This is a genomic window from Clostridium sp. NSJ-145 (assembly GCF_021044725.1).
Classification (GTDB): Bacteria; Bacillota; Clostridia; order Clostridiales; family Clostridiaceae; genus Clostridium; species Clostridium disporicum_B.
The window spans coordinates 1-51,241 of the sequence record NZ_JAJNOS010000019.1; the positions used below are offsets into that span (position 1 = coordinate 1).

At 28.8% G+C, this 51,241-nt stretch carries 43 protein-coding genes, 3 tRNA genes and 1 pseudogene; 33 read left to right on the forward strand and 14 right to left on the reverse strand.

The genetic code is table 11. The features are described 5' to 3' along the window. Positions 1–155: 155 nt before the first annotated feature. The gene (locus tag LQE93_RS14640) at positions 156–1,052 is read right to left on the reverse strand and encodes a cation diffusion facilitator family transporter (RefSeq protein ID WP_055268516.1); all 897 of its coding nucleotides are present in this window, start codon (positions 1,050–1,052) and stop codon (positions 156–158) included. A 265-nt stretch (positions 1,053–1,317) separates the two neighbouring features. Between LQE93_RS14640 and LQE93_RS14645 the strand changes: the two genes are divergently transcribed. The 5 genes from LQE93_RS14645 to addA all read left to right on the forward strand — a co-directional run bounded on the left by LQE93_RS14645 (position 1,318) and on the right by addA (position 9,905). Continuing rightward, positions 1,318–1,408 (forward strand) — tRNA-Ser (locus LQE93_RS14645). A 5-nt stretch (positions 1,409–1,413) separates the two neighbouring features. Continuing rightward, positions 1,414–1,506, forward strand: a tRNA-Ser gene (locus LQE93_RS14650). A 147-nt stretch (positions 1,507–1,653) separates the two neighbouring features. Further along, positions 1,654–2,595, forward strand: a complete 942-nt coding sequence (locus LQE93_RS14655; RefSeq protein ID WP_055268517.1) for an ROK family protein — start codon at positions 1,654–1,656, stop codon at positions 2,593–2,595. Positions 2,596–2,719: 124 nt separating this feature from the next. Next, entirely contained in the window at positions 2,720–6,145 is a 3,426-nt protein-coding gene (gene addB / locus LQE93_RS14660) for a helicase-exonuclease AddAB subunit AddB (protein WP_231074198.1), read from the forward strand. A gap of 7 nt (positions 6,146–6,152) precedes the next feature. Further along, complete coding sequence (gene addA, locus LQE93_RS14665) at positions 6,153–9,905, forward strand: helicase-exonuclease AddAB subunit AddA (protein WP_231074199.1); 3,753 nt, start codon at positions 6,153–6,155, stop codon at positions 9,903–9,905. Positions 9,906–10,205: 300 nt separating this feature from the next. Here the strand turns inward: addA and LQE93_RS14670 are convergent, their stop codons facing one another. Together LQE93_RS14670 and LQE93_RS14675 are read right to left on the reverse strand one after the other, a co-directional pair. Continuing rightward, positions 10,206–11,564, reverse strand: a complete 1,359-nt coding sequence (locus LQE93_RS14670; protein WP_231074200.1) for a CCA tRNA nucleotidyltransferase — start codon at positions 11,562–11,564, stop codon at positions 10,206–10,208. 149 nt (positions 11,565–11,713) lie between these two features. Continuing rightward, positions 11,714–12,907, reverse strand: a complete 1,194-nt coding sequence (locus LQE93_RS14675; RefSeq protein WP_231074201.1) for a L,D-transpeptidase — start codon at positions 12,905–12,907, stop codon at positions 11,714–11,716. A gap of 154 nt (positions 12,908–13,061) precedes the next feature. Between LQE93_RS14675 and LQE93_RS14680 the strand changes: the two genes are divergently transcribed. The 5 genes from LQE93_RS14680 (at position 13,062) to LQE93_RS14700 (ending at position 17,690) form a co-directional block, all read left to right on the forward strand. Beyond that, a complete protein-coding gene (locus LQE93_RS14680; RefSeq protein WP_055265226.1) occupies positions 13,062–13,844 on the forward strand; it encodes a DUF1189 family protein in 783 nt (260 codons plus the stop codon). 171 nt (positions 13,845–14,015) lie between these two features. After that, entirely contained in the window at positions 14,016–14,873 is an 858-nt protein-coding gene (locus tag LQE93_RS14685) for a sensor histidine kinase (RefSeq protein ID WP_070205669.1), read from the forward strand. 58 nt (positions 14,874–14,931) lie between these two features. After that, positions 14,932–15,006, forward strand: a tRNA-Arg gene (locus LQE93_RS14690). A gap of 87 nt (positions 15,007–15,093) precedes the next feature. Next, complete coding sequence (locus LQE93_RS14695; protein WP_231074203.1) at positions 15,094–16,224, forward strand: Card1-like endonuclease domain-containing protein; 1,131 nt, start codon at positions 15,094–15,096, stop codon at positions 16,222–16,224. Positions 16,225–16,328: 104 nt separating this feature from the next. After that, positions 16,329–17,690, forward strand: a complete 1,362-nt coding sequence (locus LQE93_RS14700; protein ID WP_055265222.1) for a 6-phospho-beta-glucosidase — start codon at positions 16,329–16,331, stop codon at positions 17,688–17,690. 112 nt (positions 17,691–17,802) lie between these two features. Here LQE93_RS14700 and LQE93_RS14705 read toward each other — a convergent pair whose 3' ends face one another. Together LQE93_RS14705 and LQE93_RS14710 are read right to left on the reverse strand one after the other, a co-directional pair. Then, positions 17,803–18,609 (reverse strand): MurR/RpiR family transcriptional regulator, encoded by an 807-nt coding sequence (locus LQE93_RS14705; protein WP_186837715.1) that lies wholly within the window; start codon positions 18,607–18,609, stop codon positions 17,803–17,805. A 30-nt stretch (positions 18,610–18,639) separates the two neighbouring features. Beyond that, entirely contained in the window at positions 18,640–19,530 is an 891-nt protein-coding gene (locus tag LQE93_RS14710; protein ID WP_055265218.1) for a phosphatidylserine decarboxylase, read from the reverse strand. 145 nt (positions 19,531–19,675) lie between these two features. Between LQE93_RS14710 and LQE93_RS14715 the strand changes: the two genes are divergently transcribed. Further along, positions 19,676–20,026, forward strand: coding sequence for a DUF1622 domain-containing protein (locus LQE93_RS14715; RefSeq protein WP_055265216.1), 351 nt, complete (start codon positions 19,676–19,678; stop codon positions 20,024–20,026). Between the two features lie 202 nt (positions 20,027–20,228). Next, on the forward strand, positions 20,229–20,762 hold the full coding sequence (locus LQE93_RS14720; RefSeq protein ID WP_231074205.1) for a 2'-5' RNA ligase family protein: 534 nt from the start codon (positions 20,229–20,231) through the stop codon (positions 20,760–20,762). A 27-nt stretch (positions 20,763–20,789) separates the two neighbouring features. On the opposite strand, the gene LQE93_RS14725 is transcribed toward LQE93_RS14720, so the two are convergent. The 3 genes from LQE93_RS14725 to trhA all read right to left on the reverse strand — a co-directional run bounded on the left by LQE93_RS14725 (position 20,790) and on the right by trhA (position 23,588). Beyond that, on the reverse strand, positions 20,790–22,379 hold the full coding sequence (locus LQE93_RS14725; RefSeq protein WP_055265212.1) for an ABC-F family ATP-binding cassette domain-containing protein: 1,590 nt from the start codon (positions 22,377–22,379) through the stop codon (positions 20,790–20,792). A gap of 295 nt (positions 22,380–22,674) precedes the next feature. Further along, positions 22,675–22,911 carry a DUF4351 domain-containing protein gene (locus LQE93_RS14730; RefSeq protein ID WP_055265210.1) on the reverse strand — a complete coding sequence of 79 codons (237 nt, stop codon included), beginning with the start codon at positions 22,909–22,911 and terminating at the stop codon, positions 22,675–22,677. A gap of 29 nt (positions 22,912–22,940) precedes the next feature. Beyond that, the gene (trhA, locus tag LQE93_RS14735; protein ID WP_231074207.1) at positions 22,941–23,588 is read right to left on the reverse strand and encodes a PAQR family membrane homeostasis protein TrhA; all 648 of its coding nucleotides are present in this window, start codon (positions 23,586–23,588) and stop codon (positions 22,941–22,943) included. Positions 23,589–23,802: 214 nt separating this feature from the next. Here trhA and LQE93_RS14740 point away from each other — a divergent pair, with 214 nt between their 5' ends. Both LQE93_RS14740 and LQE93_RS14745 read left to right on the forward strand, forming a co-directional pair. Then, positions 23,803–24,384 carry a DUF1836 domain-containing protein gene (locus LQE93_RS14740; RefSeq protein ID WP_055265206.1) on the forward strand — a complete coding sequence of 194 codons (582 nt, stop codon included), beginning with the start codon at positions 23,803–23,805 and terminating at the stop codon, positions 24,382–24,384. A 1-nt stretch (position 24,385) separates the two neighbouring features. Beyond that, positions 24,386–26,080 (forward strand): ABC-ATPase domain-containing protein, encoded by a 1,695-nt coding sequence (locus LQE93_RS14745; RefSeq protein WP_055265204.1) that lies wholly within the window; start codon positions 24,386–24,388, stop codon positions 26,078–26,080. Between the two features lie 106 nt (positions 26,081–26,186). Here the strand turns inward: LQE93_RS14745 and LQE93_RS14750 are convergent, their stop codons facing one another. Continuing rightward, the gene (locus tag LQE93_RS14750; RefSeq protein WP_055265202.1) at positions 26,187–27,566 is read right to left on the reverse strand and encodes a YjiH family protein; all 1,380 of its coding nucleotides are present in this window, start codon (positions 27,564–27,566) and stop codon (positions 26,187–26,189) included. Between the two features lie 186 nt (positions 27,567–27,752). Here LQE93_RS14750 and proB point away from each other — a divergent pair, with 186 nt between their 5' ends. The 4 genes from proB (at position 27,753) to LQE93_RS14770 (ending at position 31,162) form a co-directional block, all read left to right on the forward strand. Beyond that, positions 27,753–28,562: a glutamate 5-kinase gene (gene proB, locus LQE93_RS14755; RefSeq protein ID WP_055265200.1), complete on the forward strand. Its 810-nt coding sequence runs from the start codon at positions 27,753–27,755 to the stop codon at positions 28,560–28,562. Between the two features lie 11 nt (positions 28,563–28,573). After that, positions 28,574–29,818: a glutamate-5-semialdehyde dehydrogenase gene (locus LQE93_RS14760; protein WP_055265198.1), complete on the forward strand. Its 1,245-nt coding sequence runs from the start codon at positions 28,574–28,576 to the stop codon at positions 29,816–29,818. A 37-nt stretch (positions 29,819–29,855) separates the two neighbouring features. Beyond that, positions 29,856–30,302 carry a GNAT family N-acetyltransferase gene (locus LQE93_RS14765; protein ID WP_055265196.1) on the forward strand — a complete coding sequence of 149 codons (447 nt, stop codon included), beginning with the start codon at positions 29,856–29,858 and terminating at the stop codon, positions 30,300–30,302. 236 nt (positions 30,303–30,538) lie between these two features. Further along, positions 30,539–31,162: a SanA/YdcF family protein gene (locus tag LQE93_RS14770; RefSeq protein ID WP_231074209.1), complete on the forward strand. Its 624-nt coding sequence runs from the start codon at positions 30,539–30,541 to the stop codon at positions 31,160–31,162. A 53-nt stretch (positions 31,163–31,215) separates the two neighbouring features. On the opposite strand, the gene LQE93_RS14775 is transcribed toward LQE93_RS14770, so the two are convergent. The 3 genes from LQE93_RS14775 to LQE93_RS14785 all read right to left on the reverse strand — a co-directional run bounded on the left by LQE93_RS14775 (position 31,216) and on the right by LQE93_RS14785 (position 32,731). Next, positions 31,216–31,494 (reverse strand): hypothetical protein, encoded by a 279-nt coding sequence (locus LQE93_RS14775; RefSeq protein WP_186837723.1) that lies wholly within the window; start codon positions 31,492–31,494, stop codon positions 31,216–31,218. Continuing rightward, complete coding sequence (locus LQE93_RS14780) at positions 31,487–32,380, reverse strand: ParM/StbA family protein (RefSeq protein ID WP_055265190.1); 894 nt, start codon at positions 32,378–32,380, stop codon at positions 31,487–31,489. The genes LQE93_RS14775 and LQE93_RS14780 overlap by 8 nt, the downstream gene beginning before the upstream one ends. A gap of 162 nt (positions 32,381–32,542) precedes the next feature. Then, positions 32,543–32,731: a type II toxin -antitoxin system TacA 1-like antitoxin gene (locus tag LQE93_RS14785; protein ID WP_186837724.1), complete on the reverse strand. Its 189-nt coding sequence runs from the start codon at positions 32,729–32,731 to the stop codon at positions 32,543–32,545. A 178-nt stretch (positions 32,732–32,909) separates the two neighbouring features. Here LQE93_RS14785 and LQE93_RS14790 point away from each other — a divergent pair, with 178 nt between their 5' ends. The 9 genes from LQE93_RS14790 (at position 32,910) to LQE93_RS14830 (ending at position 42,402) form a co-directional block, all read left to right on the forward strand. Further along, a complete protein-coding gene (locus LQE93_RS14790) occupies positions 32,910–33,683 on the forward strand; it encodes an SDR family NAD(P)-dependent oxidoreductase (RefSeq protein WP_231074210.1) in 774 nt (257 codons plus the stop codon). A gap of 105 nt (positions 33,684–33,788) precedes the next feature. Beyond that, a complete protein-coding gene (locus LQE93_RS14795) occupies positions 33,789–34,067 on the forward strand; it encodes a hypothetical protein (protein ID WP_070205668.1) in 279 nt (92 codons plus the stop codon). A 231-nt stretch (positions 34,068–34,298) separates the two neighbouring features. Next, positions 34,299–35,072 carry a glutamate racemase gene (murI, locus tag LQE93_RS14800; RefSeq protein WP_186837726.1) on the forward strand — a complete coding sequence of 258 codons (774 nt, stop codon included), beginning with the start codon at positions 34,299–34,301 and terminating at the stop codon, positions 35,070–35,072. A 170-nt stretch (positions 35,073–35,242) separates the two neighbouring features. Then, positions 35,243–35,515: an STAS-like domain-containing protein gene (locus tag LQE93_RS14805; RefSeq protein WP_055265182.1), complete on the forward strand. Its 273-nt coding sequence runs from the start codon at positions 35,243–35,245 to the stop codon at positions 35,513–35,515. Between the two features lie 153 nt (positions 35,516–35,668). Continuing rightward, positions 35,669–36,190: a peptidylprolyl isomerase gene (locus tag LQE93_RS14810; RefSeq protein ID WP_231074212.1), complete on the forward strand. Its 522-nt coding sequence runs from the start codon at positions 35,669–35,671 to the stop codon at positions 36,188–36,190. 20 nt (positions 36,191–36,210) lie between these two features. Beyond that, on the forward strand, positions 36,211–36,573 hold the full coding sequence (locus LQE93_RS14815; protein WP_055265178.1) for a DUF3783 domain-containing protein: 363 nt from the start codon (positions 36,211–36,213) through the stop codon (positions 36,571–36,573). A 6-nt stretch (positions 36,574–36,579) separates the two neighbouring features. Next, positions 36,580–37,251 (forward strand): helix-turn-helix domain-containing protein, encoded by a 672-nt coding sequence (locus tag LQE93_RS14820; RefSeq protein WP_055265176.1) that lies wholly within the window; start codon positions 36,580–36,582, stop codon positions 37,249–37,251. An 85-nt stretch (positions 37,252–37,336) separates the two neighbouring features. Next, the gene (locus LQE93_RS14825; RefSeq protein ID WP_231074214.1) at positions 37,337–40,999 is read left to right on the forward strand and encodes a S8 family serine peptidase; all 3,663 of its coding nucleotides are present in this window, start codon (positions 37,337–37,339) and stop codon (positions 40,997–40,999) included. Between the two features lie 65 nt (positions 41,000–41,064). Continuing rightward, the gene (locus LQE93_RS14830) at positions 41,065–42,402 is read left to right on the forward strand and encodes a peptidoglycan-binding protein (protein ID WP_231074216.1); all 1,338 of its coding nucleotides are present in this window, start codon (positions 41,065–41,067) and stop codon (positions 42,400–42,402) included. 144 nt (positions 42,403–42,546) lie between these two features. Here LQE93_RS14830 and LQE93_RS14835 read toward each other — a convergent pair whose 3' ends face one another. After that, entirely contained in the window at positions 42,547–43,608 is a 1,062-nt protein-coding gene (locus LQE93_RS14835) for a YkvI family membrane protein (protein ID WP_231074217.1), read from the reverse strand. A 147-nt stretch (positions 43,609–43,755) separates the two neighbouring features. On the opposite strand from LQE93_RS14835, the gene LQE93_RS14840 reads away from it, so the two are divergent. The 4 genes from LQE93_RS14840 (at position 43,756) to LQE93_RS14855 (ending at position 47,200) form a co-directional block, all read left to right on the forward strand. Beyond that, the gene (locus tag LQE93_RS14840; protein WP_231074219.1) at positions 43,756–44,844 is read left to right on the forward strand and encodes a hypothetical protein; all 1,089 of its coding nucleotides are present in this window, start codon (positions 43,756–43,758) and stop codon (positions 44,842–44,844) included. 101 nt (positions 44,845–44,945) lie between these two features. Beyond that, entirely contained in the window at positions 44,946–45,878 is a 933-nt protein-coding gene (locus LQE93_RS14845) for a TIGR01212 family radical SAM protein (protein ID WP_055265167.1), read from the forward strand. A gap of 115 nt (positions 45,879–45,993) precedes the next feature. Continuing rightward, entirely contained in the window at positions 45,994–46,539 is a 546-nt protein-coding gene (locus LQE93_RS14850) for an RNA polymerase sigma factor (protein WP_231074220.1), read from the forward strand. Further along, complete coding sequence (locus LQE93_RS14855) at positions 46,532–47,200, forward strand: hypothetical protein (protein WP_186837732.1); 669 nt, start codon at positions 46,532–46,534, stop codon at positions 47,198–47,200. Before LQE93_RS14850 ends, LQE93_RS14855 begins: the two co-directional genes overlap by 8 nt. A gap of 120 nt (positions 47,201–47,320) precedes the next feature. Here LQE93_RS14855 and LQE93_RS14860 read toward each other — a convergent pair whose 3' ends face one another. After that, positions 47,321–48,496 (reverse strand): class I SAM-dependent rRNA methyltransferase, encoded by a 1,176-nt coding sequence (locus tag LQE93_RS14860; protein ID WP_186837733.1) that lies wholly within the window; start codon positions 48,494–48,496, stop codon positions 47,321–47,323. 379 nt (positions 48,497–48,875) lie between these two features. On the opposite strand from LQE93_RS14860, the gene LQE93_RS14865 reads away from it, so the two are divergent. Next, positions 48,876–50,888, forward strand: coding sequence for an ABC transporter substrate-binding protein (locus tag LQE93_RS14865; RefSeq protein WP_231074222.1), 2,013 nt, complete (start codon positions 48,876–48,878; stop codon positions 50,886–50,888). 162 nt (positions 50,889–51,050) lie between these two features. Beyond that, positions 51,051–51,241 (forward strand): annotated as a pseudogene (locus LQE93_RS14870) (IS1595 family transposase); the annotation flags it as partial.

Below are 51,241 nucleotides of genomic sequence, written 5' to 3' on the forward strand. Positions count from 1 at the left end.
AATGCAAATCCTATTTGTTGCATAGGAATCACATTTTTTGTGAAGTTTTTCATATTATTACTATGCGCAAAAAAGGAAGTTCAAATTCGAACTTCCTTTTCTTTATCGGCAAATATCAATTTTTTTTTGATACAGCCCCTTCTATTATTTTAATATTATTTTAAGCAAATAGTATCATTGCAATTTATACAAGGTTCAACGTGAACAGTTATACCTTTTATAAAATTCATCTTTTCAAGTAAACATTTTTCTAAATTATTAGCTATTTCATGGCCTTCAAAAACAGTTAGATTTTTATCAACGCAAATAGTTAAATCTAAATATGCCATAGCTCCATGCTTTCTAGATTTAAGCTCACCTAAGTGAATAACTCCATCAGTTTCTTTAGCTATTTCAATTATTTTAGATTCTTCTTCCTCACTTATAGAACAATCCATAAGCTCATTAGCTGAATCTTTAAATATATCAAAACCAACTTTAGCAACAAAAAGTGCAACTACTATAGCAGCAATAGGATCTAATGCTTTAAAACCTAACATTGAACCACCAATTCCTATAAAAGCTGCAATAGAAGATAATGCATCTGATCTATGATGCCAAGCATCGGCTTTCAATGATGGTGAGTTAATTTTTTTAGCTACTTTAATAGTTATTCTATATTGATATTCTTTTATAGCTATAGAAATAACTGATACTATTAGAGGTAAAATAGTTGGAATTTTAACTTGATCTAAGTGAAACAATGATTTAACTCCATTAAAACCTATTTTAAGTGAAACATATATTAGTAAAATTGAAAGCAAAAATGAAACTAGAGTTTCGGCTTTTTCATGACCATAATTATGACCTTTATCATTTGGAGTTTTTGATATCTTATTTCCTATCAAAACTCCTATGGAGCTTATTATATCTGATGCTGAATGCATTGCATCAGCAATCATTGAACTAGATCTACCTAAAATACCAGCAAATATTTTTATTATAGTTAATATTACATTCCATAGAATGGAGAGCATAGTGACTTTATTAGCCTCGTCAAATCGAGTATTCATATAAACCTCCGATAAATTAATTTCAATTGATATTTAAATAATAATATAAAATCCTTATTAAAACAAGAGTTTATTCTCAATTATAATTATCAATTGAGAACAAGACTTGTTATATAAAAGTTAGTTTTGTTTAAAATCTTGAAGATTAACATTACAATTGTTAATGTTATCAATATGATAAAAATTATGTGAAAAAAAATATAAAAAAATATAAAAAATATGTTGACAGTATAAAATACCGCTGATATAATAATTCTTGTAACACGGAGAGATGGTCGAGTTGGTTTAAGGCACCGGTCTTGAAAACCGGCGTGCGTGTGAGCGTACCGTGGGTTCGAATCCCACTCTCTCCGCCAAAAGTGGAGAATTACTCAAGTGGCTAAAGAGGCTCCCCTGCTAAGGGAGTAGGCTGGGTTAAACCGGTGCGAGAGTTCGAATCTCTTGTTCTCCGCCAAGCAGCATCTAATAAGATGCTGTTTTTTTTGTGTCCAAAAAAGTTATTATAAATTTTACTAAAGGATTATACTAACAATTGTAAACGTAATGTTAAAATGGTATACTTAAAATTATTAAAGTGTAAATTAAGTGGAGGGGATATTATATGGAAAAAAAATATGTTGTAGGTGTAGATTTAGGTGGGACTAAAATATACACAGCTCTAGTAGATTTAGAAGGAAATATAATAAACGAAAAAATAGTTGAAACTCTTGCTGAAGAAGGCGAAGAAGCAGTTGCTGGAAGAATTATAAACACTATAGATTCTGTTATAGCTGGGGTAGATAAAGATTTAATAAAAGCTATCGGAATAGGCTCACCAGGACCTTTAGATGCTAAAAAAGGGATAATAATTGAAACATCTAATTTACCATTTAAAAATTTTGAAATAGTTAATGTTTTAAAGGAAAGATATGATTTACCAACTTATTTAGATAATGATGCAAATGTTGCTACATTAGCAGAGTTTATGTTTGGTGCTGGAAAAGGTACTGAAAATATGGTTTATATAACTGTAAGTACTGGAATCGGTGGTGGAGCAATCATCAATGGAAAATTATATAGAGGAAATACAGCTAATGCTTTAGAAGTAGGTCATATGACTGTAAGCAAAGAAGGTCCAAGATGTGGTTGTGGAAATGTTGGATGTGCAGAAAGCTTTGCTTCAGGTACTGCAATAGGAAAGAGAGCAAAGGAAGCTGTTGCTAGTAAAGTAGTTACTTCTTTAAAGAAATATAATAATGTTACAGCTAAGGAAGTATTTATAGAGGCTGCTGAAGGAGATGCAGAAGCTAAGAGAATATTAGACAGTGCTTTATATTACTTAGGAATTACAGTAGGAAATGTAATGAGCCACTTAGACCCAGAAAAAGTTGTTATGGGTGGTGGAGTAATTAACGGTGGAGATATAGTTCTTGAAACTGTTAAGAAAGTAGTTGCAGAAAGATGCCTAAGTGTATTTGCAGAAAACTGTTCAATAGAAAAAGCTAAGCTTGGAGGACAAGCGGGAGTACTAGGAGCTGCGGCGTTAGCAATAACAGAAAAATAATATTATATATAATAAGGAGCAAGGTTTATACCTTGCTCTTTTTTATAGTAAAATAAATATATAAATTGGTTAGTTTAGTGAAGGTTAGGAAAGTATTAAAATATAAGATTAAAAGGAGTTATTTATGAGTATTAGATTTATATTTGGTAGAGCAGGTACTGGAAAAAGTAAGTTCTGCTTAGATCAGATAAGAAAAAAGATAGACAATGATGATGATAATAAGTTAATTCTCCTTGTTCCAGAGCAGTATACATTTCAAAGTGAAAAAAAGTTATTAAGTGAAATAGGAGAAAGAGCATTACTTAGAGCTGAGGTTTTAAGCTTTAAAAGAATGGCTAATAGAGTTTTTGATGAATGTGGTGGAAGGACAAATAAGATAGTTAGTGATTCGGGTAAAAACATGCTTATTTATAAGCTTTTAAAAGAAAAAGGTGATGACCTTAAATACTTTAATAGAATAAGTAAGCAACAAGGATTTATAAGCACAGTATCTAAAACAATCACTGAATTTAAAAAGTATAATATTTCCGAGGAAATTTTACATGAAAAACAAGAAAGTATAGAAGATAAAGATTTAAAAGAGAAGATAAGTGATTTAGTGGATATTTATACTAACTTTAATGAGACTTTACATAGAAAATATATTGATGGAGAAGATGTATTAACAATCCTTGCTGATAAATTAAAAGAGTGTAGTTTATATGATGGAGCTGAAATATGGGTTGATGAATTTACAACATTTACTCCACAACAATTAGAAGTAATATTATTGTTAGCTAAAAAGTGTAAAACAGTGAATATAACTTTATGTACTGATAATTTAGAATTATCTAGTGAAGATGATACAGATATTTTTGATGTTATAAAGAATACTGAAAATAGGATTCTTAAAGGTATGAAAGAAAATAATATATCGTATATGGAACCTATAAATTTAAATAAAAAATCTCCTTATAGATTTAAAGATAGTGAAGAATTAAAGCATCTTGAAAGACATTTCTTTTCTTATCCTTTTAGAACTTTTACAGGCAAGTGTAAAGATATAAGAATATATAAAGCAAATAATAATTACAGTGAAATTGAATATGTAGCTCAAGACATACTTAAACTTGTTAGAGATAAGGGATATAGGTATAGAGACATAGCCGTTGTTTGTAGGGATATAGATAGTTATGAGAAAATAGCAACTGTTATTTTAAATGAATATGATATTCCATTTTTCTTAGATAAAAAGAGAGAGATATTAGATAATCCTTTAGTTGTTTTAATAATATCAGCTTTAGAAGTTATAATATCAAATTGGTCTTATGAAAGTGTATTTAAGTATGTTAAAAGTGGCCTTATAAAATTAGACCAATATCTTATTGATAGACTAGAAAATTATATATTAGCGAATGGGATAAAGGGCTTTAAGTGGACTAGAGATTTGTATGAAGCTAATGCAGAGGAAATGTCTGATGAAGAAAAGCAAATGGCTGATATTATGGAGGAAATAAGAGAGCCAATAATGGTTTTATCTAAAAAAATAAAAAATGATGTTACAGTAAGAAAATACTGTGAAGCTATATATGAATTCTTATTAGATATAAAAGCTTTAGAAACTATGGAAGAATGGCTTGAAAATTTCAATAGTATTGGATTACAAGATAAGATAAAGGAATATGAACAAGTACCATCTATAGTTATGGATATCTTAGATCAAGCTGTTGAAGTATTAGGGGATGAAGTATTAGATATAAATACTTTTACAAGAATCCTTAGAACTGGCTTTGAAGAGCAAGAAGTTGGTGTAATTCCAATGGCCTTAGACCAGGTTAATATAGGTGATATAGCAAGAATAAAAGGTAGAGATGTAAAGGCTTTATATATTGTAGGAGTAAATGATGGTGTATTACCTTCTACAAATAAAGATGAAGGTATATTGTCTGATAGGGATAGAATTGAGTTAAGAGAACTAGGAATAGAGTTAGCTTCAGATACAAGAAGTAGAGTTTTTGAAGAACAGTTTATGGTTTATACAGCATTAACTATTGCATCAGAATATTTAATGATAACTTACCCTATGGCTGATTTTGAAGGAAAGTCCTTAAGACCATCTATAGTTATTCCTAGAATAAAGAAGATTTTTAAAGGTCTAAAAGAAGAAAGTGAACTTTATAATGAAGGTTTAAATGGTGATGAGTATTATAAGATAACAGCACCAATACCAACATTTAATGAACTTGTTGGAGCTTTAAGAAGAGAATGTGAAAAGGAAAAAATAGAAGAGTATTGGCTACAAGCATATAAGTGGTTTGAGAAGAATGATGATTTTGCTAAGAGAGCTGATATCATCTTTAAAGGATTAAAATACTCAAATTTAGCTGAAAAGATTCCAAGAGAAAAAATCAAAAAATTATATAGTAATGATAACGGAAGGCTTATATTTAGTGTATCTAGGTTAGAGAAATATGCTCAATGTCCATTTAGCTATTATGTTCAGTATGGATTAAAGGCTAAAGATAGAAAGGTTTATGAGTTTTCAGCACCTGACTTAGGTTCATTTATGCATGAAATCTTAGATCAGTTTACAAACAAGATAAAGAAAGAACATATGCTATGGTCTGAACTATCTAAGGATAAATGTAGAGATATAGTAAATGAATTAGTAGATACGAAGCTTAAGAATGAATCTAATTCAATTTTAAATAGTAATAAAAAATACATGTATTTCTCAGAAAGATTTAAAAAGACAATAACTAAATCCGTTACAGTTATTTCAGAGCAAATGAGAAGAGGAGAATTTGAAATATTTAAAAATGAATTTGATTTTGGAGATTTTAAAGATTCAGACCCAATAGAATTAAAGCTACCATCTAATGAAAGTGTTTATTTAAAAGGTAGAGTAGATAGAATTGACAAAGTTGAGCTAGATGGAGAAACATATATAAGAATAGTAGATTATAAGACTGGCTCAAAGAGTTTTGATTTAAGTGAATTATATTATGGACTTCAAATACAGCTTTTAGTTTATTTAGATGCAATATTAAGAAACTCTAAGAAGATTCTTAGTAAGCAGTGTATGCCAGGAGCAATTCTTTATTTCAGAATAGATGACCCTATAATAAAGTCTAAAAAATCACTATCAGAGGATGAGATAAAGGATGAAGTTCTTAAAAAGCTAAAGATGAATGGCTTAATCTTAAAAGATGCTGATTTAGTTAGAGCTATGGATAATACTATGGAGACTTATTCATTAATAATTCCTGCTAAGTTTAATAAAGATGGAAGCTTTTCAAATAGTAGTTCTGTAATATCTGAAGAGCAGTTTGATATATTAAGAAAATATGTCAATGACAAGATGGTAGAACTATGTGAAGATATGCTAAGTGGAGATGTTAAGATAGAACCTTGTAAATCATCAAAGGTTACATATTGTGACTATTGTGATTACTCATCTATATGTCAGTTTGATACTTCAATAAAGGATAATAAGTATAGAATAATAGTTAAGAAGAATAAAGAAGAAGTATGGGAAGCAATAGAAGAAAAGGTTCAGAAGGAGGAATAGTAGAGTTATGGGAGAGACTAAATGGACTAAAGAACAGTCGGAAGCAATATATACAAGAAGATGTAACTTGTTAGTAGCAGCGGCGGCTGGTTCAGGAAAAACAGCTGTATTAGTAGAAAGAATAATTCAAATAATCACAAATGAAGAAAATCCAGTAGATATAGATAAGTTATTAGTGGTTACATTTACAAGTGCAGCAGCTGCAGAGATGAGAGAGAGAATAGCAAATGCTATATCTAAAAAATTAGAAGATAGACCGGACTCTAAAAGTCTTCAAAAACAATTAACTCTTTTAAGTAGAGCAAATATTACTACTATGCATTCCTTTTGTTTAGATGTAATTAAAAACTATTTCTATACTATAGATTTAGACCCAAGCTTTAGAATTGCAGATGATACAGAATGTACTCTTATGAAAAATGAAATAATTGAAGAGCTTTTTGAAGAATTATATGAAAATGATGACGATAATTTTAAAACTTTAGTTGAATCTTATAGTGGTTCAAGAGATGATGAAAAATTAAAAGATATGATTTTAAGATTATATAGCTTTTCAATGAGTGGGCCTTGGCCAGAAAAATGGCTTAGTGAAAAGGCAGAAGAATTTAATATAGAGACAGTTGCTGATTTAGATAAAACCGAGTGGATTAATGTATTAAGAAGTAATTTAGGTGTAGAGTTAAATGGCTTTATAAATATGATGAATAAAGCTATCGAAATAATAAAAGAAACAGATGGCTTAGAACCGTATATAGAGACATTTACTACAGAGCTATCTTATTTAGATAATGCGTATGCTTCTCTAAATGGTGGATTAGAAGAAATGTATAAAGCTTTTAAACTAATAAGCTTTGGTAGAATTCCAGTAGTAAGAAAAAATAAAGTATCAGATGAAAATGCTCAAGCCACAGTTAAAGGCATAAGAGATTCGATAAAGAAGAAGCTTGCAAAGCTTATAGAGGATAGTTTTACTTTTACGCCTGAAGAAGCATTAGAAGGTATAAAGAGAGTTTATCCATGTATGAAAACTTTAGCTAATATAACATTAGAGTTTGGCGAGAGATTTACTCAAAGGAAGAGAGATAAGAATCTTTTAGACTTTAACGATTTAGAGCACCTATGCTTAAAAATATTAATAGATAAAGATGAAGATGGCAATGTAATTCCTTCACAAGTTGCAGAACATTTTAGAGAGTATTTTGATGAGGTTTTAGTAGATGAATATCAAGATTCTAATAATGTTCAAGAGACCATAATAGATTTAGTTTCTAGAAAAAATTTAGATGAACCTAATGTATTTATGGTTGGAGATGTAAAACAAAGTATATATAGATTTAGGCAAGCTAAACCAGAACTATTCTTAGATAAATATAATAGGTATCCTCTTGAAGAAGGCGGTAGAGATAGAAAGATTCAATTATATAAAAATTTCCGTAGTAGAGAGGAAGTAATTAGCGGCTCAAATTATATATTTAAGATGGTTATGTCTACTATAGTTGGTGAGCTTGAATATACAGATGAAGAAGCATTAAATTTAGGTGCTAGCTATAAGGAAAATACTGATTTAGATACTGTTGTAGGTGGAGAAATCGAACTACATATATTAGATAAGTCAGGAATTGCTAAGGTTGAAGAAGTTGAGGTAATAGAAGAAAGAGAAGATGGGGAAAAGGTTGAAGAGGAAGAAGATGTTGATTCTATAGCCCTAGAAGCTAAGATTATAAGTAAAAGAATAAAAGAGTTGTTTACTGAAAAAGATGGAAAAACTTTTAAAGTATTTGATAAAGATACTAATGAATATAGAAATATAAAGTATAAAGATATTGTTATCTTACTTAGAGCTACGAAAAATTGGTCAGAAATATTTTTAGAAGAGCTAGGGAATGAAGGAATACCAGTGTATGCAGATACAGGTAGTGGTTATTTTGAGTCTATAGAAATAAGAACAATAATGTCTTTATTAAAGATAATAGATAATCCACTTCAAGATGTCCCTATGATAGCAGTATTAAGATCGCCAATAGTAGGGTTTTCAGCTGAAGAGTTAAGTGATTTAAGATTATTAAATAAAGATTTATATTTTTATGAAATTATAAAAGAAGTTTCAGAAGGAAATATAGAAGCTAATAAAGAGTTAAAAGAAAAGTGTATATCTATTATAGATAACTTAAATGTATGGAGAGAAAAATCAGTATACACTCCAATAGATGAATTTATATGGTATCTATATATGGATACAGCTTATTACGGATATGTTGGAGCAATGCCTAATGGTAAGTTAAGACAGGCAAACTTAAAGGTTTTATTCCAAAGAGCTAAACAGTTTGAAAGCACAAGCTTTAAAGGATTATTTAACTTTATAAACTTTATAAATAAGTTAAGAAAATCCTCAGGAGATATGGGAAGTGCAAAGGTACTTGGAGAAAATGAAGATGTAGTTAGAATTATGAGTATTCATAAAAGTAAAGGTCTTGAGTTCCCAGTAGTATTCTGTGCAGGTACAGGAAAGCAATTTAACTTAATGGATTTAAATTCATCTATTCTTTATCATGAAGAGCTAGGCTTTGGACCTGATTATGTAAATTTAGAAAAAAGAAATGCTTATACTACATTAGCAAAGGAAGCTATAAAGAAAAGAATTAGACTTGAAACATTATCCGAAGAAATGAGAATTCTTTATGTAGCATTTACAAGAGCAAAAGAGAAGTTAATAATAACAGGAGCTACAAGAGATTTAGAAAAAGCTATTAATAATTGGGTTTCTTCAGCATCATTAGATGAAAAAATAATATTACCTTCAGAAGTATTGAAAGGAAAGTCATACTTAGATTGGATTGCCTTAGCTATGTGTAAGCATGCTGATGGAGAAATATTAAGAGAAGTAGCAGGAGTAACAAGGGATCTTGTTAGAGTTGATTATTCTAAATGGAAGATTAAGTTCTGGAATAAAGATTTATTAATTACTAACAAGGAAATTGAAGTAGTAGATGAACAAAATGAAATAAATTTAATTGAAGAGGCTGAAAATATTAAATCTATAGATAAAGAAATAGAAAGAAGACTTGGATATAAATATAAGTATAAAGAAGGAGCAATGCTTCCAAGTAATGTATCTGTATCAGATTTAAAGATGAGTGATTATGAATATGATGGAATAGCAACTTTAGAAATATTCAAAGAAAAGCCTCTAATTAAGCCAAAATTCTTACAAGAAGAAAAAGGATTAAGTGCAGCTGAAAGAGGAACTATAATGCATTATGTTATGCAAAAACTGAATTTAAGTAGAGTTAACTCTATAAGTGAGATAAAAGCACAAATTGAAGAAATGGTATTAGATAAATCTCTTACAGAACAAGAGGCATCAACGATTTGGTTTAAAAAGATATATAACTTCTATACTAGCGATTTGGGAAAAAGAGTATTAAAAGCTTTCAATAATAATAATTTAGTTCGTAGGGAGTTTCCTTTCTTTACAGAGGTAAGTAGTTTACAGTTAGGAGAAAATTTAGAAAAAAAAATTTACGAAGATGAAAAGGTAAGACTTCAAGGTATTATAGATCTTTTCTTCCAAGAAGAGAATGAAATAGTTCTTGTAGATTATAAAACTGATTATGTAGAAGAAGGAAAAGAAGAAGATATTATAGATAGATATAGAACTCAACTTGCTTATTATAAAGAAGCTTTAGAAAAAGTAACAGGAAAGCAGGTAAAGGAAAGTTACCTTTATTTATTTTATATTGATAAAGTTGTTAGGTTATAGTGAGGGTTCATTTCATAGAGATGATAGATATATAATACTGTGACTTACATAACTTATATTAATTATTTTGTGAAAGTCAAGAAAAGCATTGAAATTACTAACTTTATAACATGATATACATGACTTACGTAAATTTAATGAGTATAATATGCAAAATAAAAAAATTAAAAAAGAAAAACTCATTTAGATATATATTATATAAAAAATAGGTAAGTCATGTATGTCAGTATTAAAAATATTATATAAACTCAGCAATATCAGTTGGTAGAGATGACTCACATAACAAATAGGTTAAATAAGTTAATGTGAGTCATTTAAGTTATTTAAATAACTTTTTGATAAGTTTATAAGTTTATCTTTAGAGTTTAAGTTTTTATCATCAAGTACTTTTTCTAATAAGTAATTAAGAATATCACCTAAAACTTTTCCGGGTTTTAAATCTAACTCTTTTATTAAAATTGAACCATCTATATCTAAATCTTTAATAGTTAAAGGTTCCTTATTTTCAAGTATTTCTTTAGTTTTGTTTGATATATAATCTACTTTGGTTAAAAACGGAACAGGATCCCATAATGAATTTATATCTGCTCTCTGTAATTCAAATAAAATAAATATATTTTTTGGACCAACTCGATTTAATAATCTTTTAATTTCACCATCAGTAGGCATATAGCTAGGCATTAGAACTAAATGGTCATAAATTATAGCACATACTCTATCAATAGTTTCATTATCAAACTTCAACCTTTTTAATATGTCTTTAGTCATATTAGCGCTTTCTATGTTGTGCTCAGGAAAGTAGTGATGACCATTTGGTAAGGCTACTAAGGTATTAAGCTTACCAACATCATGAAATAAAGCTGATAGTCTAAGAAGAAGGTCAGATTCAGTATTATTTATTACTTTCAAAGTATGTTCAAAAACATCTCTATTATGGTTATTACACAATGGAGTATATTGAACTAAAGAATTTATCTCAGGTAAAACTAATTCTAAAATTCCTGTATCTCTTAAAAGAATAAGACCTTTTGATGGATTATCACTTATAAGTAATTTACATAGCTCATCTCTAATTCTTTCAATACTTATATTTTTAATTAAGTTACAATTACCTTTAATTGCATTTAGCGTATTAGTCTCTATAGTGAAATTTAATTGAGCACTGAATCTGATAGCTCTAAGCATTCTAAGAGCATCTTCTTGAAATCTTATATTAGGGTCACCAACAGCTTTAATAATCTTATTATTAAGATCATTTAAACCACCAAAATAATCTACTAAGCCAGCTTTATCATTATAAGCAAAGGCATTTATGGTAAAATCTCTTCTAGACAAATCTTCTTTTAAATTTGAAACGAAATGAACAGATTCTGGGCGTCTATTATCAACATACTTTCCTTCAGTTCTATAGGTGGTTACTTCGAAGTTTTCCTTTTCTATAACTACAGTAATAGTACCGTGTTCTATACCAGTAGGAATTGTTTTTAAAAATAGATTTTCTGTGATATTAGGTGCAGCTGAAGTTGTAATATCATAGTCTTTAGGAGAAAGACCTAAAAGGCTATCTCTAACGCAGCCACCAACCATATAAGCTTCATAATTATTTTGATAAAATGTATCTATAATATATTTAACATTTTTAGGAATATTAATATTCATCAAATTCATCCTTACTATAAAATAAAATATAATTTTATTTTAGCATAATAAAAATAAAACTACCTAATATTAGTGAATTAAAAAAATGATTAATATAGAAATGTTTTAAATAATTCCTATATTAATCATTAATTATTTTTTCTTAATTATTAGTTTATTATTACTTTTGTATCATCAGGCATGTTTTCAAATAGCCATTTTGAATCTTCAACAGCCAATCTGATACAGCCATGAGATGCAGGAACTCCTAAAGTATAATCAACTATTGTATTTTGAGTTTCGTCATAAGGTAGTGAATGAAATAAATAATCACCCCAGAATTGAACCCAATACTTGCCACCTTGTTCATATTCATCAGAGTAGAACCAATCACCACGTCCTGTTATAGTATATACACCCTTAGGTGTAGCCTCACTTTCTATTCCGCTAGAACAAGGAAAATCTTTTTCTAAGGTCCAATTATTACTAGAACCTTCATAAACATAAGTTTTTTGATCATTTAAATTTACATATATAAGATACGGTGTATTACTTTCTATATTTAATGTATTTATTGTTTCAGAATTTAGATTTTGTAATAATGATGTAGAAGTAGGTTGAGCATTATCTATATAATATTGTGAAGATAAATATTCCTCTCTAGCTATTTCTATAGAAGATATTTTGTTTTGTATATCTTTATCAGTAGAAGATACAATTGATTCGTCTGCATTTGATAATAAATCTATAGCTTTTGTATAATAATCTTCTTCAGATAATTTATCAGCTTCATTAAATAGAGACTGTTTATAAGAGTCCTTACATTTTTCTATATAGTCTTGTGCTGTATTATAATATTCAAGCTGAGAGTAAGGTATTTTAGAAAACATTTCTATAGCTTCTGAATACTGACCTACATTATATTTTTCTAATGCTAAATCTAAATAATGTTTATAAAGTGAAGAATCTTCTAATACATAGTCTTGATCTAAAGTTAAGATTAATTTATCTAAAGATTCATCGAGAATATCATAGCTTTTTATTTCTTTAAATACAGTAACAGCCTGATCAGAAGTAATATTATTATTTTTTAATTCATTACACAATGTAGTTATAATAGAAGTAAAGTATTTAGATACTTCTGATGTCATAGCTTTTTTCTTTAGTTTTAAAACAAAACTATTATCAGATAAAGTTTCTTTTGCATCATTAAAATCACATTGATTAAATTCTGAATAGAAAGTATTTAAAGTTTTTGAATAATTATAATTAATATAATAATTCACCGATAAAGTTAATAAAAATAGTAATACAGTAGATATTAATATTTTTAATATAGTAATTCTAGATTTTTTAAAATCCAATAAAAATCCCTCCTAAATTCGCTATATAGTAATTTTTGACCAATATTGAGAAAAATAAACAATTACTTTTAAATTTACAGAAATTATACATATAGGTCATGGAGAATTATGATATACTAAAGATAGAATAAATTCTTACATATGTGGAGGAATCATGAAAGAAAAAATAAATATGATAAATAGATTTAAGTGGAGTTTAAATCCTAAAAGATATATATATTTAGCAAAAGATACATTAGGAAAAGCTTTCTTATATGTTTTTATTCTGGCTACAATTTTTGGATTATTTCAAGGTATAACAGTTGTTAGTACAATAGGGGTAGTAGAAGAGGTTATTTATAAAGCATACCAAGATGGAAAATTAAATTTTGAAATGAAGAATGGATTGTTAAATTTTGAAACATCACCATATAAAGAAGAGCAGGGAAGTACAGTGTTATTAGTTGATACGGATAAAACTGTAGATGAAGTAGATAGCTTAAGAAATATTACTGTTCATAAGGATTTATCTACAGTAATTTTAAAGGATGGAATTGTAATTAAAAATGGTAGTGAAGAGATTGTTTATAAATATGCTGATTTTGGGTTAGATAAAATAGATTTTAATAACCAAGTAATAGATTTATTTATAAAAGAGTTAAGCGTACTAAAATATTTTATGATACCAATAATAATTATAATTAAATTTATAGATATGCTTTTCTACTCATTCATGATGTCATTAGCCGGATTATTAAGTATGCTACTAAATAAACAAAGATTATCTTATGGAAATATATTTAAGCTTGCAATGTATTCAATAACTTTACCAACTATATTAGGATTAATATTGCCTATAGGTAAATATACAATGTTTATTGGAGGTTTAATATTAATATTTGGAATAAATTTTGTTGTGTATGATGATATTATAAAGATAAATAAAAATGATATGTAATAAAAAAATCCAGTTATGCTGGATTTTTTTATTAACAAAGTAATTTAACTTTATACATTAAATTACAGTTAATAATTAGTTTTTTAGTAAAATTTTATTTAAACTTGTTTTATAAATAGAAATATGGTAAAATTTTGAATAAAGGTTTACTTGGGGAATATAGGAGGAAATATGGGAATAAGAGGTAATAATTTAGATGAAAATTTACAAATGATTATAAATGATTTTGAAGAAGAGGTTAATTATTTAAAACAAGAAAATGAAAAAAAAGAAAATTTCACTTTAAATATAACTCATGATATGCGTAGTCATCTAAATGTTATTATTTCTGCTTTACAGTTTATTGAGCACAATGATTGGAACATTAGAGATGAAAAGAGATACATGAATATAATAAAAAGAAATAGTTATAAAATATTAAAGTTGATTAATAATTTAATTGATACTAGTAGGTTAGAAAATAATTATTATAAACTAGAAAAAAGAAATATGGATATTGTATCAATGATTGAAGGCACTGTTGAATGCATAGAGAGGTATTCTTTAGAGAAAAATATTCAATTAATATTTGATACTAATAAAGAAGAATGTATAGTTTCTGCAGACCCAGAAGCTATAGATAGAATAGTTATGAATTTGTTATCTAATGCAATAAAATTTTCACCAATGGATTCTGAAATATTTGTATATTTAAATATAGATAGTGAAAATATTAATATATCTGTAAAAGATAAAGGAAAAGGAATATCCAAGGAAGAACAGGATAAAATATTTAATAGATTCTATCAATGTTCTAATAGATCAGCTAAAGAGTATATAGGAAGTGGAATAGGCTTAGATTTAACAAATTACTTAGTAAAGGCTCATGGTGGAAATATAAGCATAAATAGTAGAGAAAATGAAGGTGCAGAGTTTATAGTTACTATTCCTAGAATTTTAGAAGAACATATAGAAGGAATTGATAATAGTATATCTAGTAAAATACAAATGTTAGAAATAGAATTCTCAGATATTTATCTAAGCGAATAATTAATGATTTATTCTTGAAAAATGTTAATCTTTGTGATATCATAGGAATTGTTAATGTGGAGCGTTAGTTAAACGGATATAACACGCCGCTACGGACGGCGCATTAAGGGTTCGATTCCTTTACGCTCTGCCAAGCACTTATTTATTTTTATAAATAAGTGCTTTTTATTTTGGGCAAATTAATAATACTAATTTATATAGAAAGAGTAGGTAAAAACAAGTGGGATTATTAATTAACCAATTAGATGAACACAATGAAGGAAATATATTAGCTACAACTAGATATAAAGTTAATGAAGTTATATTTATTAGACAAAATAATCAGGTGGATTTAATTGATAATATAAAAAATTATTATAATAAAAATTTTCCTACTGTAAAAATGAATGATGTAATTATTGAAGAAGGAGAAATTGATAAGCTAACAGATTTAGTTAAAAGAAATAGAAGTGATGATTTAATAATTAATGTTACAGGTGGAAAGAGAATAAATTCATTAGCTTTATTAGAACTTAGTATAAAAAATAATATAAAAGCTATATATACGGATATCAAAAATAAAAAAATATATACATTTAATAATGGAATAGATTTAACATATGAAGAATTTGATGATTTAGATATAAAAGATATTATTAATGCAGCAGGAGGAGAATTAGTAGAAGATTCTTCAGAGCTATGTAATAAAAAAGATTTAATATATTTATCAGAGCAGATATATAAACATTTAGATATTTGGAATAAGCATAAACAAAAATTATATGATACAAATATATTTAAGCATATTGAAGAAGCTCCAAACAAAATAGAGATTAATATAAAGTTGCTAACTCAAGAGGAAAAAATATTATTAAATAATATACTTAAAAAGTTAGAAGATATGAATGAACTACAATATACTGAGAAAAATGAAAATATTGAAGTAACATTTTTGAATAAGTATATAAAAGGATTTATATTTAAAAGTGGAACTTGGTTAGAGATTGCAACTAATAATTTAATAAAAAAAATAAAAGAAATAGATGAGGCAAGAAATGGTGTTGTATTTCTTTGGAGCAATGAAAATAGAACTGTAAGAAATGAAGTTGATGTTGTAGCTGTTAAAGATTCTGTGCCTATAGTAATATCTTGTAAAGATAGTGAAAAATATAATGAAATGGCTCTAAATGAGTTAAATGTATATGCAAATAAAATAGGAGGTAAGAATGCATATAAGATTCTTGTAGCTACAAGAGAACCATGTAAAGGACCAGTTTCAATAAGAGCAAAAGAGATGGGAATACATATAGTAATATTTGATGGAGATGAAAATAAATTTATTAAGAACATAAAAGCAATTATAGACAAATAAAAGCTTTTTATCACATCCATGGTTTCGTTTTCAAAAAATGAAAATAATAATACAAATATTACTTTATAATAGAGACATAAGATGTGAAGGGGAGATGAAGTACCATGAGTAAAAAAGGTTTAAAAATAGTTACAATTGGTGGAGGGTCAAGCTATACACCAGAATTAGTAGAAGGATTAATTAAGAGATATAGTGAATTACCAGTAGCAGAATACTGGCTTGTAGATATAGAAGAAGGAAAAGAAAAATTAGAAATAGTTGGAGCCTTAGCTAAGAGAATGGTAGAAAAAGCTGGAGTGCCAATGGAAATACATTTAACTCTAGACAGAAAAGAAGCTTTAAAAGATGCTGATTTCGTTACAACTCAATTAAGAGTAGGATTATTAAAAGCTAGAGCTAAGGACGAAAGAATTCCTCTAAGTCACGGATTTTTAGGTCAAGAAACAAATGGAGCAGGTGGGCTTTTCAAAGCTTTAAGAACAGTTCCAGTTATTTTAGATATAGCTAAAGAAATGCAAGACTTATGTCCAAATGCTTGGTTAATTAACTTTACAAACCCAGCTGGAGTAGTTACAGAAGCGTTATTAAGATATAGTGATCACAAGAAAGTTATAGGGGTATGTAATGTTCCAATAGGAATGGAATTTGGAGCTGCTGATTTACTAGGAGTAGATAAGTCAAGAATAACTATGGACCAAGTTGGATTAAACCATATGGTATATGGTCAAAGAGTATACCTTGATGGAAATGATGTTACTGCAGAAGTAATGGAAAAAATGTTAAACAGCGATAACTCTCAATCAATGGCTAATATTGCTGCAATGGGATGGGATCCAGCTTTCATAAAAGCAACAGGATTAATGCCATGTCCATACCATAGATATTACTATAAGAAGAGAGATATGCTTGAGCATGAATTAGAAGAATACAAAAAAGGTCAAACAAGAGCTGAAGTTGTTATGGCTGTTGAAAAGAGCTTATTTGAATTATATAAAAATGTTGAGTTACAAGAAAAACCAGAAGAGTTATCTAAGAGAGGTGGAGCTCACTACTCAGATGTTGCTTGTGAAGTTATTTCAAGTATCTATAATGATAAGGGAACAGTTTTAGCTGTAAACACTAAGAACAACGGAAGATTAAAGATGTTTGAAGATGAGTCAGCTATAGAAATTAGCTGTAAGATAACTAAAGACGGGCCAGTACCAGTTGATACAGTTACTGATCTTCCAATCTTTGCTCAAGGTTTAGTTTCTCAAATCAAAGCATTTGAAAGATTAGCTGCAGAAGCTGCATATACTGGAGATTACAATACTGCATTACTAGCAATGACAACTAACCCATTAGTATCTGATGATACTGAAGGAAGAAAATTATTAAACGAAATGTTATTAGCTCACAAAAAATACTTACCACAATTCAAGAATGTTATAGAGCAAATTGAAAAAGTAGAAAGAGCTGAATTTTAGTTAAAAATTAAAAGTGAAAGTTAATGAATAAAGCCAGCATATGCTGGCTTTATTTTTTATGAAATTAAAGTTATCAATTATTTATAATTAATAGTATAACTTTTAAATGCCATTAGTAGTGGCTATATAAATCTGCGTATCTTATAAATAGATATTCAACTAGCATCATAAGAGCATGTTGGTTTTCTGGCGAGTATTGATTATTGTACTCTGATTGGGCTAGATAAATTATGTAATCAGAACCTTCTTTATATTTATTTTCTCTATTTTCTGTTATAGTAACAATTTTGCAATCAGTAGCCAAAAGGTTGTTCCATACACGTTCATGGTAAGCTATGAATCTACCAGTTGGAGAAATAAGTATAGCTAAAGAATTAGGAGTTAATGAGCTTGCAAGCTTTTCTTGAGCTTGGATATCAGTAGCTATATTTATTAGTTTTCCTACTCTTGCGAAATTAGTTTGTAATTGTTGACACATTAATTGAGAAAATAAAGTACCAAATATACAAATATGGTCACTTCTATAAATCAAATCAATAACTCTGTCTATAAGTTTTAAATCTAAGGAGTTTTTAGTAAGTGTAAGTTCATTACAAATTTCATCATGCATTAATTCAAGAATTTCTTCTCTATTTCTCTTAGTTTTAAATCCTCTTGGCTTAGAAAAACTATTATCAAAATTAGTATTAATTGAAATAGATAAAGCTTTTTTAAATTCTGACAGACTAGAATAACCTAGTTTGCGACAAAAACGACTGATAGCAGCTGGTGATGTATAACACATATCAGCTAGTTTATTTATAGTCATATTAGGTATATCCCTAATATTGCGAATCATAGTTAATGCTATGGTATAGTTTAATGTTTCTTCACGACTATCATTTAAAAATAAAAGTAATCTATAAATTAAATCCCCCATATATAAGCCTCCATTCTAAATACCAAAAAATTATTTAAACTTTTTTCCTATAGTTTCACCCATATTTACTTTTGTTTCAAATCCTAAAGATGATTGAGTAAGAATATCTTCATCTACTATTATAGTATTAGGTTTAAATAAAAGTATAGTGGTTGAGCCTCCAAACTTAAAATAGCCTTTTTCTTCACCTTTTGAAATATGAGTATTTTCTTTATAAGTTTGAATTATTGACCCAACACAAGTTGCACCAACTTCTACATGAATAATGTCTCCAAAGTTTTCAGAATGAAATACACACCATTCACGCTTGTTTTGACAGTAAAGCTTAGAAACTCTTTCTAATGCAGTTGGATTAACTGAGTAATAATTACCTGGAATAAAGTGTGTTTTTTCACAAGTACCCCAATCTATAAAATGAAATCTGTGATAATCGGTAGGACATAACCTTAGTATTAAGCAAACTCCACCTTCGTATTCTTTAGCAATACTATCATCTTGAATAAGTTCTGATAAACTATAAGTTATATTTTTTACTTGAACTAAATCATTTATAGATATATCAGTATAGGCAATTAGACGTCCATCACCAGGAGAGATAAGTTTACTTTTATCTTTATCTATAGGGCGAGCATCTTCCTTTAATTCTCTAATAAAGAAATCATTAAAGTTCTTGAAATCATCTATATTATTTTTACATACGGACATATCTATATCAAAATTTTTAATAAAGCTTGAAACCTTCTTTTTGCTAAAATTAGTATCACAGTAATTTCCATAAATCTTAGAAAAGAGTTTTTTCTTTATTAATAGTTCTGTTAAGCTTTTTCCTACAGGAGATTCATAACACCATTTTATATAATTTCCTCCTGCAACATTTTCAACATCGTACTTTTGAGTATTTCTATTATAAATTTTTATCATAATAATTTCTCCTAGAAAAAAATTTTAATCTTGTAAGTTTATTATTATATTAACATATTTATGTTAACTTTATATAGATTTAATGATATATATGGATTATAATAGTAAAGGAATTTTACATAATATAGGGGGGGGGAATTTTTTTATGTTACATCATTTATTAGAAAGCGTTATCCCAGTAGTTATTAGCTTATTAGAGCTAATAGGTGTAGTTATTATCTTAGTAGCTGGGGTAAAGGCTTTTGGAGAATACGTAATGAATTTAATAGGAAAAGGTCATTACAACATAAAAATAGATTTAGGACAAGCTTTATCTTTAGCTCTAGAATTTAAGATGGGTGCAGAGATACTAAAAACTGTTTTAGTAACTAAAATGGAAGAAATATGGATATTAGGTGCTATTATAGTGTTAAGAGCAGTGCTTGCTTTCGTAATCCATTGGGAAGTTTCAGCTGAAAAAAGCCATCAAGAACACAAAGTAGAAGAAGCAGCTTAATTTAATTAAAAATTAATAGTAAAAATTAGCAGTAAATGAAAGAGAAATCTCTTATAAATTTATTTAGCTAATTTTTAAGTGTTAATAAAAAAAGTGGCCTTTGGGTCGCTTTTTTTATTATGCTAAATAAAGTTTTATATTATTACAATAAGGAAATTATATAAATATAATTATTAAAAATATTAGTGAAGGAGAAAGTATTATGAGTGAGACATATGTTATAGTAGCTATAATAAAGGGTGAAGCAGGAGAATTTAATAATAATCTTAGAAAAGATGTCTTTAATGATTTAGGACTTAAATCTTCTAAACTTCCGGCACATTTTACTATAAAAGCACCTTTTGAGCATGAAGGTAGTATTGAATTGTTAGAAAAAACTTTAGAAAATTTCTGTAGTCATGAAAAAAAATCTCCGTTAATAATAGATGAATATGATCATTTTGATGATAGGGTTGTTTATATGAAGCTTAACATGTCTAAGGAGGGTAAAGAGGTTCATGATAGATTAATAGATGAATTAGAGAGTATACCTTACATTAATTTTGATAAAAAAGATGGAAAAAATAAAGTATTTCATGTAACTGTGTCATCAAAAAATGTAAGAAGAAAATTTACTGAACTATGGGATTATGTTCAATTGAGACCTTGTTATTTTGAAAGCTATTTTGATAACATATGTATCTATAAGTGGAGCAATCATACTTGGGAGCTTTATAAAGAGTATAAACTTAAATAAAAAAAGTGACCATTTGGCCACTTTTAATTATTCTCCGAATTTTTCTAAGAATTCGTCGTAAGTCATAGATCTATCGAAGATTGATCCATTATCATCAATTTTAATTATTCTGTTAGCTACAGTTTGCACAAATTGGTGGTCGTGAGAAGCAAACAGTACGTTACTGTTGTAGTCTTTTAAACCATTATTTACAGCTGTAATAGATTCAAGGTCAAGGTGGTTAGTAGGTCCATCTAAAACTAATACGTTAGCGTTAGAAAGCATCATTTTAGAAAGCATACATCTAACCTTTTCTCCTCCAGATAATACGTTAGCTTCTTTTAAAGCTTCTTCTCCAGAGAATAACATTCTTCCTAAGAATCCTCTTATGTAACTTTCAGATTTTTCTTCAGAGAATTGTCTTAACCAATCAACTAAGCTTAAAGTACAATCGTTGAAGAATTCTGAGTTATCTTTAGGGAAGTAAGCAGTTGTAATAGTTATTCCCCATTTATATGCACCAGCATCAGGTTCCATTTCTCCGTTAATTATTTTAAATAAAGTAGTTATTGCTATTTCGTTACCGATGAAAGCAATTTTATCTTCTTTATTTACTCTGAAGCTTACGTTATCTAAAACTTTAACTCCATCAATAGTTTTAGATAATCCTTCAACTACTAATATGTCGTTACCAACTTCTCTTTCAGGTTTAAATCCAACGAAAGGATATCTTCTGCTTGAAGGTTGGATATCATCTAATGTAATCTTATCTAATAACTTCTTACGAGATGTTGCTTGCTTAGATTTAGAAGCGTTAGCACTGAATCTAGCGATGAACTCTTGTAATTCTTTAATCTTTTCTTCTTTTTTCTTGTTTTGGTCTTTAGCCATTTGAGTAGCTAATTGGCTTGATTCATACCAGAAGTCATAGTTACCAACATATAACTTAATCTTACCAAAGTCAACGTCAGCCATATGAGTACATACTTCGTTTAAGAAGTGTCTATCATGCGATACAACTATAACTGTTCCTTCAAAATCACCTAAGAAATCTTGAAGCCATTTGATTGATTTTATATCTAAGTGGTTAGTAGGCTCATCTAGAATTAATATTCCAGGGTTACCAAATAAAGCTTGAGCAAGTAATACTTTAACCTTTTCTCCACCAGTTAATTCAGAAACCGTTTTGTAGTGAGCATCAGTTCCTATTCCTAATCCTTGTAATAATGATGATGCTTCTGATTCAGCTTCCCAACCGTTAAGCTCAGCAAATTCACCTTCAAGTTCAGCAGCCTTTATTCCATCTTCATCAGAGAAATCTGGCTTAGCGTATAAAGCATCTTTTTCTTTCATTATGTCATATAATCTTTTGTTACCCATTATAACTGTTTCTAATACTTGAAACTCATCATATTGGTAATGGTCTTGTTTTAAAACAGACATTCTAGTATTTGGAGCAATTATTACTTCACCAGTATTTGGTTCAACCTCTCCAGATAATATCTTTAAAAATGTACTCTTTCCAGCACCGTTAGCACCTATAACACCGTAACAGTTACCAGGAGTAAATTTGATATTTACATCTTCAAATAGTTTACGAGATCCGTATCTTAAACTTACGTTTATTACATTAATCACTAAACATACCCCATTTCATTTATTATTCTTCAGCTATTATAACATAAAGTCTTTAACTTTACATATAAATATACATTATTCGTCAAGTGAATTAGTGAGAAAATTACAAAAAATATCTTTGTAAAAATTTTCCTAACAAAAAATGAAGAAAAAGATTATTAGGAGTTTTAATAGCTTTTAGTGTATTAATATATATTTTCGATAAAAAAAGAGCTATGGATGAAATGAATTTATAGGTTATATATGGAATAAAAGGATGAAGATAATAAAAAATAGTGGTCGAATAAAACAACCACTATTTCTTATTAACCAAAAGAAATACATCTAAATCTTCTAAAGTTTCAAATTCAAAAATTCTTAATGCAATAGAGATAATTGTATCATTTTCTAAATCAGTTAATAAATCTATATATTTTTCAGGTATGTGTTTAAATTTTTTCTTTAGTAATTTAATTAGTAAGGAAAAATGGCCTTCTTTTATTCCATCAGCCATTCCTTCTTCATAAGCTCTAAGTGAATAGGATAAATTCATAATTTTACCTGCCTTACTTCGGTTTATTTTTATAATAAGTACGTAAATACACAAATAAAGTGAGTTAAACTACCTAATAATATAAATACATGAAATATTTCGTGAAATCCAAAGTTACCTATTTTAAATTTTTGTGATTTAGTAGCATAGATTACGCCACCAATTGTATAAAATACTCCGCCAAGTACTAATAAGAAGATACTTATAGGTGGTAAAGCTGCAGATAGTGGTTTAATAACAAATATTGCACTCCAACCCATTGCTATATAAAGAGCTGTTTGTAACCATCTTGGAGCACTAAACCAACAAAGCTTAAATACTATTCCTGCAATTGCTATTGAAATCATAACTAAAAACATATTTCTTCCTAATGTTCCACCTAATGCAATCAAACAGAATGGAGCATAAGAACCAGCTATTAATATAAAAATCATTGAATGATCTAATTTTTGTAAAAAGTTAATTATTTTATCAGAAGAAATTATACCGTGATAAGTTCCTGATACAGTATATAAGAGTATTAAGCTAATTCCGAAAATAGTTACGGATGCAATAGATATGTTAGAAGCATTTGTTACAAAGGCTTTAGCTAACATTGCGAATAAAGCAATAAATGAAAATACAGCACCAGATAAATGAGTAATAGAGTTAATTGGTTCTCTTAATTTTTTATACATAAAAACACCTCACGATACAATATAGTTTTTAAAACTATGTGATATTATATTTATATTATTGACCAAATGGTACTTACAGTCAAAGTTGATTTTAGCAGAATTTACTTATTTATTATTGAATATTTGGCTTTTTCTTGAAATATCTTTGAAATACTATTATTATTAAAATATAATGAACTATTACATGTAGTTTGAAAAACTACTAGGAGGAAGTATGGATATAAATGAATTAATAAATGATATGGATTTTATAAATGGAATAGCTATGGATGATATCCCTGAAATTGATTTATATATGGATCAAGTTATTCAACTTTTTGAAGGAAAATTATCATCATTAAAAAGAACTGAAGATGATAAGATTCTAACTAAGACGATGATAAATAATTATGCTAAGGGAAAGCTTTTATTACCTATCAAAAATAAAAAGTATACAAAAGAACATATAATACTTATGTCATTAATATACAATTTGAAAGGGGCTTTATCTATTAATGATATAAAGCTAAGCTTAAATAAAATAATTGATAGTTTCTCAGAAGATGAATCTTATCCTTTAAGAGAATTATATGGCTCATTTCTAGATGAATCAGAAAATGATGTATTAGAATTTAAAAAGGGCGTTGCTGATAAAGAAAGAGAGATAGAAGCATTAATAGAAAGCAAATCTGATTTACAGGGTGATTTTGAAAAGAAATTCTTACTTCTTTGTTCATTTGTAAATATGAGCAATATGTATAGAAGAGCTAGTGAAAAATTAATAGATGAATTTTTTTCAGAAGTAAAAGGGGAGTAGCATGAAAAATCAAAATGATTTAAAAAGAGAATTACAGAGAATAGATGGCAGAGGATATAAATCATATAAAGATTTAGAAGGACAATATGATTTTGGAAACTTTATTTTGAGTATAGATCATGTTCAAGGTGATCCTTTTGCATCACCTTCAAGAGTAAGAATAATAGTAGATAATAATGTAGCTAAATTTCCTAGTAGCTTATTAGATTTAAAATACAAAAATATAGCAGTATGCGATTTTCTAACTAGATTATTTAGTAAAAATATACGAAAATATGGTGAAAAGATATTTGGTTCAGGAAAAAGTGGATTAATTGAAATTAGTAGATGTCCTCAAGAAATCTTGGACAGGACTTCAGTTATATTTGATAAAGGTAAAATAGAAGTTAGATTTTATGTTGGATTCCCTGCAAAAGGAAGAAGTGTATTAGCTAAGGAGTTGGAAAAAATATTATTTAATGTAGTACCTACTTTAGTAGAGAATACACTTATATACAATAATATAGATTATAAAGCGTTAATAAATAGAGTAAAACTTGTTGAAGACCAAACATATATTAGAGAAAATCTTAATAATAGAGGATTAGTAGCATTTGTAGCTAATAATTCAATACTTCCTAGAGAAAGTGGAGTATCATCAAGACCATTAAGAGATGGAAAAAGATTTATATCACCTAAAGAGCTTGAAGTGGAATTTAATACGCCTAATAAGGGAGTTATAAGAGGAATGGGAATACCTAAAGGAATAACACTTATCGTAGGTGGTGGATATCATGGTAAATCTACATTACTAAGAGCTTTAGAATTAGGAGTATATAACCATATAGAAGGTGATGGAAGAGAATTTGTAATTACAGAAGATACAGCTTTAAAGGTAAGAGCAGAAGATGGAAGAGCTATAAGTAAGACAGATATAAGTCTTTTTATAAACAATCTTCCTAATGGAAAGAATACAACTAGCTTTGATACTGAAAATGCTAGTGGAAGTACTTCGCAGGCTGCTAATATTGTTGAAGGAATTGAAGCAGGGGCTAATACATTACTAATAGATGAAGATACTTCTGCAACAAACTTTATGATTAGAGATAGTATAATGCAACAATTAGTGGCAAAGGAAAAGGAACCAATAACACCTTATATAGATGTAGCTAAAAGTCTTTATAATAAATTAGGAATTTCAACGATACTTGTAGCGGGAAGTTGTGGAGACTTTTTTGATATAGCTGATTTAGTAATTCAAATGGATAATTATGAGCCTTTTGAAGTTACAGAAAGAGCAAAATCATTAAGCAGAGGAATAGTAGATCATAATAAGGAAATTGATGTTACTATAAATACTAAGAGAATTTTACAAAAAGGAACAATAGAGTTTGGACCAAAAGGAGTAAAAACTAAGTCTTTAGGAGTAGATGGAATTTCTATAAATAAAGAAAATATAGATTTAAGAGCTGTAGAGCAAATAGTAGATTCAGAGCAACTAAATACCATTGGTGCATTTATGAAGTACGTAGAAATTAATTTAATGAATAAAGGCTTAAACCTAAAAGAAGCTGTAGATAAAGCTTATGAGGTTTTAGATAACAATCTAATAGATATAGATAAGATAAAAGGTGGATACGGAAGCTTTGCTATGCCAAGAAAACAAGAAATAATGGCATCATATAATAGATTTAGAAAATTAAAAGTGAAGAATTAATAATTAAAAATTTAGGTGGAAACTGCTTATGCAGTTTCTTTTTTTATTATAAAAAAATCAGCCTCTTGGGCTGATTTTATAATTAAGTATTCTTTATTACTTTTAATTAGTAAAGGAAGTTTGCTATTAGTACAATAACAGGTAGTGTTACTAAAGTTCTTTCTACAAAAATTATTAATATTTCTTTTAAGTTTACAGGAACTTTTGAACCAAGTAAAACTCCACCTACTTCTGACATGTATATAAGCTGTGTTACAGATACACAAGCAATTATAAACTTAGTCATTTCATTAGTTATTGTAGTAGAAGCTATAACTGATGGTAATAGCATATCTGCGAATCCAACAACTAATGTTTGAGAAGCTGCTACAGCTTCAGGTACTTGTAATAATTGTAGTACAGGTACAAATGGTAATCCTAATATTCTAAATATTGGAGTAAATTCAGCAATTACAAGTGCTATTGTAGCAAAACACATTACTATTGGAAGAACTCCCATCCACATATCTAATATATTTTTAAATCCTTCTACAAAGAAGTTTTTTGCATCTGAATTTTGAGAAGCCTTTTCTATAGCACATTTATATCCCCAGCTTAAAGATGTATGTCCTTCAGGAACATCTTCTGAAGAATTTTCAGCTTTTTTACCTTTATAATAAATATCTTTTTTCTTTGAAAGTGGTGGTATTCTAGGAACTATTATTGCAGCTACTATACCAGCAAAAGTTACTGTTAAGTAGAATGGTATAAACATTCCATTAAGTCCTATAGTTTGAATAACAATTAAGCTAAATGTTATTGATACAGCAGAGAATGTAGTACTAACTACAGCTGCTTCTCTTTCAGTGTAAAATCCATCTTCATATTGTTTACTTGTTAATATTATTCCTAAAGTACCATCTCCAAGCCATGAAGTGATACAATCTATTGATGAACGTCCTGGTAATTTAAACAAAGGTCTCATAACCTTAGTTAAAAGGGAACCAACGAATTCTAATAATCCAAAGTTAAGTAATAATGGTAGTAATAATCCTGCAAAAAGGAATATTGAGAAAAGAATAGTTAATAAATCATTAAATACAAACCCACCAGATACATCACTAATTATGAACTCAGGACCTACTTGTAATAAAGTTAATACACCAAAGATGCTACCAACAATTCTTGAAATAGCCCAAAGAGGTGTTGTACTAAATAATGATTTTAAAAAATTATTTTCTAAAATAAACTTAGGTTTAAAAACAGAAGTTATAAAAGTCATTATACCTGATATAGCTAATGTTGCAGCAATTATATAAGGTAATGAACCCCCAAGTAATTCTGTTAGCTTATTAGATAGTATTGCAACAGGTATTGTAATATCCCCATTATAGCTAATTGGTGTCATGAATAATAATACACCTAATAATGAAGGTATGATAAATTTTATATTGTTTTTAAAATTAAATTTATTTTCACTGAATGATTTAGAATTTGATATGTCCATTTTGTATCCCCCTTTATGTAAAAATTAATATTTATGCAACAATACTAATTTTATATGCAAAAATATAAAAAATCAATAGTCTTTATGCATAAAAATAAGAATAAATAGAATATTGATTTTTATGGTAAAAATAATTGAAAATAATTATAATATAAAGATAAGTATAAAGTATAGGAGCTGAGAATCTTGGAATATAGAAATGAACTAAAGAATTGCAACAGAATAGTTGTAAAGGTAGGAACATCAACGCTTACTTATGATAATGGAAATATAAATCTAACTAGAATTGAGAAATTAACAAGGGTTATTTCTGATTTAATGAATAGTGGAAAAGAAGTTATTCTTGTAACATCAGGTGCTGTTGGAGTAGGTGTTAATAAACTAAAACTTAAAGAAAAGCCAAAAACGATAAAAGAGAAGCAAGCAGCAGCTGCCGTAGGACAATGTGAACTTATGCATATATATAGTAAATTTTTTGGAGAGTATAGTCACGTTGTGGGACAAGTGCTCCTTACAAGAGATGTAATAGAAGATGACCATGTAAGAGAGAACGTTGTAAATACATTTGAAACTTTAATAGAAAATAAAATAATACCTATAGTTAATGAAAATGATACAGTGGCTATAGATGAAATAGAAAATATAGTTAGATTTGGTGATAATGATAACTTATCTGCGATAGTTGCTGGATTGGTTTCAGCAGATCTTTTAATAATTCTTTCTGATATTGATGGATTCTATGATTCAGATCCGAGAAAAAACCCAAACTCTAAACTTATAAAAGTTGTAGAATGTATAACTCCGGAGCTAGAAGCATGTGCTGGAGGTGCAGGAAGTAGCCTTGGAACTGGTGGAATGGCAACTAAATTAACTGCGGCTAAAACTGCAACATCATTTGGAGTACATATGATATTAGCAAATGGTAATGAACCAACTATTCTATTAGATATAATGAATGGCAATGAAATTGGAACATTATTTCTTAAAAATAATTAGGAGGATGAATTATGAGTGAGTTAATTTTAAAAGGACAAAAAGCAAAAGAAGCTTCTAATATATTAGGCAATTTATCTACAGGTGAAAAAAATAAAGGTTTATTAGCTATGGCTGATTATCTTGTAAAATACAAAGACTTTATAATTGAAGCAAATAAAATAGATTTGCAAGAAGCTGTGAATAGAGGTACAGCTAAAGCTATGTTAGATAGATTATCGTTAGATGAAAAAAGAGTAGAAGGAATGGCTAATGGATTAAGACAAGTTGCTAGCCTTCCAGATCCAGTAGGCGAAGTTGTATCAATGTGGACTAGACCAAATGGACTACAAATAGGTCAAAAAAGAGTTGCTATGGGAGTAATAGGGATAATCTATGAAGCTAGACCTAATGTAACTAGTGATGCTGCAGGACTTTGTTTTAAAGCGGGAAGTGCAGTTATATTAAGAGGTGGTAAAGAAGCTATATATTCTAATAAAGCTATAGTAAAGGTACTAATTGAAGCTTTAAAATCTGTAGACTTACCAGAAAATAGTATTCAATTAATAGAAGATACTAGTAGAGAAGTAGCTACTGAAATGATGAGATTAAATGACTATATAGATGTTCTTATTCCAAGAGGTGGAGCAGGGCTGATTAAAGCTGTAGTAAATAATGCAACTGTGCCAGTAATAGAAACAGGAACAGGAAATTGTCACATATATATTGATGAAGAATGTGATTTTGAAATGGCTAAGAATATAGTTATAAATGCTAAGACTTCAAGACCATCAGTTTGTAATGCAGCAGAGAAGTTATTAGTTAATGAAAAGATAGCTGATGACTTTATGCCATTTATATTAAAAGAGCTAAGAGCTAGCGGAGTAGAAGTAAGAGGAGATGAAAGTGCTATAGCTTATGATAAAGATATAATTCTTGCATCAGAAGAAGAATGGTACAACGAATATCTAGATTATAAGATAGGTGTTAAAGTTGTTAAAGATATAGACGAAGCTATAACTCATATAAATAGCTTTAGTTCAGGACATTCTGAAGCTATAGTTACAAAGAGCTATGAAAATTCACAAAAATTCTTACAAAGGGTAAATTCAGCAGCAGTTTATGTTAATGCATCAACTAGATTTACAGATGGTGAAGAGTTTGGTTTTGGAGCTGAGATAGGAATAAGCACTCAAAAGCTTCATGCAAGAGGACCTATGGGATTAAAAGAACTTACTACTATTAAATATATTATTTATGGAAACGGACAAATAAGGTAGTTTGATTTCGTAAAAGATGAAAGGAGTTGAGGAGTATATGGATTTTGAAATAAAATCTTTTAATGACTTAACCGTTGATGAGATGTATGAGATTGCTAAGTCTAGGTTTGAGGTTTTTGTTTGTGAACAGGAGATTACTTCAGAGCAAGATTTTGATGATAAAGATAAGAAATGTCATCATGTAATGTTAAAAGAAGAGGGAAGAGTTGTAGCTTATTCAAGAATAGTTCCTAAGGGAATGGGATATGACAATATATCCATTGGAAGAGTTTTAGTACTCCAAAGTCACAGAAGAAAAGGCGTAGCCAAAAAGATGATGGAAGCTTCTTTAGAGTTTATAAAAAATAATCTAAATGAAAGCACAGTGGTTTTATCTGCACAATTATACGTTAAGGACTTATATGAAAGTGTAGGGTTTAAGGTGATTTCAGATGTGTATGATGAAGTGAATATACCACATGTAAAAATGAATATTGAATTATAACAAAAAAAAACTAGTACCATAGTTGGGGGACATTTGGTACTAGTTTTTTATTTATGGTGGTTTTTTAGGGGTAAATAATAATGCTTTAACTACTTTATGTATTTAATAATATACCTGTTTTGTGTCATTTTGATGGCGATAAGAAAGAATAGAATAAGGTTATACATGGTAAAATAAAGATACAAAAAAATTAAATATAACATACAATATACTATATTATTTTTTTAGGAGTATATATGGAATATATATTGTGGGGTTGTTTAATAATTGTTATTTTGGCAGCTTTAAGTTTTATAACTATATTACTAATAATAAAAAGTTACGATAAAAGATATATATTAAATAAAAATTCAGTAATAGGTAAGTGTGATGCTGTTATCGTGTTAGGGGCGGGAGTGCGAGCAGATGGAAATCCATGTGATCTTCTAGCAGATAGAATTAAGACTGGTGTAGAAGCGTATTTAAATAATGATTGTAAAGCTATTTTACTTACAGGTGAAGAAAAAGATGAAACTTATAATGAGGTTTTAGTAATGAAGAGATGGATTAAGAGAAATTATGAAGAGATAGATAGCGACATAATTTTGTTAGATGGATTAGGGCTTTGTACATATGACAGTATGTATAGAGCAAAAGAGATTTTTCATATAAATAGTGCAATAATATCTACTAATAGATATCATCTACCAAGAGCTATATATATTGCAAGAAGGCTTGGAATAAAAGCATATGGGATACCATCAGATTTAAGACCTTATGACAGAATGAAGAAATATAAGAGGAGAGAGGTTTTAGCTCAAATTAAGGATTTTTTCTTAGTTAATATAGAAATATTAAAAAGACACAAATTAAATGTATAAATTGTATAGATTGTAATAACAAGTAATACAAAAAACACAACAGCAGATGAGTTTTACTCATCTGCTGTTAATGATAACAGCCTGTCCAATTCGTCGATTTGGAATTCATCAATTTCTTCTTTAGGTTCAACAGGTATATCCTTAATAGATGTATCTAAGTTAGTTGAAATAGGAGCAGGCATAGTATTTATAACATTGTAACCACGGAGCTTTTCTGCAATAAGAACGGTTATATAAGCAGAAAAATCTAAACCTAAGCTTTTAGCTTCTTCTGTGGCAAATTCTTTAATATGGCTAGATAGGGTGATAGTTGTTTTTATTTTCTTATGCATTCTTAGTTCGTCCTATAATATCATAAGTTTTTACATTTATCATTTGAGCATCATCAAGAACTTTGTATTCAGATAAATATTTTTTAAGTAAGAGTGACCCACCACCAATAAAAAGCCATCTAGAGTATTTGGATTGTTCAGGAAAAGACTGCTTTATAGAGTTAATAATTTCTTTAGCTTTAAAGCTTAATATACTATCTATATCTTTAGATATGTCTATTTCTTTCCCTTCTACATAAATGCAACGATCATCAATTAGTTCTTGCGCTTTCATGCGATTAGAATAGTTAATTCCATATTTAGATAGTGTTTGAAGTAACGTATCATACATACTGTTAACTCCAAGAGGGTAGGTTTTAGCTTCTTTAAATTGTCCTTGACTCATATAAGTTATATCAACTGTACCACCGCCAATATCAACAACTAAGGTATCCTTTTCTACTAATGACTTATCATATAAAAATAAACCGGCAGACTGAGGGAAGACTATAACACTAGTTATAGTAAAACTTTTAAATTTACCATTAATTTTAAGAGCAACTTGTCTATCTTTTAGAGCTCTTATTAGAGGTAACTTTTGCTCAGCAAAAAATTGAGCTGGTAAACCAGTGATTAATCTAACATTATTATCTATAGTATTAGTCATAGAAGCAGCAATAGCAGTATATAAGCAAAGGTGGAATATAGCATCTTTCTCTCTGCTCTGCTCAGTACTAGTAAAACCATCAGTATTTCCTATTAAATAAGTTTTATTATTATATTCTACAACATATTTAGCAGTTTCTAATTCATGAGTTTGTTCTTTTATTGTTGAAAGGAAGGAACCTTCCATATTTTCGCCTATAAAATTAGTAGTATTATATCCAATATCAGCACTTATTCTCATTTCTATCACATCCTTTTATAAATTTTTTTTATTGTAATTGTATGGTGATTATATGTTGGTTATACACCAGTATGCTTTTTTGCATAAAAAAAGTTATGTTCAAAAATAATTAATTGAAATTTTGTATGGTTATTATATGGCGATTATATGGTATTTATATGTTTAATCATCTTTAGAGCTAAGCAAATCTAATGTAACTTCGGAATTTTGGCTAGTTTCAGTATCACTAATTGCTTTCATAAGACTTAGAAGCGTAAATTCTGTTATAGTGAGCCCAAGTTTTCTAGCTGTACGTTTTATTGCTAATTTCTGCTCGGCTGTAACACGAAGCATTATTGTTGCATCTTTCATAAAATCCCCCTTTGTATATATTGTATAGATTGTCTTTACAATATATACAGTAACATAACTTATATTGAGAAAAATGTAATAATATGGGAGTAAAATAAGGGAAAATATCGACTAATTTCGTAGATACTACTGCTAATATAAGATGATATAATGGTTTTATAAGAATTGGAGGAAAAGTATGGATAATAATTATGTTTTAATTACAGGAGCATCAAGTGGAATAGGGTATGAATTAGCAAAGCTTTTTAAAAGAGATGGCTATAATTTGATATTAGTAGCTAGAGATAAAGAAAAATTACAAATGGCAGTAGATAAGTTAAATAATGAAAAAAATAAAATTATCATGTTAGATGTAGATTTATCAAGAGAAGATGAAGTTGATAAGCTTATAAAATATATTAATAAGAATGAAATAGATATAAATATTTTAGTTAACAATGCAGGGATTGGTTCATTTGGAGAATTTGCAGAGATAGATTGGAAAACGGAAGAGAAGTTAATAGATATAAATATAAAAGCGTTAACTAAATTAACTAAATATTTTTTACCAAAGATGATTGAAAAGAAATCGGGAGGAATATTAAATGTTGCTTCTACAGCAGCTTTTGCATCAGGACCAAGAATGGCTACATATTATGCATCTAAAGCATATGTGTTAAATCTTACCGAAGCAATTCATGAAGAGGTAAAAGAATATGGAATAAATATATCGTGTCTTTGCCCAGGGCCTGTTAGAACTAGTTTTCAAAGCAAAGCAGGTATAAAGAAATCAGAAAAGGCTAAGAAGTATCTTATGAATGCAGATATAGTAGCTAAAGTAGGATATGATAAGTTTAAAAAAGGAGAAGTTATTATAATTCCTGGATTTAAAAATAAAGTATTAGTAAATGCAAATAAATTATTACCTAGAGCTATCTCTAGAAAAATTATTTTAAAAACAAATAAGAAGTAAAGTTAATTTAAGGTAATAAATTTGTAAAAAAATGTTGAAATATATATTGACCAAGAACGAATGTTCTGATAAAATAACATCAGAACAACAGTTCGGAGGTGCGATATGAAAGGTAATAGAGGGATTTTTGTTAAACTTAATTATAAAAATATTGGAGAGTTAAATAGCTTTGTGTATGACATGACAAACGGGGTAAATAAAGATGATGATAAATATGTTATGTGTGCTGGGAAATATGATAAAAATGGATGGACAATAGTATTTAAGGCAAAGAGTATAAATGAAGCACAAGAATTAGTAACTAGAAATTCTCAAAAGAGAAGTAGAAAGATAAACTCAAGCATTATTGAAAAAGAAAAAGTTAGCATTCCATCATGGATGTAATGGAATATTAAATAGATAATAAAAAAGTAAGTAGATTTACTTTCTATAAAGGTATAGAATATTTATAAGTAATATAAGTGATATTCCAAATTTAAAATTACACATAGATATTAACAAATAATAAAAGAATTAGATTTTTTATTTTGTAGTTATATACAGTGTATTTGCTTGAATAATTTAGTAGTAAGTTTTATTATAAATTTGGACTATATAAATTGGAGTGAGAATACCTTGAATAAGAAAGAGATGCCAATAGGTTTTTTAGATTCTGGATTAGGAGGAATAAGTGTATTAAGAGAAGCACTTAAGATAATGCCTAATGAGAATTATATATATTTCGGAGACTCAAAAAATGCACCATATGGGACAAAGACAAAAAAGGAAATAAGAGATTTAACATTTAATACTGTTGAGTTTTTATTAGAAAAAGGAGCAAAGGGCATAGTTGTAGCATGCAATACTGCAACTAGTGCAGCTGTAGCAGAATTAAGATTAGTATATCCTGATATACCATTAGTAGGTATAGAGCCAGCAATAAAGCCAGCAGTAGAACTGGGTAAAAAAGGCAAGATATTAATGATGGCTACGCCTATGACAGTAAAACAAGATAAGTTTAAATATTTATTAAATAGATACAAAGATAAAGCTGATATAATTCCAATACCATGTGAGGGATTAATGGAATTCGTTGAAAATGGCAATTTTACGGGAGAAGAATTAGAAGAGTATTTAAAAGAAAAACTTCATGGATATGATAGTAGTAATACTTCTTCTATAGTTTTAGGATGTACTCATTATCCATTTGTTAGCGAGGCAATCAAGAATGTAATAGGAAATGATATAGAAATTATTGATGGTGGACTAGGTACTGCAAGAGAAATAAAAAGGAGATTAGCAGAAAAAGATCTCTTAAATGATTCTCATCAAAAAGGAAAGATAGAAGTATATAATTCATCAGATGAAGAGAGATTCATAGATTTAAGTTGGAAATTAATAAATTTATAGCAAGAGGCCGAAAGGCTTCTTTTTTACTTTAAATATTATTACTAAAAGCAGATGTATATAAAATCACAAAAAAATATCGTTAAAATATTGACAATCAATTAAGTGTGGTGTATTATAATAACATAAGAAGGAATTTTCAGAAAATTTTAAAATATAGAGGGGGATTAATCATGAGAAAGGATATTAAGGTAAAAAATTTATTAGGAAATAGCTATTCATGCGAAGATGCTATAGTTTTAAAGGATAGCATAAGAAAAAATATAGAATCAGGCGTAGTATTAGATTTTGAAGGATACGATAGAATTTCAACATCATTTTTGACTTGCCTTTTCTCAGAGTTAATAGAAAAGTTAGGAAGAGAGTATGTTTTTAAACATATTTCTGTTAAAAATTTGACGAATTATTCAGATTATTCTAGGGTTGTTTTAGGAACAACATTTTAATATAACAATTAATAATACAGTTTTTTTAAGCTTCGTTACTATCGAAGCTTATTTTTTTGAAAATAATTCAACAATTTAATGCTAAATTATTGAATTGCTGTAGATAAATATGATAATAATAAGTTATAGCAAAATGAAAGAGAGGTATTTTTTATGAAAAACCCAATAGTAACATTCGAAATGGAAAACGGAGGAGTTATAAAAGCTGAATTATATCCAGAAGTAGCTCCAAATACAGTAAAGAACTTTGTTGATTTAATAAATAGAGGATTTTATGATGGATTAATATTCCATAGAGTAATACCAGGATTTATGATTCAAGGTGGATGCCCAGAAGGTATGGGAATTGGAGGACCTGGATATTCAATAAAGGGTGAGTTCTCTAGAAATGGATTTAAAAATGATTTAAAACATACAAGAGGAGTTCTTTCAATGGCAAGAGCTATGAGCCCAGACTCAGCAGGAAGCCAATTCTTCATTATGGTTGCAGATGCTCCACATCTTGATGGACAATACGCTTCATTTGGTAAAGTTATAGAAGGTATGGATGTAGCTGATAAGATAGTTGCAACTAAAACAGATTACAATGATAAACCATACGAAGATCAAGTTATGAAGAAAGTAACTGTTGATACATTTGGTGAAAAGTTTGATGAGCCAGCAATAATAGAATAGTATAATTATGGGGGATTGAGATGTTGGATAATAATAAGTGTATTTTAGCTTATGGTCTAACTAATGATGAATTAGAATGGTTAAATGAATTTAATTATAAAGTTATTAATGTATTACCTGATATGTGTGAAATGACTTTAAAAGAGGTACTCGATGGATTAAGATTTGAAATTATTAATAATAATCCTATAAAAGAGAAAGCAATAATATATAATAACTTTCCAGAGAGTGAATTGAGAGAAGCTATAGCTTTAACTAGAACTAAAATAAAAGGTGGAGTTTTAGCTATGGTAACGCCAAACTCTATTAATTGGACTTTTAATTATTTAATAAACCATTTAATAGAAGAGCGAGAATGGCATTTAAGAAATAGAAAGGAATAAAATCAAATGAGTAGAGTTGGGCAAAGAATTAAAGAAGCAAGATTAAAGTCTGGGATGTCTCAAAAGGTACTTGCTAAAAAATTAGGTGTTGCAGAAAAATATATAAATGATGTTGAACTTGGTAGAAAAGTAGTTCAAGAATCTTTTATAGATAAAGCAGCTAAAATATTAAATACAGATTTAAATGATATAAATATGGTAGTTACTGATGAAGCTCTTATGGAAGAAAGAAAGACTTTAGAAGTTAATAAGAAGCCTAAAAAGGTTGAAACAACTGAAGTTTGGAATGATGCCTTCGCTTCAGTATTAAAAAGTGTACCTATTTTTGATTATAGTTTAAACAATATAAAAGGAAAAAAAGAATTGCCTGTTCGCTCGAATAAGGTTGAAGGTTTTCCGCAGGATAAGGTTCTATACATAGAAATTCAAGATAATGAAATGTCTGGATTTAGAATGATTAAAGGTGATTTAGCTTTTGCTCATTTAGTAAAAGAACCTAGCAATAATGGAATTTTCCTTGTTGATTATAAAGGGGAAAGAATTATAAGACAATTAAAAAGTTTAGGTAATTCTAAATATCTATTAGTTAGCAACGGGGGAGCCCTAATGACTGAAACTGTTACAGTTAAGGAATTCGAAGTTGTAGCAAAATTAGAAAGAATAGAAATTACTTTATAAAAGATGCCAAAAGGCATCTTTTTTTATTGCAATAAATACAAAGTTTAAGTAATAAGCATATATTAGATTAAATAATTTTTTTGGGGTGAAAATTATAGAAAATAATAAATTAAGGCAAGATCTATTAGGTACACTGAAAAAATTACCGGCAGAAATTCTAAATAAATTGAATATATCAAGCACTTATTTAAATAAATCGGCAGATGATTTAATAGAGGTTGTTATTATTTCTGGCGAAGCTGTGGATAAAGTTAGACAAACTGTGGATAACTTAGGTGGAACTTATGAAGATTTAGGCTATAACTTCGGTTTAGTAAAAATACATGTGGATAAGATTGTGGATTTAACTCTTAGTCCTGTAATTCAATATATAGAGCTACCAAAGAGTTTATATTTAACAGATGCACAAGCAAATAGGGCTTCATGTGTTCAAACAGCTCAAGGAGCTTATGGTTTGTTAGGAGAAGGCACATTAGTTGGATTCATAGATACTGGAATAGATTATACTCATCCAGCATTTAGAAATTATGATGGAACAACTAGAATTGAATATATATATGACCTGGATGGTGACGGTAAAGTATATGATAAAGAAATGATAAATCAAGCATTAAATTCTAACGATCCATTATCAGTAGTTAACTTAACAGATGTAGTAGGACATGGAACTCATGTAGCTGGAATAGCTTGTGCTGGAGGTAAAATAGATAAAAACTATTATGGTGTTGCACCAAAAAGTTCTATTGCAATGGTAAAGGTAACAAGGACTAGGTTTTCATTAAGTACATTAATAATGAGAGGTTTGAAATTTCTTGTTGATAGATCAAAAGAATTACAAATGCCACTGGTAGTTAATATTAGCTTAAGCACTAATGATGGAGCTCATAATGGAAGTAGTCTTTTAGAACAATATATTCAAACTGTATCCTCTTTAGAGAAAATAACTATAGTAATTGCTGCAGGAAATGAGGGGGAAGCAGCTCACCATATAGGTGGAGACATAAATAATGAAAATAGAATAAATTTTAACGTTGCTAGCGATGAAACTATGGTTTCTATAAATTTATATAAATCAGTTTTACCACAATTGAGCCTAGAGCTTATATCTCCCGAAGGGAAAAGTAGTGGCATAATAAATTTAATTGAAGGCTTTAATAGTGGAGTTGTTGGTTCAAGTAGGTATGATATATATGATACAGGACCTAAGCCATTTGATATTAGCGGTGAAATAGGAATTGTATTATTTGGAGTAAATACTTTTATTTCTAGTGGACAATGGACAATAGTTCTAAGAAGAATAAATGATTATGAGGGAAATTTTGATATGTGGCTCCCTATATCTGAGGGGCTAAATGTAAGTACAAAATTCTTAAATCCTACTGTATATAATACATTAGGTATTCCTGCAACTGTTAGAAATGTAATATCTGTTGGAAGCTATAACTTTTTAACAAATACTATTTCGCCTTTTAGCGGAAGAGGAAGATTATATAACGGAGGAGAAATAAAGCCAGATGTTGTTGCACCAGGTGAAAACATAGAATCAGCTATACCTAATAGAAGCTTTGCAGCTAAATCAGGAACATCAATGGCAACTCCTAGTGTAACAGGAATATGTGCATTAATGATGGAATGGGGGACTGTAAAGTTTAATGATCCATATTTATATGGAGAGAGATTAAGATATTATATATTATTAGGAGCTAAGAGGGATAGAAGAGATGTTATTTACCCAGATCCATCTTGGGGATATGGAGAAGTTTGTGCTTATGATAGTTTAAGTTTAATAACTGAGGTTATTAATAGTTTACTTAGAGACAAAAATGAAAAAGAAAAAGGTAATAGACAAGAAAATATTGTACCAAGCACAAATGGTACAAATACAGTAACAAATAATAATCAGCCAAGTAGCAATACAAACATAAATACAGGTAATAATGCTACAAATACTGTAACACCTACTACTTCAAGTAATACCGATAAGAATGATGTATTTTTATTAGTTGAGATTCCGACGAGAGAAGCTTTTTTACAAGCTTTAAAATTGCCAGATACTAAAGGTGTTATTATATCTGAGACATTTGCTATATTAATTACTCCTGAAAATAACATTCCTGATATAGAAAAATTAGGTATAAAAATAATTGATATAGAAATATCTACAATATTAACTTTAAATCAAATTACACCATTAGAAGCTAGTGGGATAGAGAGTATAAGGCAGAATCCTTATTTAAGATTAAATGGAAGAGGAGTACTTGTAGGAATAGTAGATACTGGAATTGACTACCTAAACCAAGAATTTATGAGGGAAGATGATACATCAAGGATATTCAGAATATGGGACCAAACTATACAAGGAAATAAAGAAATTTATAATTTAAATTATGGAATAGAATATACTGAGGAACAAATAACAGAAGCTATAAAGTTACAAAAAAGTGGAGGAGATCCTTATACATTAGTAGCAACTAAAGATACTATAGGCCATGGAACGGCTATGGCTAGTATTATTGGAGGTCGGGGAATAAATCCAGATTTAAAAGGAGCAGCACCAGATTGTGAGTTTGTAATAGTTAAGCTAACTCAAGCTAGTAAAACTGAATTAGAGAGAGCATTCATAGATTCAAATGTTCCAAGCTATACTCCATGGAGTGTATTACTAGGTATTAGATATATAACAGCTGTTGCGAAGGAAGTCAATAGACCAGTAGTTGTATATATTCCTCTTGGTAGCAATATGGGCTCACATACAGGAAACGGTATTGTAGAAGGGAGTATTAATAATAATAGTGGAAGAATTGGTACAGTTTTAGTAACTCCTACTGGAAATCAAGGTAATACTGAGACGCATACACAAGGTGTAATCGAAAAAACTGGTGATTATAAGGATATACAAATAAGAATGGGCTCTAAACAAAAAGTGTTGCCTATTGAAATATGGATGAACAAACCTAATAGAGTAGTTCTTTCAATCATATCTCCTTCAGGTGAAATTATTCCTAATCTAACATCGAAAAACACCAATAAGGAAAGAATAAAGTTTACTTATGAAGGAACTGAAATGATTGTTAATTTTACAAGTCCAGAGCAAACTACAGGAGATGGATTGATATATATACAAGCATCAAACATAAGAGAAGGTATTTGGAAGTTTAGATTGACAGGTGAATATATAGTAAATGGAAATTACTATGCATGGATACCTCAAAGAGAATTAATAGATGCAGATACAAAGTTTTTAAGTCCGGTTGAGGATACTACATTAACACTTCCGAGCACAGCATCTGGAGCTATATCAGTAGCATATTATAATCAAAATAATAACTCAGTAGTTGGAGAGTCAGGAAGAGGATATACAAGAGATGGAAGAATAAAACCAGAGATTGCAGCAGGAGGAGTAAATGCTTTAGTTGCGAGACCAGGTGGAGGAACTACTACAATTACAGGAGCATCTGTGGGAGGAGCTGTTGTTGCGGGAGGATGTGCATTAATATTACAGTGGGCAATAGTAGATGGTAATGACCCAACTTTATATTCTAATCAGATAAAATCATACATTATAAGTGGAGCAAATGGAAGGCAGGGAGATATATATCCTAATAGAGATTGGGGTTATGGAATGTTTGATTTAGAAAAAGTTTTTGATGTAATAAGGGATGTATATTCACCGAAATTTGATAATCAGAGTAGGTATGATGAATATAACGTTGGAAGTTTATTTGTACGAAAGCCTAAAGAAGATTAATGTAGTAACTAATTAAGATTAGAAATCATATTTATATTAGTGGAGAAATATATTAAGGAGAAATTATGGCTGAAAAGGGAAGATTAAAGATACAATGTTACGTAAATGATACCTATATCCCAGTAGATGGGACTAAAGCTATATTGAAGCCATCAGCAGGTCAAGAAGGGGAAAGTAAAGAAGTAAATCTTGTCACAAATTCATCAGGAGAAACTGAAATAATAGAATTAGATGCTCCTCCATTTGCATATTCTCAGGAGCCATCAAGACCAACACCATACAGTTTATATGATTTAAGAATTGAGAGAGCTGGATTTCAAGATTTAACAGTAAATGGAATTCAAATCTTTTCTCAATCTCTTGCAATTCAACCTTGTTATTTAATTTCGGCTAGCGATATTATCAGTAGAAAGACAAGAGCTGATATTATAAATATAGCCCCAAATACCTTAAACGGTAATTATCCATCAAAGATACCAGAAGAAGTAGATAAACCATTACCACCACCAACAAGTGGGGTTGTACTTCCAAAACCAGTAGTACCTGAATATATAACAGTTCATGATGGAAGCCCAAATAATGATTCTGCACCTAATTACAAAGTTCCTTATAAAGATTACATTAAAAATGTAGCTTCTTGTGAAATTTATTCTACTTGGCCTGAAAGTACAATAAGAGCTAATGTATATGCAATAATATCTTTTACTCTTAATAGAATATATACAGAATGGTATAGGGGAAAAGGAAAAAATTACGACATAACTAACTCTACTGCATATGACCATGCATTTAATTATGGTAGAAATTTATATGACAGCATAAGTGTTATAGTCGATGATATATTTTCAAGTTATATTAGGAGATATGGAAGAAAGCAACCTTTATTAACTCAATATTGTGATGGTAAAAACGTTCAATGTCCTGGATGGATGACTCAATGGGGAAGTAAATATCTTGGTGATCAAGGAAAGACACCATATGATATACTAACTCATTTTTATGGAGATGATATAGAACTTGTAACAGCTGAAGTTGTTGAAGGTTCACCTAAATCTTATCCTGGTTATGATTTAACTGTAGGATCAAGTGGACCAGAGGTTCAAACTATACAAGAGCAACTAAATAGAATAGCACAGAATTATCCGCTTATACCTAAGGTCGCTGTTGATGGAGTCTATGGAGATTCAACCAAAGAATCAGTAAAGGTATTTCAAAGCGTATTTAATCTACCACAGACTGGGATAGTTGATTATGCAACATGGTATAAGATATCAGACGTATATGTTGGAGTAACAAGAATAGCAGAATTAAGAGGATCAGTTAAGAGAACATTTATACCACCAGTATCATTTGATATAATGAATAACAAAAATGTACCTAGCTTAACTTATTTTGAAGACTAATTTAGTTACTAAGTGAAGATAAGAGTGGCTTGTACAGAGAAGTGTTTATCTTATATGAAAAGAAATATGCCCACGGCAGAGAAATTGTGCCGTAGGCATATTTTTTATAAGTGTATTCAAATAAATATTTAACTGTTAACATGATTAACAGTTAAGTTCTTTTTTATGTTTAATGTAAAAGTAAATGCATTGAGAGATAAATATTAAGCTTAATATCCCAAATAGAGGGTAAAGTGTAGATATTAAATTACTAAATCCTATTTGTGATATAGGTAGTGCTACTGCAAGTACTAAGAAAATACCATGTTTAAATTTTATATTAAAAGTTTGTTCTAAACTTTTACTTATAGAGTAAACATCAGAAACTTCTGTAGAGAACATTTCTAACCAGATTATTATTAGCAATATAGCTTGAATTATATTACCAAATCTTTGAGCTACTAATAATAGAGGTATTTCGTATTGATATATATATGGTTGATTTATAAATAATAATAAGTTAATTATACAAGAAAGAACTGTTAAACCTAATGCACCGAAAATAACTCCATAAGTCATAATCTTAGGTTTTTTTACTTCATTACTTAAAGGAACTAGAACTCCAGAGCAACATAGAACATTGTATCCAGCATAAAGGATAGTAGATAAAACAATTCCGCTTTTTTGAGGTTCAAAACTATTAATAAATTCAAAACTAAGTGTATCATTAGAGAATAGGCAATAAAGTATGAAGATTACAGAAATAGTTGTTATAAGTGATGGAACAATAAAAGAATTTACTTCAATTAAACCGTTTGTATCTCTTAACAAAAATATAGATGCTACTCCAAGCATAATTAAAGTTCCGACAATTTTAGGTATACCAAAAAATTGATTAATTAAAGCACCACTTCCAGCTAAAATTATAGATGCGCTAGAAAGCAAGTAAACAGTAGTTATTATTCCAGTTATCTTTCCTAATAAATTTGGACTAATTACTTTTAATACGTCAGTATAAGAATTAAGTTTATAAGCTATTCCTATTTTACAAATAATAGAGCCCATTATGATATAAAAAATACCACAACATATTATGCCAATAAAGCTACTTAATCCATATGATGTAAAGAACTGAGTTATTTCTTTACCAGAAGCAAGCCCAGCTCCAACAATAGTCCCTATAAATACTACAGCTATCTGAAAAATTTTAGTTAAATCTTTTTTCAATTACATCCCTCCAATATATTCCTAATATAAAATATATAAGTTTTACATTAGTTTTATTCTTTATTTATGAATAAGAGAGAGTTTTATAGAAAAAATAAAATTATATAACTAGTTTTAGAAAGAATAATATTAAAGGTGGTTATCAAATTGAAAATAAATAAATCACTAATTGTAATTATAATGCTAACAATATCAATTTTAACTGGATGTTCTAAAGTAGAAGATAAAGATGATGTAGCTATTAACTTATTTGATATGCAAAAAGCAAATAATATAGTAAAAGATTATTTGAATAATGTTATTTCAGGAAATCTTGATGCTGCAAATAATTTGCTTTCAGAAGAGTTAGTAAGTTCTAATAAAAACACAGGAGAAGGTGTTTCAAAAATTATTTCTTTTAAATCTGATGAATCTATAGAAGGTAGTAATTATGCATATTTTATTTATAATATAGTAAGAAGTTCAGATGTTGAACCTAAAAGTGATTTAGAGAATATTACTTTTAAAATAAAAAAACAACATAACGAATATAAGATTGATGAAATAAAATCTAAATCAGAAAAAGAAATTTATACAAAGGGTAATGGCTTACGTGTAATAGGAGAAGAGGGCGGCAAGAGTAGTTTAATTATTAGTTTAAGCAATTTACCTAAAGATACATACTTAAAAGATAATAAGATAATGCTTTACAAAGATATAGTTCCTAAGCAGTCATTTGGAAAGGTTTGTTTAAGTTTTACAGGAAAAAGAATTGCAATAACAACAACCGATAATAAAGATTCATATATATGTATAGCGTACATAGATGAAGCATTAATGACTAGTGCTCAACCAGGAAATGAAGGTGGTAATTCAGGAGCAAGTTTAGGTACTGAAAATATTGATGTATTAGAGGACGCTTTAGAAAAACCTATTGCACAAAAGTTAGTTACTATAGATTTATTGAAGGATAGCGAAGTAACAAAATTTGTTTTTTCAGAAGAAGAGGATATCTTACAAGTAAACTATAACAATAAGTATAATAAAGAAAGAGTTAGACTATATAAAAGTGATAATGGAGAATTAATTCAAACTGAGTTAGATACTATGTTCCCAGAAGAAAAATATAATATTTCTAATGGAAAGTTTGAAGAAGATGTTTTTAAATTTAAAGTAACGACTTCTGAAGGACAACAAGAAGCTCTAAGTGGGGAATATATTTTAGATTTAGAAAACTTGGAAATTAATAAGTTGTAATTAATAGATGAGTGTTTTAAAATAGTTAATAATAAAATTAATTAAAAGGGAATCAGTATTTAGCTGATTTCCTTTTAATATCATTAAAATAGGAGTTATATATGAGAAAAGAATGGAATGGTAAGAGATATCATAGCTTAAATTATTTCCTAAGAAATAAATTTAATGAGAAAATATATAAAATATCATTAGACGGTGGATTTACTTGTCCTAATAGAGATGGGAAAGTAGCTAAGGGAGGATGTACATTCTGTAGTGCTAGAGGTTCAGGTGACTATGCTGGTAGTAGAATATTATCTATTAATGAACAGTTTGCTGATAGAAAAAAGATGATGGAGAAAAAGTGGAAAGATGGAAAGTATATTGCTTACTTTCAAGCTTATACTAATACTTATGCTCCAGTAGAAGAGTTACGTCAAAAGTATGAAGAAGCAATAAGCCAAGAAAATGTAGTAGCATTATCTATAGCAACAAGACCTGACTGTTTAGATGATGATGTAGTAGATTTACTTGAAGAGATAAGTAAGAAAACATATCTTTGGGTAGAGCTTGGGCTTCAAACTGTTAATGATGAAAGTGCAAGAAACTTTAATAGAGGATATGATTTTGAAGTTTTTAAAGAAGGAATAAAGAAACTTCAGGATAGAAATATCGAAGTTGTAGTACATACTATCTTTGGATTACCAGGTGAGACTAAAGAAGACATGCTAAAGACTGTTGATTATGTAGCTCATTCAGGAGCTCAAGGAATAAAGTTCCATTTACTTCATTTAATGAAAGGAACACAAATGGTTAAACAATATGAGAGTGGAGAATTACAATTATTAAGTCAAGAAGACTATATTGATTTAATATGTAAAGGAATAGCTATGTTACCACAAGAAATGGTCGTACATAGACTAACAGGAGATGCTCCAAGAGAAAGTTTAATTGGACCAATGTGGAGTTTAAAGAAGTGGGAAGTTTTAAATTCTATAGATAAAGCATTAGAAGATAATGATATTTATCAAGGGAAAAATTATATAGAAAAGTAAGAATGTTTTATTTTTACAAATAAAGAGTGCATAGCACTCTTTTTTAATTTAAAATAACATTTAAGGGAACAAATTAAAGATGTTAAAAGTCTAATTTTTGAAGGGAGCGGATTATGTGGAAGCTTCAATGGAGACTCAGAATAATAAAGTTGTGAGCATAGAAGTAAGAAGAGCAAAAAATGGTGATAAAGATGCTTTTTGTAATCTAATCAGAATAAATAAAATGTCAATGTATAGAGTAGCAAAATCTATATTAAGTAAAGAAGAAGATGTGGAAGATGCTGTTTCTGAAGCAATACTAAAAGCATATAAAAATATAAAATCCTTAAAAGATGAGAGTTTATTTAAGACTTGGCTTATAAGAATAGTAATAAATGAAAGCAATACTATTTATAAAAATAGAAGTAAAGAGATAAGTGTTGAAAATGAACATTTTATTAATGTACAAGTTAATGATAAATATAAGGATTTAACATTGTATAATGCTATAAATTCATTGGATGAGGACTTGAGAACTACAACTATATTATTTTATTTTGAAGATATGAAATATAAAGATATAGCAAATGCTTTAGGGATAAAAGAAGGTACAGTAAAGTCGAGATTATCGAGAGCGAAAGAGAAGTTATATAATATTTTAAGGGAGGATCTTCATGGATAAGTTTGATGAGTTTTTAAAGAAAAAAACTGAAGATGAAAATAATGAATTCACTTTACCAGAATCTTTTAATCTCAAAATAGAAGAAACTTTAAAGTGTTTAGAAGATAATAAAAAAGAAAAGTGGTATAAGAATAGAAAAATAATATCTATGGTAGCTTGTTTTGCGTTAGTATTTTTTGTTGGATTAAGATATACAGTATTTAATGGTAGTTTAACAATAAATGAGAGTACTACTATGGATATGCAATCAGATAGTGTTCAAAGGAGTAGTATACCTGAACCAGAAATATCAAATTATAGTTTAGAAAATAGTGAAGATTTTATTATTAATCAAAATGAGGTAAAAGAATTAACTATTAAGTCACTATCTGGGGAGGCAAAATTTAAATTTGTTAATAAAGAAGAAGATATTAATAATATTATAGAGTCAATTAATAAATTATATAAATTTGAAGTAATTGACCAAGGAATATCAGAGTGGGATTTTTTAATACAAACAACTGGAGAGGTTAATCATACTATAGAAGTTAAAGGAAATTTAATAAATATAGATAATAGATGTTACGAGTCAAATGAAGATATTTCAGAAATTATAAGAAATATTTATGATAATTTAAATTACGAAGAAAAAAATATAAAATATTGTAATGTTACTTATTAACATAGATAACTTTAATTAATAAGTAAGAATTAAAAATTAATGATTAATGATGAAATTAGTTTATAAAAAAATGAAGCCAGCTTTGCTGGCTTTATTTTTTAATTATTTATGCTTAATTGATTAAACTACTTGGAAGATGAAGAATTTTAAGTAGTATGATTCATCTGAATTCCAAAGGATTGGATGATCTGAACTTTGAGTTCTTACCTCTATTTGTCTTAAAGTTCTTCTAGCATCGTGAGCAGCTTCTAGAACTGTCTTTTTAAGTTGTTCTTCACTCATATAGTGAGAGCAAGAGCATGTAGCGAAGTATCCACCTGGTTTAACCATTTTTAGTCCTCTAAGGTTAATCTCCTTATAACCTCTTATTGCAGCATTAACTGTATTTCTAGATTTAGTGAAGGCTGGGGGATCTAAGATAACAACATCAAATTGTCTTCCTTCTCTTGACCAATCACCAAGAACATCAAAAGCATTATGACATTCAAATTTAACAGTATCTTGAAGATTATTAAGCTCTGCGTTTCTTGTTGCACAGTCTATAGCATGTTGAGAAACATCTATACCTAATACAGATTTTGCCCCAGCTATTCCAGCGTTTAAAGCAAATGAACCAGTATGAGTAAAGCAGTCTAAAACATCTCTACCTTTGCATATTCTATGCATTGCAGCTCTATTTTCCTTTTGATCTAGGAAGAATCCAGTCTTTTGACCATTCTCTAAATCAACTATATATTTAACTCCATTTTCAACTATTTCAATATTAGTATCGAAAGGTTCTGTTAAGAATCCTTTAGTTTGTTCTAAACCTTCAATTTCTCTAGTCTTTATGTCACTTCTTTCATAAACACCTTTAGCACCATATTCTTCAACTAATATTTTAACGATTATATCTCTATATTTGTCCATGCCTAAAGTAGAAATTTGAATTACGTAATAATCACCAAATTTATCAACTGTTAATCCAGGTAAGAAATCAGCTTCACCAAATATAAATCTACAAGAAGATGTATCTATTACAGTTTTTCTGTAATCCCATGCAGCAGCAAATCTCTTTTTGAAAAAATCTTCATTGATTTCCTCATTTATATCTCTAGTCATTATTCTGATAGTGATTTTACTTTGGTCATTTATATAACCTTTTCCAATAAAATAATTCTTATGATTATATACCTCAACTATATCGCCATTTTCATAATCGCCATCATATTCATTTATTTCATCTATATATATCCAAGGACGACCTTGTTCTGCTCTCTTATTTTTACCTTTATGTAAATAAAATTTACAATTCATTTGTAAACATCTCCTTTATGAAATAAGTCTTATAAGATTATAACATAACTATTAATAAATCAATAATTAAAAATCAATTTATTAAAACAAGTCTATTAAAATTATATTAATATAACAAAATGAAACTAAAAAAGCACATTTTGTGACAAATTAAAAATAAATGATAAAAATAAATATTAAAAAAATATAAAAAACATGATTGACTTAATAAAATGATTATGGTAAAATTTTACCAACACATATATATGTAATAAAATGTAAAATAAGTAAAAATAGTAGTAAACACAATATAAATTAGAATAAAAGAGTATAATTGCTATAAAATTTAGCACTTTATATAAATTTATAAAAATGACAAAGATAAAAAGGGGGAAATAACATGAAAAGGAAGATACTTGCATTACTATTAGCCAGTACTATGTTACTAACTGTTGGCTGTGGTAATAAATCAACTAGCGACGGTGGGGACAGTAGCAATTCTGGTGGTAGTAGCAATAATACATTAGTTATTGGTACTCAATCATTTAATGGAGTATTTAATCCATTTTTCTATACTACAGCATATGATGCACAAGCATTTGAAACAGTATTCAGCGTAGTATCAGAATTAAATGAAAATAATGAATTAGTGGACAAGGCTGGTCACATAAGTTCAGAAGAAGTTAAAGCTGAAGATGGAACTGTACAAACACTTTATACAATTAAATTAAAAGAAGGAATGAAGTTCCATGATGGTGAAGATGTTACTATTGATGACTTAATATTTAGTTATTATGTAATGGCAGACCCAACATATGATGGTATGTCTACATTCGTTACTTCTTTAGATATAGTTGGTTTAAAGGAATACTACTATGATGATGCTGATTATACATCAAAAGTAGCTAAAATTTCTGAAGAAGCTAATGCAAAAGCTGCAACTGAAGAAGGGTTTATAGAATATTTAATTGCTACTAACTGTGAAGGTTGGTATGCTGGGGATCCAAATGGAGATGTTGGAGATGGAAGAACTTTCGTTCAATATTTAAAGGATGAAGGATATGAGGCTGATAGCGTTGCTTCAAACAGTGATGAATTCTTAAAATTATTAGCTAAATGTGAATATGAAAAGTATGCTGATGGATATGATGCAGTTACTTACTGGACAAATGTATATTCTGAAGACTATATAAACCAAGGTTTAGCTGATGGTATTGATGTTCCAGAAATCGAAGGTATTAAGAAAGTTGATGATTTAACTTGTACAGTATTAGTTAATGGAATCAATATAATCGGAGACCGTCAATTAGCACAAACTTACTTAACACCAGAACATTACTATGGTGAGGGATTTGTTAAAGGTGACTTATCAATGGTAAAAGCTAAGAGTGATACTCCAATGGGTTCTGGACCATTCAAATGGGTTGGATACAATAACAACGTTGTACACGTTGAAAGATTTGATGATTACTTCTTAGGTACTCCTAAGATAGAAAATATTAAATACCAAGTAATTGATGAACAACAAAAAGTTAATGCAATTATTTCAGGTGATATAGATATAACAGATCCAAGTGCTTCTTTAGAATTAATGGATGAATTAGAAGCTAACGGAATTGAATATTCTTTAGTTGGTAACCCTGGATATGGATATATAGCAATATCTGCTAAGAGAGTTCCAGAGTTAAAAGTTCGTGAAGGTTTAATGCACTTAATGACTAGAGAACAAGCAGTAAATACTTACTATGGTGAATTAGCTCAAGTTATAGAAAGACCAATGACTCCAACATTAGCAGAATATCCACAAGATGCAGAAGAATATTGGGGATATGATAAAGAAAAAGCTTTAGCTTGTTTCTTAGAAGCTGGATATGTACAAGAAAATGGTAAGTTAATGAAAGATGGAAAACAACTTTCAGTAGAAGTTGCTATAGGAGATGCTTCATCACATCCATCTACACCAATCTTAACTCAAATGAAATCTGATATGGAAGAGTTAGGAGCTGAATTAATAGTTAGTGACGTTGACTTCTCAATATTAACTAACCGTGTAAACAACGATGACGTTGATATGTGGGTTATGGCTTGGGGTAACTCTACAAACTGTGACTTAACTCAAATCTTCGGTAGTGAATCTACTAAACCAGGTGGATCTAATAGAACTTGGGTACAAGATGCAAAAGTTGATGAATATTTAAAACAAGTAATGCAAACTCTTGACATTGAGGAAAGAAAAGAATTAGTTGCAGAAGAGTTAGACCAAATTATGAGTTGGGCTACTTATATGCCAGTTTACCAACGTAAAAACTTATTAATTTATAACCCTAATACAATTAACGTTGACACAATTCCTTCAAATACTTCAACTTATTACAATTATGTAAATGAAATTCATTTATTAGAATTAAATTAGTTCTATAGTATTAATGTATGAGGATGTTTTAATTAGCATCCTCATATTTTACATATAGTTACAATAAATAAAGGCTTTGTTTTAATAAACTGTTGAAATTTGATTAACCTCTATAAATATGGTTATAATATATAATATAACTACTATTTAGGAGGTTTTTTTATGCCGAGAGTTAATAATGTTATTCAACAAGTTTCACAATTAAATACATATGAGCAAGGGAAGGTATTCGAGTTTTTAAAGACTGTATTGATGTCAAATGGAATAACTAACTCTATAGATGAAGAAATCGCTGAAAATAGATTTAACAAGGGGAAGTGCTGTCCTTTTTGCAATCATGATAAAATATCTAA

Bases quoted from the DNA above. Each gene is read 5' to 3' on its own strand.
- LQE93_RS14640 (WP_055268516.1), bottom strand. From the start codon at position 1,052: ATGAATACTCGATTTGACGAGGCTAATAAAGTCACTATGCTCTCCATT.
- LQE93_RS14655 (WP_055268517.1), top strand. From the start codon at position 1,654: ATGGAAAAAAAATATGTTGTAGGTGTAGATTTAGGTGGGACTAAAATA.
- addB (WP_231074198.1), top strand. From the start codon at position 2,720: ATGAGTATTAGATTTATATTTGGTAGAGCAGGTACTGGAAAAAGTAAG.
- addA (WP_231074199.1), top strand. From the start codon at position 6,153: ATGGGAGAGACTAAATGGACTAAAGAACAGTCGGAAGCAATATATACA.
- LQE93_RS14670 (WP_231074200.1), bottom strand. From the start codon at position 11,564: ATGAATATTAATATTCCTAAAAATGTTAAATATATTATAGATACATTT.
- LQE93_RS14680 (WP_055265226.1), top strand. From the start codon at position 13,062: ATGAAAGAAAAAATAAATATGATAAATAGATTTAAGTGGAGTTTAAAT.
- LQE93_RS14685 (WP_070205669.1), top strand. From the start codon at position 14,016: ATGGGAATAAGAGGTAATAATTTAGATGAAAATTTACAAATGATTATA.
- LQE93_RS14700 (WP_055265222.1), top strand. From the start codon at position 16,329: ATGAGTAAAAAAGGTTTAAAAATAGTTACAATTGGTGGAGGGTCAAGC.
- LQE93_RS14705 (WP_186837715.1), bottom strand. From the start codon at position 18,609: ATGGGGGATTTAATTTATAGATTACTTTTATTTTTAAATGATAGTCGT.
- LQE93_RS14710 (WP_055265218.1), bottom strand. From the start codon at position 19,530: ATGATAAAAATTTATAATAGAAATACTCAAAAGTACGATGTTGAAAAT.
- LQE93_RS14715 (WP_055265216.1), top strand. From the start codon at position 19,676: ATGTTACATCATTTATTAGAAAGCGTTATCCCAGTAGTTATTAGCTTA.
- LQE93_RS14720 (WP_231074205.1), top strand. From the start codon at position 20,229: ATGAGTGAGACATATGTTATAGTAGCTATAATAAAGGGTGAAGCAGGA.
- LQE93_RS14730 (WP_055265210.1), bottom strand. From the start codon at position 22,911: ATGAATTTATCCTATTCACTTAGAGCTTATGAAGAAGGAATGGCTGAT.
- trhA (WP_231074207.1), bottom strand. From the start codon at position 23,588: ATGTATAAAAAATTAAGAGAACCAATTAACTCTATTACTCATTTATCT.
- LQE93_RS14740 (WP_055265206.1), top strand. From the start codon at position 23,803: ATGGATATAAATGAATTAATAAATGATATGGATTTTATAAATGGAATA.
- LQE93_RS14745 (WP_055265204.1), top strand. From the start codon at position 24,386: ATGAAAAATCAAAATGATTTAAAAAGAGAATTACAGAGAATAGATGGC.
- LQE93_RS14750 (WP_055265202.1), bottom strand. From the start codon at position 27,566: ATGGACATATCAAATTCTAAATCATTCAGTGAAAATAAATTTAATTTT.
- LQE93_RS14760 (WP_055265198.1), top strand. From the start codon at position 28,574: ATGAGTGAGTTAATTTTAAAAGGACAAAAAGCAAAAGAAGCTTCTAAT.
- LQE93_RS14765 (WP_055265196.1), top strand. From the start codon at position 29,856: ATGGATTTTGAAATAAAATCTTTTAATGACTTAACCGTTGATGAGATG.
- LQE93_RS14770 (WP_231074209.1), top strand. From the start codon at position 30,539: ATGGAATATATATTGTGGGGTTGTTTAATAATTGTTATTTTGGCAGCT.
- LQE93_RS14775 (WP_186837723.1), bottom strand. From the start codon at position 31,494: ATGCATAAGAAAATAAAAACAACTATCACCCTATCTAGCCATATTAAA.
- LQE93_RS14780 (WP_055265190.1), bottom strand. From the start codon at position 32,380: ATGAGAATAAGTGCTGATATTGGATATAATACTACTAATTTTATAGGC.
- LQE93_RS14785 (WP_186837724.1), bottom strand. From the start codon at position 32,731: ATGAAAGATGCAACAATAATGCTTCGTGTTACAGCCGAGCAGAAATTA.
- LQE93_RS14790 (WP_231074210.1), top strand. From the start codon at position 32,910: ATGGATAATAATTATGTTTTAATTACAGGAGCATCAAGTGGAATAGGG.
- LQE93_RS14795 (WP_070205668.1), top strand. From the start codon at position 33,789: ATGAAAGGTAATAGAGGGATTTTTGTTAAACTTAATTATAAAAATATT.
- LQE93_RS14805 (WP_055265182.1), top strand. From the start codon at position 35,243: ATGAGAAAGGATATTAAGGTAAAAAATTTATTAGGAAATAGCTATTCA.
- LQE93_RS14810 (WP_231074212.1), top strand. From the start codon at position 35,669: ATGAAAAACCCAATAGTAACATTCGAAATGGAAAACGGAGGAGTTATA.
- LQE93_RS14815 (WP_055265178.1), top strand. From the start codon at position 36,211: ATGTTGGATAATAATAAGTGTATTTTAGCTTATGGTCTAACTAATGAT.
- LQE93_RS14820 (WP_055265176.1), top strand. From the start codon at position 36,580: ATGAGTAGAGTTGGGCAAAGAATTAAAGAAGCAAGATTAAAGTCTGGG.
- LQE93_RS14830 (WP_231074216.1), top strand. From the start codon at position 41,065: ATGGCTGAAAAGGGAAGATTAAAGATACAATGTTACGTAAATGATACC.
- LQE93_RS14845 (WP_055265167.1), top strand. From the start codon at position 44,946: ATGAGAAAAGAATGGAATGGTAAGAGATATCATAGCTTAAATTATTTC.
- LQE93_RS14855 (WP_186837732.1), top strand. From the start codon at position 46,532: ATGGATAAGTTTGATGAGTTTTTAAAGAAAAAAACTGAAGATGAAAAT.
- LQE93_RS14860 (WP_186837733.1), bottom strand. From the start codon at position 48,496: ATGAATTGTAAATTTTATTTACATAAAGGTAAAAATAAGAGAGCAGAA.
- LQE93_RS14865 (WP_231074222.1), top strand. From the start codon at position 48,876: ATGAAAAGGAAGATACTTGCATTACTATTAGCCAGTACTATGTTACTA.